This is a genomic window from Nitrospirota bacterium, from assembly GCA_004296885.1.
GTDB lineage: Bacteria > Nitrospirota > Nitrospiria > Nitrospirales > Nitrospiraceae > SYGV01.
In genome coordinates, this window is sequence record SCVN01000006.1 from 1 (window position 1) to 56,907 (window position 56,907).

The following is a 56,907-nucleotide window of genomic DNA, read 5'->3' on the forward strand; positions in this document are numbered from 1 at the left end:
CCACGTTGGAGGAGCAGTCGGTCGGGCCGCTTGTCAACCCCGTCGAGCATGGCTTTGCCAATCATGACGAGATGGTCGCCAAGATGAAGAAAATTCCCGGCTACCGGAAACTGTTCAAGGCAGTCTTCGGGACGGACGTCACGACCGAGGGGGTCGGGATGGCGATCGCCAGCTTCCAGCGGACGATCCTGTCCGGGAACAGTCCGGCCGACCGCTTCGACCTGGGCGGGGATGAGAAAGCCATTTCGCCGGAGGCCCAGAAGGGTTTGGAGCTGTTCCGCACCAAAGCCCGGTGCACCCGGTGTCATTCCGGATTCAACTTTACCGACGAGAAGTTTCACAACCTCGGCATCGGCTGGGACACCAACACCGTGGATCTCGGCCGGTACATGGTGACGAACAACCAAGCCGACATCGGCGCGTTCAAAACGCCGACCTTGCGGGAAATCTCCCGCAGCGCCCCTTATATGCACGATGGACGATTCAAGACACTCGAGGAAGTGGTGAATTTTTACAACCAGGGCGGGGTCAAGAACCCCCATCAAGACGAATTGGTCATTCCGCTCGAACTGACGGACCAAGAAAAACGCGACCTCGTGGCGTTTCTCCGGACGCTGAACGGGGAGGGCTGGCAGCACATCAAAGCGCCGACGTCTTTTCCGAAGTGACGGTGGCGGACTAAATGGGCACAGGGGCCGGGGCCTCAAGACGAGGCTCCGGCCGCTCGTTGCAAGCAGGCCAGCACCTGCGCATCTTCCACTTGTATGAAGTTCTCGTAGCGGGTGCCCACCGCGAAGAAGGGCTCCGGTGCCAGCAACCGGACCAGCTCATCCACCAGCTTGCCGACTTCGCGCAAGGTCTCCGGCGGCCCGACCGGAATGGCCGCCACCAATCGCTTCACCCCCACACTCCTTAGCGCCTGGATCGAAGCCAAGAACGTGGCCCCCGTCGCGATCCCGTCATCCACCAGCAGAACGGTGCGTCCGCTCAGGTCCGGCAAGGGCTTTCCGCTCCGATAGAGGACCTGCCTCCGGACAATCTCCTCCTGCTCCGCCTGGATGGTCCGGTCCAGATAATCGCCGGGGGCGGCCGATCTGACGAGAACCTCTCTAGCTTCTGGGTTGAGATAGACGGTCCCCGTCTCCGTCACGGCACCCAGCGCATACTCGGGATTGCCTGGCGCACCCAGCTTGCGCACGAGAAAGACGTCCAGCGGGAGCTGCAAGGCGGCACTGATCGCAGCCCCCACCACCACGCCGCCGCGCGGCAGGGCCAGGACGAGCGCCTGCGGATCGCGTCGGTAGACGCCCAACCGCTCGGCCAGCAGGCGGCCCGCTTCGTCACGATCGCGCAACATCGGCGTGCCCCCTTCACTCCATCGTCAGGACCGCGGCTCCTTGGATCGTCCCGGCTTTCAATTGTTGCAGCGCCTGGTTCGCCTCCTCCAACCGGAACCGTTGCGTATGCGGCCTGATGGGAATAGCGGCGGCTTCCCGCAGGAGATCGAGCCCGTCTTGTTTCGTATTGGCCGTGACGCTGCGGATCGTCCGCTCGCCGAACAGATCGCGGTCGTAGTTGATCGGCGGGATGTCGGTCATGTGAATACCGGCGATGGCCACCGTCCCGCCCCGGTCCAGGGCTCGTAAGGCGACGGGCACGATCTCGCCAGCCGGGGCAAAGATAATCGCCCCGTGGAGCTTGTCTGGAGGGGCCTCGGCAGCACCGCCGACCCAGACTGCGCCCAGGTCCCGCGCCAGCTTGCGATGCTCTTCGCGCAGCGAGCAGACGTAGACGGAACAGCCCCACTCCCTGGCGATCTGGATCGTCAGGTGGGCGGAAGCCCCGAATCCATAGAGGCCCAGCCGTTGCCCCGGACGGACCCCGCTCAGCCGCAACGCCCGATAGCCAATGATCCCGGCACAGAGCAGCGGCGCCGCTTCCTCATCGGTGAACAGGGCCGGGATCGGATAGGCGAAGGTTTCAGGAACGACCGCATACTCGGCGTAGCCCCCATCCTTGTGGTAACCGGTGAAGGTGGCCCGGGCGCAGAGATTCTCCCGGCCTCTCGCGCAAAACTCGCACCGGCCGCAGGTCTGCTGGAGCCAGGCAATCCCCACTCGATCCCCTTCCTTGATCGCATGCACGCCGGAGCCGACCCGGTCCACGATGCCGACGACTTCATGGCCAGGCACGATGGGCCGCTTGGCCGGCGGCAATTCCTCTTCGACGATATGAATGTCCGTCCGGCAGACACCGCAGACCGACACCTTCACCCGCACGAATCCTGGGCCCGGCTCCGGCGTCGGCAGTTCCCGAAGCTCCAAGAGGCTCAGGTTCACGTCGCCGCCTCTGTTCATGACCATGGCACGCATCAACGAACCCGCCTCCTTTATGGAGCCTCATCTTAATCGGAATCGCCTCCGGTCGCACGCAGCTTTTTCTGCGTCCTGGCGAAAATCCCGGCCTGTTGCGTTTTGCAACAGGCCGGGATTCCACCCTGTAGCAAGTCGCCATCGGACCGGAGGAGGCTCCCACATTCGCAGGGGATAAGAGACCGGTTTATCAACGACCTGCATCTTTTCGAATCGCTTGTCGCTGGCACCGCCCTTGCTTTCATCCCTATCTGATTTCATCGCAACATCTGATCGGCAAGGAGGGCGCCCTCGTGAAGCCTTGCAGCATTCGAACGTTTTTCCAGCAGGACCATGCCAGGCTCGATGACCTGTTGGTTCGGTTTCAAACCTTGAAGCGGTCCGATTACGCCGAGGCCAAGGACCGCTTCATCGACTTCAAGTTCGGTTTGCAGCGGCACATCGTGTGGGAGGAAGACCTGTTGTTTCCACCCTGGGAAGAGGCCACCGGCCTCACCACGGGAGGTCCCACGCAGGTCATGCGCCGGGAACATCGGCAGATCGCCGACTGCCTGGAAGCCCTGCACAAGAAAGTGCAGGCGGCGGACCCGGACAGCGACGAGGAGGAGCAGGCCTTGCTGACGCTCCTCTCGTCCCACAACCGGAAAGAGGAACTGATCCTGTACCCGGCGCTGGACGAGACCTTGAGCGAAGAGAAGCGAGCCGGGATCTTCCGCGCGATGAACGAAATCCCGGAGGAACGGTACAAGGTCTGTTGTGCAGACCGCTAAACGCCGTCGGTCGGCCCGGGGGGATGCAGCGTGAACGCATTAGGACAGCGCACCCTACTGGTGGCCGCCCTTGTGGTTCTGGCGATCGTGGGCGCCCTGGCTGCCGAATGGTGGTTGAGCCGGTCCCCTGACCGTCCCTTCGGCCACACGCAGGCAGGCCATGTCCTGGGATGGGTTGGGTTGCTGCTGATCCTCCTGGTCCTGATCTACCCGTTCCGCAAAAGACACAGGCCAGGACAGCGTTGGCCCAAATCTTTGTTCCAAGTCCATATCGTCGGCGGGCTCGTGGGGCCCCTGTTGATTCTCCTCCACGCAGGCGCCCACTTGCACGCGCTCATCCCGGTCCTGGCGCTGATCACCATGGGGTTCGTGGTGCTGAGCGGAATCGTGGGGCAGGCGTTGCACGCCCTGGCCTTTCGCTCCATGAACGAGCAGCGCCGCCTCCTGCTCCATCGAGGATTGCCCGAGCCGGAGGTCGAGGCGCGTCTGCACGCCCTGGCGAAACAGGAAGAGACCTTCCGCCTGTGGCAGGTCATCCACGGCCCCCTTACCGTGACATTCGTGGTCCTTGCGATGTTGCACATCGGCGGGGCGCTCTATTACGGAGGGTTTTGACCCATGACGTTGCCGTCGCCCTCTTCGGTGTACCCGGTGCTGTTGACCGCAACGTTGGTGCTGGTTATCGGATTGGGATGGGCCTCGGCCCGTGATCCGGAATCCTTCTGGGCGCCGGGCGATCTCAGCGTCTACCATGCGGGCCGGATGTCCTGTACCCGGTGCCACGAACCCTTTCACGGGGCCACGACGGCCAACTGTCTTGCCTGCCACTCCGAGGCGACCTTTACCGCCCCGCCTGACTCACCATCCCGGTCATTTCATCGGCACACGGTCCGCGACCGGGCTCTCTGTCTGACCTGTCACACGGAACACCGGGGCGCCGAGGCTCGGATTACCACCGAACCCCTCAACCCCCATGGCGAGTTCATCTTCCGGGTCACCGGCACGCAGTCCTGCCGGGACTGTCACGCGAGCGGAAAGAAGCAAGGGCCCAAGTACGGCCTCCTGGACAATGATGCGGTGCGCGGCCTGGTCGCAAAAGGCAAGGGCGCGCACGGGCCAGGACGGTTTGCCGACTGCTTTCGTTGCCATGCCGGCGGACGAACGGGGGCCGAACGCGGTTCGTAACCGGAGCCGCTTGACTCCCTCCCGCACCCCCCTTACACTCCCTCCTGACTCTATGGCCACTCGCGCACCAGGAAGCGCCGGCAAGACCCGCCGGCAGGACGGAGCGGATGCAGCCTCCTCGGACGGCCCACTCACCGCAGCCTTCGATCAACTCTACCGCGACCATGTGGACCGGATCTTCCGGTTTGCCCAACGGCTGTGCGGCCAGGCGGAGGACGCCAAAGATCTGGTCCAGGATACGTTCCTCAACGCCTACCGGGGTCTCGACCGGTTCCGGGGGGACGCGCAGCCTTCGACCTGGCTCTACACCATCGCCTCGCGGGCCTGTCTGCGCATGCGGCGCAAGCGGAAGGGCGAGCCGGAACGGGAACTCTCGCTCGATGAGTTCATCCCGACCTCGGAGGGCGAGTTCCGCTTGCAGATCCCCGCGCAGGGGTTGACGCCACAAGAGGCGCTGGAGAACAAGGAGCTGCGGGGCGCGCTCGACCAGGCCATCCAACGGCTGCCGAAAAAGTACCGTCTGGTGCTCGTGTTGCGGGACATGGAAGGGTTGAGCGCCAAAGAGGTGGGGTCGGTCATGGGGCTGAACGAACGGGCCGTGAAATCCCGCCTGCACCGGGCCAGGCTGTTCGTGCGGAAGGAATTGAGCGCCCAAGGGCTCGACGGAGGCCATTCATGAGCACGCCCCAGCGCCGCGCGGCGAGCCCCGGGCCGGCACACAGGCACAGAGGCCATTCCAAGGCCGACTGCCTGAAGATTCTCCGCGGTCTCTCGGCCTATCTGGACGACGAACTGGCCGGTAACGTCTGCCGGGAGATTCGCAAACATCTGGGCGCTTGTCCGAACTGCGAAGTCTTTCTGGCCTCGCTACGGCAGACGATCACCCTCTGCCGGCACGTCGAACCGCCGCCCCTCTCCCCCGCGGCCAAGCTTCGACTCCGCGGTCAAATTCTCAAAGCCGCCGGACGTTGAGCACCGGCCGATCTCCCCGTGAATCCATTTTCTTATCCGTGTCTCCGACAGAGTGTCGACGCAATATCGTCGATCGGCGGCGGGTATAATACAGTGGACGCCAGGGAGAGCAGGATGCGGCCTTCTATCCACAAAACCCACAATACCCCACGATGGCCGATCGCAGGGGTGTGGCTAATATGGGTGGTGTGGTTGGCAACCGGCGCAGGGGTCGGTTCGTCGCTCTGGGCTGCCTCCACCCTGGCCCCATCCGATACCGGTCCGGAAGAGCAGGTCGCCGTCATCATCAAAGCCAGGGCCTTCGAGCCGGGTACGGTGACGCTCCATGTCGGACGGAAAACCAGGCTGGTGTTTCACAATCAGGATGCGGAACTGCATGCGTTCGTGCCCGTCGGACTGTTCACGGGGCTCAGCATCAATGTCAGCGGCAACGGCGCGCCGGAATTCGGGCCCGACGGCTTCAAGCGCGTGATCATTCCGTCCGGGGGCCAGGCGGAGTTCCGGTTCGTGCCGGAGCAGCCAGGCGTTTACCCGTTTTTTTGCGACATGCCCGGCCACGAGATGCGGGCAACGATCGTCGTGGAGTGATACACCCATGAACCACCCGCGTTTCACGATGTTCCTTGTCGGCGGGAGCTGTGTTGTGGCCCTCGCCGTCGCCCAGAGCGCGCCCTCCCCGGCGCCGGCCGGCGTCCCGGATCAGGGCAAGCCGATCTTCGAGGAACGGTGCGCCTCTTGCCACGGCCTCCAGGGCCGGGGGGACGGACCGCAGGCGCCGTTCCTCTCCCCTCGGCCGGCCAGCTTGATCTCGGCCGGGACATCGGTAAAAACGGACGCCGAGCTGTTTGCCGTCATCAACAACGGCAAGCCCCGCACCGCCATGCCCGCCTGGAAAGACGCGCTCAACGAACAGGAACGCCGCGACGTGCTGGCCTACATCCGCACGCTGGTCCGTTTCCACCCCAAACCCCTGACGCCTCCGCCGCCGAGCGGGCAACCCTGACTCCGCCACACGACACTCTTTCGTCGAATCATGGCGGCGTGATACAGTACCCGATCTTTTGGGGATTCTGCACGGAGGACACGGAGCATGTTTCATCTGCGTCGGCTGCACAGAGGCGATCGTCTGATCATCGGCCTCATCGCCATCGGATTGATCTGGATGCTTCCGGGAACGGTCGTCCCGGCGGCGGCGGCCCAGAAAAAGGGCCGGCCGGCCGCCAAGCCATCGGCCGCCGCGCTGGTCGCGCAGCGCTATGCCGAAGCCCTCTCCTCCGGCGACCGAAGCACGTTCGGCCAGTTGGATTTTGCCTGCCAGTTCAAAATGGCCACGGCCGGGGCCGCGCCGTTAAAAGCCTTTCCCCCGGCTTCCGATCCGGTCTACGCCGCCTGTTGGGACCAGCTGGCGCACGCGCACCAGATCGCCGTGGACCTCCGTGAACAGGGCATGGATACCATGTGGCCGGGCAAGAACGGCCTGGTGTTTTTCCGCGAACCGTTGGAAAAATACGGCGCCTCGTTCTTCGTGATGGATGTCCTGGGCCAGTCGCCGCCCGGGGGAGGACTGAAGCTGGAGGTCGTGGAGAGCCAGCCGATGCCTGCGGCCTCGTTCCGCCTGCGCGAGGACGGGCCCGTCCTGGGGGCGCCGGCCCAGCTCGTGAAACTTCGCGTGACCTATAAGGACCCACTCAGTGCGCCGGTGGCCTATGCGCCGGGCAGCTACAAATATACGAACACGGTGAAAAGGCCGCGCGCCGCCATCAAGGACGTGACGGTCCAGTGGGTCGTGCTGTCCGGTTTGAAGAAAGCCGGGTTTCCGGGGGACGTGGCCGTCGCCAACCTGCCCGTGTCGGAACGGGAAGGGGCGCGGGTTCCGTTCGTGACGGAGCAGAGCCGTTACGTCGACCGTTCGGCCACCTGGTTCGGCCCGGCCGACGCGCCGGGCACGCTCATCGCGGCGGTCGCGCGCGCGGCTCTGTTTCCGGATCTGCGCGACCGCGTGGCCATGTTCAACCGCGTGCTGATCGTGGACCCAGGCCAACCGGACGCGCTGACGGCGCTCACCCATGATTTGTACCAGGCGCTCCTGATGGCCGCCGCCGCCGCGCACAAATTCCCCCTCACCGACCCGGCCCTCGCGGCCCGGTTCAACGAGTTCTATTGGGATACCTATTCACAGACGACCAGGATGGATATTTCGCTGAGCATGGAAATCGGGGGGCTCTCCCAACCGACGCCGGCGGATTATCTCTACCGGATCATTCCCGCGATGGAGATGCTTGCGAAAGTCCGGCCGGAGGATTTGGAAAACCGGCTCCGGCTCGGCGTCGTCTACCGGTGGAACAACGACCAGCTCGCCGCCATCAACACCCACGAGGCCCTGGTGAAGGCCCTTCCTGCGGAGCGGTACGCGCCCAGGACCAGGGCCTTGATCGAGCTGGCCTGGTCGCGGATCGCCAAGGTGTCCTGGAACCGCATTTTCGACGACCCCAACATCGCACAGGCCTATCAGGACGCCCAGGAGGCCTACAAGTTCACCGACCGCCCGCTGGACAAGTTCGCCTCCGCCTACACCATGGCCTACAGCCTGGCCTTCATGCCGCAGCGGGACAACCAGGCCATGCTGGACCTCTTGACCGAGGCGAAACGCTGGTACCTGGAGTTGGACGGCGCGTCCGACGCGTCCTGGCGCTACCTGCTGGGAAACGATACGTTGAAGGGCGTGCTCGAGGCGGACCCGCTGTTCAAGCCGTTGCTGACTTCGGAAACGCAAAAGGATAAATGATGATGGCTGAGTGACGGAATTCTCCGTTCAGCATCTGCATTCATCGTTCATCGTTTCCCCATCGCCGCCAGTGCCTCAAAATAGGCCGCCAACGCCTGCATCCCGCCGGACGCCTGCCCCCAATCGAAGTATTCGTTGGGCGCATGGTAGCCGTGCTCCGGCAGGCTGAGCCCCATGAAGATGATCGGCACGTGCCAGGCCCGCTGCATGGTCGTGACCGCGCCGATCGAGCCCCCTTCCTTGATCAACGCCGGTGCCTTGCCGAACCCGGTTTTCATCGCGCGGCCGGCCGCCTCCGCGTAGGGCCCGCTGAACGACCCCTTGAACGGCTGCAGCATCCCCTCCACCTCGACGCGCACATCGGGATTCCGCTCGGCGAGAAAGCGCGTGAAGAGGCGGCATATCTTCTCCGGTTTCTGATTCGGCACCAGACGCATGCTGACCTTGAGTTCCGCATAGCCGGGGACGATCATCTTGACGCCGGGGCCGACGTAGCCTCCCACCAGTCCGTGGACTTCGAACGTGGGCGCCGCCCAGATACGCCGCAGCACGTCGGCCGGGTCCTGAGTCCGCAGGGACCGGAATCCGTAGGCCTTCTTGAACCGCTCGACTCGGAATCCCGAGGCGAGAAAGTTGTCGATTTCCTTCTTCGTGGGCGGCACCACGTCGGCATAGAACCCCGGAATCTTCACGCGGCCGCTCTGCGCATCCACGCAATCGTTGACCAGCTTGCAGAGTTCCGTGAGAGGATTCCTGGCCGCCCCGCCGGTCACGCCGGAATGGGCGTCGGACTTGCCGGTCTTGAGCGACAGCCGGACTCCCAGCGCCCCGCGCAGGCCGTAGGGCATGGCCGGCCGGCCCTTGGCGATCCAGATCGTATCCGACACCAGCACCGAGTCCGGTTTGTGGACGAGCGTGCGCTGTTTCAGCGCCTCGGCGAAATGCGGGCTGCCGATCTCTTCCTCCAACTCCCAGAGGAACCGGATATTGATCGGCGTACCCTGCTCGATCACATAGCGCGCCGCCAGCAGCGCCGTCAGCGCCGGGCCCTTGTCGTCGGTCGCGCCGCGCCCACGGTACAGACCCTGGTCCTTGCGAAAGGCAAACGGCGCCTGCTTCCATTCCGGCTCCTGCGCCGGCTGTACGTCCAGATGGTTGTAGACCAGGACGGTGGGATGGTGCTTGCCCGTCGTCCAGCCGCCCTCGACGACCGGATAGCCGCTCGTTTCGATGATACGCGCCTCGGCGCCGGCGTCTTTGAGCAACTGGACCGCCAGCCTGGCGGTCTTGCGTATGTCCGCCGCGCGCGCCGGGTCCATGCTGATGGACGGCAGCTCCACCATCTCGGCCAACATGTGCTCGAAGCCGGGCCTGACGGCCTTAATGTAGGGGGCCATTTTCCGGTCGCGTCCGGTCATATCCGATACCTTTCAAAAGTGCTGATGTGCCGGAAGGCAGGCCGGTCAGGTGCGTCCCGGACGCTCGGGCCCTGCCCGCTTGGCCCGTCGCGCCTGAGCCATCTCGTCGATCAATTTCAACTGGGCGATCAGATGTTCGCGGATTTCACGGTCGGCTTGTCGAAAAATTTCGGCGCACCGCAGGACCGCCGCCTGTTCCTCGGCATCCAGTTTATCCCAGGTCCCATTCAGTTGCTGCGACATCGCGGACTGCCTCTTATCGCCGCCATAGGCCGGTGCCGGCGCTTCCGCCACATGGACTCCCTGCCAGGCGGGCCCCTTGCCGGTCCGCAGCCACTCGACGCTTCGTCCCGTCTGGTACGCCACCCGGTAGAGCCAGGCGTCGGGAATCTCACCCCGGTTGATCGCGGAAACGATGGATTGCGGCCGGATCTCCAGACTGCCGGCCAGTTGAGCCTGGGTCTTGAGGCCCAGGGCCACCATCAGACGCTCGACTATTTCTCGCGGATCCAAGCGCATGCTATTTTAGCTTATTCAGCTTGACAAAAGATAAGCTTTAACTTATTTATATCCGGGGTGCCGAGCCCGAACGTACTGCGGGCGTCGCACTGCGCGAACGCTCGTGCCAAGGCGGAGCGTGTCGGTTTTCACGAGCAGGCACGCTCCGCCTTGTGTATGCGAGGAGTCTAGCCTCATTTCAGCGGGGTTTCAATGCCACGGATGCCGGATGTGCCCCACGGATCGGCCGCCGATTCGGAGACCGTCCTCCTCGTGGACGACGATGAGGCCGTGCGGCAGTACGTGGGCTACATCCTCCGGCGATATGGGTACCGGGTCTTGGAAGCATCCGGGGGCACGGAAGCCCTCCATCTCTGCGCCCAGCACGAGGGGCCGATCCACCTGCTGCTGACCGATATCCAGATGCTCGACATGACGGGACCGGAACTCGCGCCGCGAGCCCTGGCCCTCCGCCCGCATCTTCCGGTCCTCTACATGTCCGCCCAATTTAGCGAGGATGTCCTTTCCCAGTTGGAAGGCCAGCCGCTACAACCCTTCATCCAGAAGCCCTTTAGTCCGGAAGCCCTCGCGCAGAAAATGCGCGACCTTCTCGGCCCTTCCACGCAAGGCCCGCCGGCCTAGCCTTCCCACCGCTGCTCTGCCTTGTGAGCCGGCTGTGCTTGACGCTGCCATGAAGCCTATGGTCTGCTGGACAACGATGAAGCCGGCCATGCTTGCCACCGGAACATTCCTGGGCCTGTCCCTACTCTGTTGCGTGCTTGCCATGCCTGCCTTCGCCGAGGAATCGGTGACAATCGGCGCGATTCGGGAGGGGCCGGAGCCTTTCCACCTGAAGTACGTCGTCGTGCAGGGCACATTGAAGGACGTGCAAGCCTTGGAGCCCTACTACCTGGCGTCCGGAGCCGGTTGTTATGGAGCCTACCTGTTGACGTTGGAAGACGAGACCGGCTCCCTGCCCATTGCCGTGCTGGGCATCTGCGGGGTCCCGACGATCAGGACGGCCCCCGCCGCGACCGGCGACCGGGTACGCATCCGCGCGCAGATCCATGCGCCGGGTCGCCTCGGATCGTTCTACGGGATCGACCGCAAGCCGATCCCTGGGGCCAACCCGGACGAACTCCACGCCGTGGCCTCCGAGATCACCTTCCTCCAACCGTAAATCAAGACCGGCCGCACATAGGAGCATCGAAGAGGCGCGACATGACGAACAGCGGGACAACCATCGGATGGATCGGGACCGGGATCATGGGCGCTCCCATGTGCGGACACCTGCTGACACGCGGATATAATGTCCGCCTGTACAACCGCACGCTCGCCAGGGCCGCGCCGCTCCTCGATCGGGGGGCGGTCTGGGCCGTCTCGCCGAGACAAGTCGTCGAGCAATCCGACGTCGTGTTCACGATGGTGGGGGTCCCGCAGGACGTGCGCCAGGTCTATTGGGGGGAGGCCGGTCTGCTGGCCGGCCTCCGGCCCGGCGTGACGCTCGTGGACATGACAACGTCGTCGCCAAGCCTGGCGCAAGACATCCATGCGGCCGCCAGGGCCAAGGGCGCGCAGGCGCTGGATGCGCCGGTCTCGGGAGGCGATGTCGGCGCGCGCGACGCGACCCTCTCGATCATGGTCGGCGGGGACAAAGCGGTGGCGGACCGGGTCAGGCCGCTGCTGGAGCTCATGGGGAAGACGATCGTCCATCAAGGGGAACCGGGCGCGGGCCAGCATGCCAAGCTGAGCAACCAGATCGTGATCGCCGGGACGATGATCGGAGTCTGCGAGGGCCTGCTCTATGGCTATAAAGCGGGGCTGGACTTGCCGACGCTGTTGCAATCCATCGCAAGCGGCGCGGCAGCCTGCCGTTCATGGGACGTCCTGGCGCCGCGGATGCTGCAGCGGGACTTTGCGCCCGGCTTTCTCGTGGACCATTTCGTGAAAGACATGGGGATGGCGCTGGACGAGGCGGCCCGGACGGGCCTGGTCCTGCCGGGCCTGGCGCTGGTCCACCAGCTCTATCTGGCAGTCCAGGCCCAGGGACAGGGGAAGCAGGGCACGCAGGCGCTCCTGCTGGCGCTGGAAACACTATCCAATATCAAATTCCATGCTACGTCCAAGAAATAATACCTGACTTTGACGGACTTCCTCGCACATGCTATAAACCGGATGTCTTCCCGCCTGTACCTTGGTGACGTCACATGGAAGTCTTCTAGAGTGAGGGCATGATGTCCTTGACGCAAGCTGAGGCGGATAGGCTACTGCACCTGCCCAAGGTTTTCATTGACCAGGCACCAATCGAATTTACCCTCATCGAACCAATGGATAATGAGCGTGTTCTTCGATCCACTGATAGACGAGAAGAATTTCTCTTAACCATAGAGCGGGGCAATCGAAACCGGATTCGGCTCAAGTATCAAACGCGAGCGAGGAACGTAATCATCCTTGCTAGGCTTGAATTAAATGGAAGGCGTCATCGAAATCCACAAGGATCGCCATATAAGCCTGGACAGTGGCTGAGCGGGACCCATATTCATTTGTATCGAGAGGGCTTTGAAGATCGAATCGCTTACGAACTGCAAGATGCGCCAGATTGGGCTGCTGGGAGTACAACTGATGGCATTCCAGTCCTCGAACATTTTTTGCGCTACTGTGCAGTTGCACAGTGGCCCTCCATCCAGACATCACTGTAATGAACAAGGCCGCCTGCCAACGCTTGATTGACGAGTATCTCCACTGGCTCAAACAGGAGCTGACGCTCACCGAGCATGAGGGTTCCTGCCAGATATCTACACCATTTTTGGATCGTCATAATGATGCTATTGACATCTTCGTGGAAAAGAAAAATGGGACATTGAGGCTGACTGACGACGGGTACACGATCAGAGACCTTCGCGCAAGTGACATGGAGTTTACGACTGCTAAACGCAAAGCTCATCTGGCTGCTGCACTAAATGGCTTCGGCGTCAGAATCGACGGAGATGAAATCTGCGTTGATTCATCAACTGAGGATTTTCCTCAAAAAAAACACAACCTCCTGCAAGCTATCCTGACAGTCAACGATATGTTTGTTATGGCGGAAGAGCACGTTCTTTCCCTGTTTAAAGAAGATGTGGCCTTATTTCTTGAATCCCACCACATTCCAGCATTCTCTGATTTCAAACTCAGCGGTAAAAGCGGATTTGACCATAAGTTCGACTTTGGCCTTCCGAAGACGCCCCAAAAGCCGCAACGCGTCTTACAAACCATCACCAATCTGACCAAGGACAACGCCACTTCTCTAGCTTTCATGGTAGGCGATGCTCGCTTGAATCGCCTCGATCATTTAGGGGCGCTCGCAATGATTAACGATGCCGCTCGGATTCCAAACGAGGAACACCTAGCCGCCCTCCGCGCATATGAAGTTGAACCGTTGCTTTGGTCGCGACGAGAAGAAATTGCGCCGATCCTAAACGGTGCACGGTAGCGTCCCTACTCCACCAGCGCAATCGGCACGTGCTGGTAGCCTTCGGGGGTGTGGGTGACCGGATACTGGGCGCCGTTCGTGAGGAGCGGGACGGCTTCGGTCACGTAGGCGTCCAATTCCTCCAGCGTCACGACCCGATCGCGGTTCAGGTCCGCCTTGCCCCTCAGTCCGTGGATCAGCACCTTGGTCAGCGCGCCGTTGCTCAAGGCTTCCTGCTCCACCGCCCGCTCGGTCCCGCGGCAGGAGGTGTAGGAGACGGCGTTGAACTCCTGCAGGTCCTTGGATAATTGCTCGTTGTCCACGCCCCGCGCCTTCTGCTCCCCGATGCTCTCCCAATAACAGGTGTCGGCAAAAATCAGTTTCCTGGCCGGCAGGGCCAGCAAGGACTGGAACTCGCGCCAGGAAATCGCGCCGTCTACCCCGCCGGCCACCAGTCGTGCGTCTTTGGGCAGGAACAGAAACTCCCCCTGCCTGTCCTCCGCGCCGTGGCCGGCCAGAAAGAGCAGTACAATGTCGCCGGGTTTGGCCTGCTCAAGTCTGGACAGGCCCAGCCTGATGTTCTCGCCCGTCGGCTGAGCCGCTCCTGTTTCGGCGAGTACGAAGGCATGCACGTCGTGGAAGATTTTTCCGCGCTGCTTCGTGAAGGCTTGCACGAGCGCCTCGGCATCCTGCCCCGTATAGGGCAAGGGCGGAATCTTGCTGTCGTCATAGGCATTGACCCCGAGCGCCAGGACCCACAAGTCGGGCTTGCGCCGTTCGACCGACTGAGGCTGGGGCGGCAAGACCGTCAGCCGCATGGTCCTACGTTGTTCCGCATAGCCGTTGGACACCACCACCTCCACGAAATTGTCCCCCGGCTCCAAGCGCACGGGAATCTTCACATCCAACGCCGGCCGGCTGGCCGGCAGCGGATGGGCGCCGGTCTTGATCGTCCCGCCGGTCGTGAGTAACGCCCGCTCCTCCGGCCAGACTTGCCGCTCCCCGTTGACGTAGACCTGCACTTTGCGGATCGGTTGCCGCCGACCTTCGACCTGTACGGTCAGCATCGGGGTGAGCGTCTCCAGCGTCGCCCCGTTCGCCGGCGCAGAGACGGCCACGGCCGGCGGCTCCAACTCCTGTAAAGCCGCAACGGTCGACACGGCCGTCTGCGTCCCCAGGTATTGGGCAATCGCTTGAGCGCTGCTTCCCAGACGGACGGCCGCCTCGACGACCGGGGGCCGGTAGAGCGTCGCCCGGAACTGGTCGATGCCGTACACCCGCGAACCGATGCGGACGAGCAGGTGTTCATCCCCGTGCTCGGAAGCCGTGTAATAGCCTTCCGGGGTCGTGATGATCCATTCTCCATCCCGGAAGCCGACGATCATCGCGATCGCCCTGCCGGCTGCGGACTCCCACAAACGCATCGTGCCATCCAAGCTGCCCGAGAGGACCGTGCGCCCGTCTCTCGAAAACTCCACCCCCACGACCACGCCCGTATGACCGGAGAACGTCCGCACCTCGCGCCCCGTCGCCACGTCCCAGAGCTTGAGGGTCTTGTCCTCGGACCCGGATAGCGCCAACGTGCCGTCCGGGGAAAAGGCTACGTCCCACACCGCTTCTTCGTGGCCGGTGAACGTCTGAATCTCCCGGCCGGAGGCCACATCCCAGAGCTTCATGCTCTGATCCACGCTGCCCGAGAGAATCGTCTTCCCGTCCGGCGAAAAATCCACGGCGCGCACCGGTTGGGTATGCCCCGAGAAGGTGCGGACATTGCGCCACGTGACCGTATCCCAGAGCTTGAGCGTGTTGTCCTCGCTGCCGGACACCAGCCACCGGCCGTCCGGGGAAAACACCACGTCCCAGACCGCCTGGGAATGTCCGCTGAGCGTTTGGATCTCCTTGCCCGTCTCCATGTCCCACAGCTTGACCGTCTGGTCTCCGCTGCTGGTCGCGATGCGCTTGCCATCGGGCGAGAAGGTCACGTCGGTCACGCCCCAGGTATGGCCCTTGAAGGTCCGGATCTCCCGCCCCGTCGCCATATCCCACAACTTGACCAGGCGGTCATTGCTGCCCGACAAGGCCAGCTTGCCGTCGGGCGAAATCGCGACGGCGGTCACGGATTGGCCGTGGCCCCGGAACGTCCATAAGGCTCGTCCGGTCCCGACCTCCCACAGCTTGACCGTGTGATCCCGTCCGCCGACAAGCGCAAACCGCCCATCCGGCGAAAAGTCCACGTCCCGCGCCTCTTGCACTTTTCCGCTCAACGTCCGCACTTCCCGGCCGGTCCCCACGTCCCAGAGCTTCACCGACTGGTCTTCGCTGCCGGACAGGGCCAGTGTCCCGTCCGGCGAGAAGACCACCGCCACCACGGACTCCGTATGGCCCAAAAAGGACCGCCGCTCCTTGCCCGTCGCCACGTCCCAGAGTTTCAACGTTTGATCCTGGCTGGCCGAGAGGACCTGTTTGCCGTCCGGCGAGAAGGCCACCGCGATCACCGCCTGCACGTGCCCGTTGAACGTCCGCCGCACCCGGCCGGTCCCCACGTCCCAGAGTCGCAGCGTCTGGTCCTCGCTGGAAGAGACGAGTCGCGTGCCGTCCGGCGAGAAGGCCACCACCGTGATCCCCTGCGCATGCCCTTTGAAGGTGCGCATTTCCTCGCCCGTCTCGACCTTCCACAACTTGATCGTCTGGTCCACGCTCCCCGACGCAGCGAGCGTCCCGTCCGGCGAGAAGTCCACATCGGTCACCGCCTGCTGGTGACCCGTGAAGGTGCGGACTTCGTCGCCCGTGGCCACGTTCCACAGTTTCATCGTCTGGTCCGCGCTCCCGGACAGGGCCCACTTGCCGTCCGGCGAGAAGGCCGCATCCCACACGCCTTCGGCATGGCCGCGGAAGGTGCGGATCTCCCGCCCCGTGGCCGCGTCCCACAATTTGAGTGTCCGGTCGTAACTGGAGGAGAGGATCTGCCGGCCGTCCGGCGAAAAGACCGCGAAGGTGATCGCTTCGGTATGGCCGACGAAGGTGCGGATCTCCCGCCCCGTGGCGACTTCCCAAAGGCGGAGAGTCTGGTCTTCGCTGCCGGAGAGGGCCCACGTGCCGTCCGGCGAAAAGGCCACGGCGCGGACTCCGCCGGCATGGCCCAGCGGGACGAAGACTTCGCTGGACTCTTCGACCGCCTGCGCCGGCGCAAGAAAGAAGCCGAGCGCCAAGGCTACTACAGCCATCGCCGTCGCCGGCCCCTGTGATCTCACCTGCCTGGTCATATCTTGAGCCTACCGAGACGCCGAGGGTCGAGACGCAGACCGAGCGGGTATTCTGACGAGGCGGGGAGCGACTTTCAAGTACGGGCCTGCGATGGCCCGAACGATCCCCGCCCATTGCAGGGGCCGACTGCCCATGCTACAGTGCCCACATATGGGCACATCGAAACTCAACGCGCCAGGATTCCTGCTAGAGACCGTCGGCGCGCTGATCGGCGCAGGCGGATTGAGGGAGTTCGATCGGGTGTTGGGCAGGGAGCTGACGCGCCGCCTCCATGGGGATGCGGCCGGGCTCTATCTCTACAACCGGTCCGCCCACTCGTTCACCCCCGCCTCCTCCAACTTTGCCGATCCGGCGCATCTGACGAACCAGGTCGGACAGCTTCCGGCGGCCGGCACCATGAAAGAGGCGGTGGTGCGGACCGGCGCGGCGCTGCTCTGCGAGGACGTGCGGAACTCCCGCTGGACCGAGGCGACGGTCGTCGCCAAGGCCGGGTTCCGGTCGGCCGTCATGGCTCCGTTGCTGGTCCGTCGCGGCCAAGGAGCGCATGCGGACAGCCGCCCCATCGCCATCGTGTTCGTAGGGGCCAAGGCCCGGGCCGCCTTTTCCGAAGCCGATCGTCTCTTGCTCCAGGAGCTGGCGCTGCAGATCGCCCCCGTGCTCCAGAACGTGCTGGCCACCGAAGAGCGGGATGTCCTGATGGCCCTCAACAGCCGCGTGGTCGTCGGCACGGTCACAACCGAAAGCTTGTTGCCGGCGATCGCGGACATTCTCCAGCGGGCGATCCCGCATGAGATGCGCGGCCTCGTCCGATTCACCGGAGAGGCCCATGCGCCGGGATTCGATCTGATCTACACCGATGGGCTCGAACTGGATCTGGCGCAGCTGCGCCGGTACCCGTTCGAACGGATGGCTCCGGCGGAGATGCTGGCCACGGGCAAACCGGTATTGATCACCGGTTACGGCCACGAGCGTTTTCCGGAGCGGGATTATATCGAGTCCCTCGGCGTCCTCTCGGCGATGCTCTGCCCTCTGACCGTGCGGCGGCAGCCCTTCGGGTTCCTCGCGATCGGCAGCGGCAGGAGGAACGCCTTCTCGGAGCGGGACCTGGCCCTGGCCGAGCAGGTCGGCCATCACCTGTCCCAGGCCATTGCGAACATCCTGGCCTACGAGGAAATCAGCCGGCTCAAGGACCGGCTCGAGCAGGAGAACGTCTACCTCAAGGAGGAACGCGTCGCCTCGGTGGACCGCAAGGAGCTGGTCGGCGAGAGCCCCGTGCTGCAGAAGACGCTCAAAGCCATCGAGAAAGTGGCCCCCACCGATTCCACCGTGCTGATCACCGGCGAAACCGGGACCGGTAAGGAGCTGGTCGCCCAGGCGATCCACCAGCTCTCGCCCCGCAAGCACAAGCCGCTCATCAAGGTCAATTGCGCGGCGCTGCCGCCCACGTTGATCGAGACGGAACTCTTCGGCCACGAGAAAGGCGCGTTCACCAACGCCACCGCCCGCAAGATCGGCCGGTTCGAGCTGGCCGACGGGGGCACGATTTTCCTGGATGAAGTAGGCGACATCCCGATCGAGTTGCAGGCGAAGTTGCTGCGGGTCCTGGAAGCGCAGGAGCTGGACCGGGTCGGCGGCACCAGGACCATCACGCTGAACGTCCGGGTCCTCGCCGCAACCAACGCGGACCTGGAACAGGCGGTGGAGGACGGGACCTTCCGGGCCGATCTCTATTACCGGCTCAACGTCTTCCCGATCCGCATCCCGCCGCTGCGCGAGCGGCGCGACGACATTCCCACGCTCGCGCGCCATTTCGTCAAAAAGTACGGCGCGCGCCACCGTAAAGCCGTCTCCCGGCTCGGCGCGCCGGCGTTACAGGCGTTGACGGCCTATGCCTGGCCCGGCAACGTCCGCGAGCTGGAGCACGTCATCGAGCGGGCCGTCATCCTCGCCCAGGGTCCCATCCTGACGATCGAGGAACTCGAGAGCGTGGCGCCCGCACCTCCGGACGGGGCAACGCAAACCGCCGAAGCTCCACGCACCATGGCGGATGCGGAGCGGGCGCACATCCTGGACGCGCTGACCCAGACCAACTGGGTCGTGGCCGGCTCCAACGGCGCCGCCGCGCGTCTGGGCTTGAAACGCTCGACGCTGCAACACCGCATGAAGAAGCTGAGCATCAACAAACCTCCGCTGTCCCGTCTTTAGCAAACATCCTCTCCATTTCCCAATAACTTCAACGCATTGGCCGATTCATCGGCTTGATCGGCTTGTCGGATATTCGACAAGGCCGCTGGCTTTCCCACGATTGCTTGTGCGTTTGGCCACAAAATTGTAAGATTGCTACTAAGTATAGGATTTATCCTACGGGGAGTTGGGGGTACTTCATGAAGTTCCCTAACTACTTTCTCGGACTGAATATCTCTCGGACGAGTTCCGCTCCCACCCTCTCGTCTCCTCTCTTTCGCATGTTCGTCAGACCGATGCGGCGCAGGCAGTCGCTTGCCCACGGAACAGCGATGATCATCAATGTATTCCACCGCGACGCGCGGATGCCTGTCTGTAAGGAGTTCCCTACCACATGAGAAGCCGGCCATGGCGCACGCTATGACGATCTCTCCGGCCCCGGACTTTCGGGCCCTGTTCGAGTCCGCACCGGGACTCTACCTCGTCCTGACGCCCGCCTTGATCATTACGGCGGTCAGCGATGCCTATTTGCGGGCCACCATGACGAAGCGCGAAGAGATTCTGGGACGGCACATTTTCGAGGTCTTTCCGGACAACCCCGACGATCCGACTGCGACGGGCGTCGCGAATTTGCGCGCATCTCTCGAGCGAGTCCTGCAACATCGAGCGCCCGACGCGATGGCCGTGCAGAAATACGATATTCGAAAGCCCGAATCAGAGGGCGGTGGTTTTGAAGAGCGCTTCTGGAGTCCGGTCAATTCTCCGGTCGTGGGGGTGGATGGAGCGGTCGCCTACATCATCCATCGCGTCGAAGACGTCACGGACTTCATCCGCCTGAAGCAGTCCGGGAACGAACAGAACCGGATCGCGGAAGCGCTGCGGACGCGCGCGGCTGAAATGGAAGCGGAGATTTTCGGCAGGGCGCAGCAGATTCAAGAGGTCAATAACCGACTGCGAGCGGAGCTGGATGCCCGCAAACGGGCCGAGGAAGAGCGGGACCGCTTCTTCACGTTGTCGCTTGACATGCTGTGCATTGCCAAGTCAGACGGCTATTTCAAACGCGTCAGCCCCGCGTTCACGCAAATCTTGGGCTGGAGCACCGAGGAAATGCTGACCCGGCCGTTCCTGGACCTCGTGCATCCCGACGATCGCCCGGCCACGATTCGCGAAGTCGAGAGGCAGGTCGTCTCCGGAGAAATGGTCCTCCGGTTCGAAAATCGTTACCGGCACAAGGACGGCTCATGGCGCACGCTCTCGTGGAAGTCCGCCCCCCAGCCGGACGGGACCATGTACGCCACCGCGCGCGACATTACCGAACGCAATCGGGCGGAGGAAGTGTTGCGCAAGTCGGAAGAAAAATACCGTACGTTGTTCGATTCCATTGACGTAGGCGTGTGTACCATCGAAGTGCTGTTCGACGGAAACGAGAAGCCGGTCGATTACCGCTTTCTGGAGGTCAATCCGTCGTTCGAGAAACTGACGGGGATTCACAACGCGTGTGGCAGAAGAATGCGCGAGATTGCCCCTCTGCACGAAGATCACTGGTTCGACATTTACGGCAAGATAGCCCTGACGGGCGAACCCGCACGCTTTGAAAACCAGGCGGCACAACTGCACCGCTGGTATGACGTGTACGCGTTCCGCGTCGGAGAGCCGCGGGACAGGCACGTCGCCATCCATTTCAAGGACATCACCGGGCAGAAGCGGACGGAGGAAGAAATCCGGACCCGCACCGAACAGCTCGCAGCCGCCAACAAGGAACTGGAAGCCTTCTCGTACTCCGTCTCGCATGACCTGCGCGCCCCGCTGCGCCACATCGACGGTTTTTCGGAACTGCTGGGCAAACAGGCCGCCGGGCTGGACGAGAAAGGCCGGCGGTACCTGAAGACGATTTCGGAGTCGGCGAAGCAGATGGGGTGCCTGATCGACGACCTCCTGGCCTTTTCACGGATCGGACGGACCGTGTTGAGCGAGACGACCGTCAACCTCAACCGGCTGGTCGAGGATGTTCGGCAGTCGTTGCGGCAGGACACGGCAGGGAGGCGGATCGCCTGGCTGATCGCCCCCCTGCCCGAGGTGCCGGGAGACCCCTCCATGCTGCGCCAAGTCTTCGCCAATCTAGTCGGCAACGCCGTGAAATACACCCGTACGCGCGAGGAGGCCCGGATCGAAATCGGCAACCGGAGCGGCGAGCCCGGCGCGCATGATGACGTCGTGGTCTTTGTCCGCGACAACGGGGTGGGGTTCGACCCGCAGTACACGCACAAGCTCTTCGGCGTATTCCAACGACTGCACAGCGCACACGAATTCGAAGGCACCGGCATCGGATTGGCCAACGTCCAGCGCATCATCCATCGGCATGGAGGCCGTGTGTGGGCCGAAGGGGCGGTGGGCGGCGGCGCGACATTCTACTTTGCATTGCCGACTCGCAGGGAGGGGAACCATGACGTCCGAACTCAAGCGGATTCTGCTGGCGGAAGATAATCCCAAAGACGTGGAGCTGACCCTGGCGGCGCTGGAGGAACACCATCTGGCCAATGAAGTGGTGGTCGTGAGCGACGGCGCGGAAGCGCTCGACTACCTGTACCGCAGGGGGAAATACGCTCTGCGGAGCGGTCACCATCCCGCCGTGGTCATGCTGGACCTCAAGATGCCCAAGGTGGACGGGTTGGAGGTCCTGCGGATGATCAAGGGCGACGAGCATCTGAAAACGATTCCCGTGGTGATGCTCACCTCGTCGCGCGAGGAGCAGGACCTGGTCAAAAGCTACAAATTGGGCGTGAATGCCTACGTCGTCAAGCCGGTCGGCTTCCAGGAGTTCATTGACGCCGTCAAGGAACTGGGCGCCTTCTGGGCTCTCGTCAACGAGCCGCCGGTGGGGAGCGTGCACAAGACGAAGTGAGGTGCTCGATGGCTGAGCGATTGCGCATCCTTCATCTCGAAGACAATCCGAACGACGCGGACCTCGTCAAGGGTCTGCTCGAAACGGATGGCCTTGCCTGTGACCTCGCCGTCGTCGAAAACCGGGCCGATTTCGCGGCCGCGCTCGAGCGGGGAGACTTCGACCTGATCCTGTCCGATTTCTCGCTGCCGTCCTACGATGGCCGGTCTGCATTGTTGCTCGCCCGGCGAAGGTGTCCCGATGTGCCGTACATTTTTTTCTCGGGGACCATCGGCGAAGCCGCTGCCATTGAGTCCCTCAAGGCTGGAGCCACCGACTACGTCCTGAAACAATGGCCCGCTCGCCTCGTCCCCGCCATACGCCGCGCCTTGAGCGAAGCCCGGGAGTCGGAGGAGCGCAAGCGGGCGGAAGAGAAGTTACGGCAGGTTCAGGAACAGTTCACGGGCATCTTCAATTCGTCCAAGGACGCGATCGGATACGCGACGCTCGACGGGCTCTTTTTAGAAGTGAATGCGGCATTCGAGAAACTGACGGGCCACTCGAAGGAAGAACTCCTTGTGAAGACGCACCAGGCGCTCACCCCGATGGAGTACCGCCGGACTGAAGCCGACATCGTCAATACCGTCGTCAGGACCGGGGAGCCGGCTGAATATGAAAAAGAATACATCCGGAAGGATGGGACGCGGGTCCCCATTGAGGTCACGGTGTTTGCCGTAAACGGAAGCGACGGAACGCCCGCCGGCCTGGCCACGATTGTCAAAGACATCACCCAGCGAAAAATTGCCGAGCGCCGTCGGACGGCACAATATGCGGTGACCAGCGTCCTCGCCGAGTCTCCGACGCTCGCCGAGGCCGTGCCGAATATCCTGCGGCCGATCTGCGAGAGCCTGGGGTGGGAATTGGGCGCCCTGTGGTTCGTGGATGAGGCGGCCAATGTTCTCCGTTTCGTCGAACTCTGGCGCGCCCCCCAGACCTCGGTCCCCACATTCGAGGCGCACACCCGCCAGATGGTGTTCGCGCCGGGCGAAGGCATGCCCGGTCGCGTCTGGACGACAGCGCAGCCGCTTTGGATTCCCGACGTCATCGCCGACTCCAACTTTCCACGGGCGCCGTTCGCGAAGCAGGAAGGGCTCCATGCGGCTTGCGGGTTCCCCATCGTCAGCGGAGATAAAGTCATCGGCGTGCTCGAATTTTTCAGCCGTGAAATCAGGGAGCCGGACCGCGACTTGCTGCAAATGCTCCACGCCATCGTCACCCAGATCGGCCAATTCGGCGAGCGCACGCTGCTCGCCGCACAACTCCGTCAGGCGCAAAAGATGGAGGCGATCGGGCTCCTGGCCGGAGGCATCGCCCATGATTTCAACAATCTTCTGACCGTGATCAACGGCTACAGCGATCTCACGCTCGAGAGCCTCGCGCCGGACGATCGCAACCGCGGCAGCATCGACCAGATCAAGAAGGCCGGCAAGCGGGCCGCCGCCTTGACCAGCCAACTGCTCGCCTTCAGCCGCAAGCAGATTCTGCAGCTCAAAGTCGTGGAATTGAGCCAGCTGGTCCGCAATATCGAGCCCATGCTGCGGCGCCTGATCAGTGAAGACATCCAACTGACCACCACGTTCGCGGCGGACCTGGGCACGGTCAAAGTCGATTCCGGACAGATCGACCAGGTGCTCATGAACCTGGTGGTCAACGCCCGCGATGCCATGCCCAAGGGCGGGAGGATATCCATCCAAACCGCCAACATCGAATTGGAGGAGGGGGCCGTCCGCAAGCAGATTTCCGTGCCGGCTGGCTCCTACGTGACGCTGGCCGTGAGCGACACAGGAACCGGCATGACGCCGGAGGTGCAGGCGCGCATCTTCGAGCCCTTCTTCACGACGAAGCAGCCGGGCAAGGGGACGGGACTGGGGCTGCCCATGGTGTTCGGCATCGTCAAGCAGAGCGGCGGCCACGTGCTGGTGTCCAGCGAGCCGGGACGCGGCACGACGTTTACCCTCTATTTCCCCCTGGCCAGGGACTCGGTGGAACGCGACGAACGGGCCCGGACGCAGGTCGAGGCGCTGGGCGGATCGGAAACCTTGCTGGTGGTCGAAGACGACGATTCGGTCCGAACGTTCACCTGCCAGGTCCTGCGGGGACAGGGGTATCGCGTGCTGGAGGCGAAAGACGGCCATCACGCACTGCTCCTCTGCGAGCAACACAAAGACCCGATCCACCTGGTCGTCACGGACGTGGTGATGCCGGACATGAGCGGACGCGAGGTGGCCGATCGCCTGACTCCTTGCCGGCCGGAAACGAAAGTGCTCTACCTGTCTGGCTATACGGACGATACCATCGTTCACCATGGCGTCCTCGATCCAGCGATTGCGTTTCTGCACAAGCCCTTTACTCCCGACGTCCTGTTGCGCAAGGTACGCGAGGTATTAGCCACGCCACACCCGAAATCCTGACCGGCGCGGCCGGACATGCCCGCCCTTGTTTGCTTCTCAGGTTGTGCCCGCAGGTCGTCAGGCCTGACCATATATGGGCAGAAAAGCGCCGGCCGTCACCGCTCACCAAGCTCCGTGAAATCTTCAGGGCGATCAGCAGTTACAACCGGTTAGCTGCTCCGGCTCACCGGCCCGTCTCGTCTGGCATCATCCCTGCTCTCAGACATCGCCCTATGCATCGGCAGGACCTTCACATGCAACCCGAGACCATCGGCCAGGCGCTGCAAGATTATCTCGGCGAACGGCAGGCCCAGATCGCGCCAACCGGCGACCGGTCTTGCACCGGCCGAGTCTTCGACTGGTGCGGGGACGTACTGGAGTTTCTGGCGGAGGGGGTCTCCGAACGGTTTGCCGCGCGGGGGATCAGCTTCTCCAGCCCCTTCCCGGGCCCCTTCCGTCTGTGGGACGAAGACCAGCAGCAGGACGGCGAGCATGTCCGCCGCTTCTGGACCACGGCACTGTTGCACGGCTGCCCGGTCGCCAAGCTCTGCACGTTCTTTTTTCACCGGCATGATACGCCGGCGATTCCCAGGCCGCCTCGCGTGGTGGCCTTTCCGCCGGATTGTCGAGGCGACGAAGCCGAAACCCTATGAGTTATGTGGCGCTCAAGATGCTCTTCGGCGATCGGGCCAAGTACCTGATGCTGCTCTGTGGCCTGACCTTTTGCGTCATGCTGATCGTGCAGCAGGGCTCCATTTTCTGGGGCCTGATGATCTGGTCGGAGTCCGGGATCAGCAACCTCAACGTCCAGATTTGGGTGACGGACCCGAACATCAGCCAGGTGGCGGAGGTGAAGCCCATCGCCTCCACCACCGTGGAGCGCGTGCGGAGCGTGCCGGGCGTCGAGTGGGCCGTGCCGCTTTACCGGGGCGTGGGCCGGGCCCGCCTGGCCAACGGCGAGTATCACCAGATCACGCTCATGGGGCTGGACGCTTCGACCCTCATCGGCCGTCCGGCCCACATGGAGGAAGGCCGCATCGAAGACCTGCGGACGCCGGACGCGGTCGTGGTGGACCAGTGGGCGGTGGAGCGAATGGGCGGACCGGAGGTGATCAAAGTCGGGACGATCTTTGAGATCAACGACAAGAAGGCCCGCATCGTGGGCATCGCCCATGTGCAGAAGGACTTCCAAAACATCCCCTCCGTCTATGCGACCTTCGAGCGGGCCACCACCTATGCCCCGCCGGAACGCCGCCTGCTCTCGTACGTGCTGGCCAAGGCCAGGGACAACGAGCCGGTGGAAGCGGTGACCAAACGCATCACCGAACAGACGGGCCTGGGCGCCTTCACCCAGGAGGAATTCGGCTGGAAGACGATCCTATGGGTGCTCAAGAACACCGGCATCGGGATCAACTTCGGCACCACAATCCTGCTGGGCTTCATCGTGGGCATGGCCATCGCCGGGCAGACCTTCTATTTGTTCACGGTCGAGAACCTCCGGCAGTTCGGGGCGCTGAAGGCCATGGGGGCCAGCACCTTCGCGCTGGCCCGCATGATCATCCTGCAAGCCTTTACCGTCGGGATCATCGGGTTCGGCGTCGGCATCGGTCTGGCCACATTGTTCGGGACACTGGCCGCGTCCAAAGGCCAGCTGCCTTTTTCAGAGACCTGGCCCTTGCTCTGGCTCGTGTTCGGCTCCCTGCTGGCCATCTGCACCTTTTCGGCCACGATCAGCATCATCAAGCTGGCCAAGTTGGAGCCAGCCATCGTGTTCAGATGAGCCGGTGACGATGGAACTGGACGCACAAACAACAGACGTGAGTACGGGAGAGGCGCCTGGAGGGACTCCGCCCGCTGTGATGGTTCGCGGCGTCATCAAGTCGTTCGGCGCCGGTGACACCAAAGTCACCGTGCTGAAGGGCATCGACCTGGACGTCCGCATGGGCGAGCTGCTCCTGCTGGTCGGCGAGTCCGGCGGCGGCAAAACGACCCTGCTGTCGGTGATTGCCGGCATCCTGGACATCGACGAAGGCCAGTTGGACGTGCTGGGCGTGCCGCTCCCCCAGCTGTCCGGCGGCAAGAAAACCAGGTTTCGCGGGCAGACGATGGGGTTCATTTTTCAGCAGTTCAATCTGTTGCCGGCCTTGACCGCCGCCGAAAACGTGGCCGTGCCCCTGCTCATCCACGGGACCCCCAAGAAAGACGCGATCCGGCGCGCGCGGACGATGCTGGGCAGCGTGGGGCTGGGGGATCGGACGGAGTTTGTGCCGGCCAAGCTGTCCGGCGGGCAGCAGCAGCGGGTCGCCATCGCCCGCGCCCTGGTCTCCGAGCCGCGCCTCCTGATCTGCGACGAGCCGACCGCGGCCCTGGACGGAGAGAACGGCCAGAAGATCATGGCGATCCTGCGGGACGTCGGGCGCTCGCCGGAACGGGCGGTGATCGTCGTGACCCACGACAGTCGCATTTTCCATTTCGGCGACCGGATCGCCGAGTTGACGGACGGACGCATCGTCAGCGTGCATGAGGCACCGAGGCCGAGCCCCAGGGCGGCAGATGCGGGAAAGCCCCCCGCTTCAATGGAGTCACCAGCATGATCGTGCTCACACGACTCAGCGTCTGGGTCTCTCTGGCCGGACTGCTCTTCACGATGTGGATTCTGCTGGCGGCCAAGAAGCAGGAACCGATGCCAACGCCGATCGAGCCCCCGCCGACGAGTCCTTATGAGAGCACCGTGGCGGCCTCCGGCATCATCGAAGCGGAGAACGAGAACGTGCGGATCGCCCCGCCGGCCGCCGGCCTGATCACCAAGGTCTTCGTGACAGTCGGCGACCAGGTGGAACTGGACGCCCCGTTGCTCCAACTAGACGACCGGGAATTACGCGCGCAGCTCGCCGTCCGCCAGGCGGCTATTCCTCCGGCGCAGGCGCGGATCGAAGAGCAGCGGAATCGGCTGGAAGACCTCCAGGTTCAGTACAAGCGGCTCCAGGCGGTGCACGACCGCCGGGCGGTCAGCGAGGACGATGTGAAGCGGACCTGGTATGCGATGGAAGCGAACAAGCGGGTGCTGGTGCGGAACGACGCCGACTTGATCCAGGCCGTCGCCCAGCGGGACGAGACCAAGATTTTGCTGGAACGGCTGACGGTGCGCGCCCCCAGAGCCGGGACGATTCTGCAAGTCAACGTGCGCGCCGGCGAGTATGCGACGCCTGGCGCCTCGGAAACGCTGATCCTCCTCGGCGAGACCCAGCGGCTGCAGATCCGCGCCGACGTGGACGAGGTGAACGCACCGCTGGTGAAAGCCGGGAGCCCCGGCGTCGCCTACCTCAAGGGCTCGACGAAGCAGGCGATTCCCCTGACCTTCGCCCGCATCGAGCCCTACATCGTGCCCAAGAAATCCCTGACCGGCGACAACACGGAACGGGTGGATACCCGCGTGCTCCAGATCATCTACCATTTCGCGCGGCCGCCCTTTCCCGTCTATGCCGGTCAGCAGGTGGACGTGTTCATCAAACGGGACGCTGAAGCACCCAAGAGCCAGTGATCTCATACTGCACACCATGACAAGATTTTCAGTTAGAAAACCATTCAGGATGTTCAAAAAGACCGTCATCTCACCCCCCCAGCCTCAAGCGCGCCGAGACGCGCTTCTTGCCCAGGGCGGCCGCAGGGAGCGAGAGCCCCGAGGAGGTACACACCGAGCTTCGCTTGAACCGCTCGCTTCGATCACATGCGAGCGGATAGGTACTTTGCCTTCAGTTTTGCTCTTCGTTGAGGGGAGCGAGCGACTGGGAACAAAGCTGGGGGTCTTTTTCAACATCCTGCTGCTGGCCGGCTGCGTGCAGGGACCCGACTACAAGAAGCCCGACGTGGTTGTGCCCTCCGCGTGGGATGCGATGGAAACCGGCAAGGACCAAGCCGGCGCGCCCATGGCGACCGGCAGACTCCCGGAAGCCCGCTGGTGGCGGGAGTTTCAGAACGAGGAGCTGACCGGTTTGATCGAGCAGGCGCTCGAGCGCAACCACGATGTGCGCCGGGCCGCCTCCCGGGTGATGGAAGGACGAGCCGCCTTGATGGCCGCCGGCGCAGGCCTCTACCCGCAGGTCAACGTGCAGAGCCAATACTCGCGCATCGAGATTTCCAAAAACACCCTGGCCGGACTCGGTCTGGCCTCAGGCCGCGCGGCTCCGCAGACTTTCGCGACACCCGGCACCGGGTTCAACCTCTGGAATGCCGCGGCGGACTTGAGTTGGGAATTGGACCTCTGGGGTCGCATCCGGCGGGGCATGGAAGCGGCCTCGGCAGAGGCGATTGCGCTGGAGCAGGACCACCGGGCCGTGGCCCTGTCCCTCGTCAGCGACCTGGGGCAGGCCTATTTCCGGCTGCGCGAATTGGACGAACAGGTGACGATCGCGGAGAAAAACCTGGCTCTACGGAAGGACTCCCTCGCGATCATCCAGAGCCGCGCAGCGGTCGGTTTGGCTTCGGAGCTGGACGTCAAACGGGCCGAGGTGCTCGTGGCGGAGAGCGCGGGGCAAATTCCCGAGTTCCAGAGGCTGCGCGCCGTCGAGCTCCATCGGCTCGAAGTGCTGACCGGCGCCGCGCCCGGGTCGTTGCAACTCCCGTCCAAGCCGCTCCGAACAGTGGCGGCCCAGCCGGAGATTCCGGTCGGCCTGCCTTCGCAATTGTTGGAACGGCGGCCCGACATTCTGCAAGCCGAGCGGACGCTCATCGCGGCCAACGCGCGGATCGGCGAGGCCCGCGCTTACTTTTTCCCATCTTTATCCATCACAGGCCAGGGCGGGTTGCAGAGCGTCGAGTTCTCCAACTGGTTCAACGGGAACAGCCGCACCTTCACCATCGGCCCGGCGGTCACGCTCCCCATTTTCCTGGGCGGCACCAACGTGGCGCGCCTGGACCAAGCCGAGGCCCGCTACGAACAGATGCTGGAGAACTATCAGCAGACGATCCTGAACGCCTTCCGGGAAGTGGCGGATCAGCTGGTTTCCATCCGCTCCCGGACGGAACAACGGGACCGCCAGCGCGAGCAGGTCAAGGCATCGGAAACGGCCCTGGAGTTGGCCCAGATTCGGTATCGCGAGGGATTGGTGACCTACCTGGATGTGCTGGAGGCGGAACGGAGCATGCTGGCGGCCGAGACGCAGCTCGTTCAGACAGAGCGGGCCAGGCTGACCGACATGGTCACCCTCTTCAAAGCGCTCGGCGGCGGCTGGGAGACCAAGCCGATCGCCATGTCTCCCGAGACCCCCCTCCGCTCGCCGCTGAAGACACCGCTTTTCGGCGGGTAATCGATTCGATCGTCTATTTCGCCGAGGGTTCGCCCAACACACACCACATGCGGCGAGTCCCGGACTTCTGGTCGGTCACCGGTTCGCCGGAAAAGAAACTCACCTGCCAGGCCACGATGTCGTCGGTCGGGTGCGGCGTGGCGGTCCAGTAGATGGCCGACTTGATATTCAAAAAGGGATGGCCGGGCGGCAGAGCCGGGTCCTTCTGCGCCGGATCGATGAGGCTCTTTATCTCCTGAATCGTCGGCGCCCGCCAGCCGTTTTTACCGCCGATGGCCTTCGTCTTGCAACGCTCGACGGATCGGCTCCAGACATCATGTTCCAGGTCCGGCGCCTGCTCCCAGACCAGGCCGGTCTGGTTGTCCTTCACCCCGACTCCACCCAGCACGAGGGTGAATCGCTCGGCGGCGGGGAGCGGATCAACGATCAGCGAGAACGCACACAAGGCCAGGGTACCGACCCAGGCTCGCGCCGGACTCGTTCGCCTCATGACGTCATGCGCCTCGCTCGTGCGTTAATAGAATGAGAATGGCACCGGCGCAAAGGTCAGGATAAAAATCGCCAGTGCGCCCCAGCCGACCCAGACGCGGGTCGGGCCCAGAGCTTCCTCCGGGTCCAGGACCGGCGGATGGCTCAGCCCCAGCAGCCCGGCCATCCCAGCCCAGAGAAACCACCCGCGCCAGCCCACGAAGCCCAGCACCAGCAGGACCGGGAGGATCGCCAAGGCCAGCGTCCTCTGCCGCTCGCCCCAGAGGGCATAAGCCACATGGCCCCCGTCCAGCTGCCCGATGGGAATTAAGTTCAGCGCGGTCACGAAAAGCCCGAACCAGGCGGCAAAGCCGACCGGGTGCAGCAGCACGTCGTAGCCCTCCGGAAGCGGGCCGAACACCAGCCAGGACACGAACTGCAACAGCAACGGCTCCCCCAGGTGCAGGCCGAAGGTATGCTCGTCTTTGACCACCTGCGAGAGGCTCAGCCCAACAAATAGCGCCACGACCGCCACCACGAACCCCGCGATCGGGCCGGCCACACCGATGTCGAACAGGGCCTTGCGGTTCAGGATCGGCCCGCGCATGCGGATGATCGCGCCGAAGGTCCCGATAAAGTGCGGCGGCCCCGGGATGAACAGCGGCAAGGAGGCGGGCACACGGTGAATGCGCGAGAGGACATAATGACCGAGCTCGTGCATGACCAGGATGCCCAGCAGGGTCCCGGCGAACGGAAGGCCTTTCAGAAGAGCAGCCGGATCGTTGACCAAAAACTGCCAGGCACCGAGCAGCGGGCTCGTGTTGGTTTGGTAGGCTCCGGCCCAGAGTGTGGTAAAGACCGTGGCCAGAAACAGCCCCAGCGGAACGACAATCGAGGCATGAGCCGGCGCCTTCGGATCGTCATCCATCGGAACCACGTCATACCCTGGGTGCTCCCGCGCCGGGACCATCCGGCTGAACGGGTCGTTCGGATCTGGCCGCTCGTCGTATAGCGCCATGCTCGCCTAGGCTGCGGTCAGAAAAGGGTTATGAACCAGTTCTTCCCCCACCGTCGTGGCCGGACCGTGGCCGGGCAAGAGTACCACCGGCGCCGGCTGTGTCAACACCCGCTTCCTCACCGATTCCAGATGCACCGGATAGAGCGTCGCGGGATTGGCCCTCCCGATCGAACCGGCAAAAAGCGTGTCCCCGACGAAGCAGATGTCACGCTCGCCCCCCTGCACCCGATAACAGATGCCGCCAGGCGTATGACCCGGCGTCGTCATGCAGGTCACGGTCAGACCGCCCACCGCGATCGGACTGCCGTCTTCGCAAGGGCCCATCAGCTTTTGCGGCGGTTTCCAGGAGAGGAGTTTCACATCCTCGCGGCCGATATAGACCGGCACTGGAAGATGTTGCAGGATCACATCCAACCCCTCCGCATGGTCGGAATGGCCGTGCGTGAGACAAACCGCTTTGAGTGTCAGATTCTTCCGGCTCACGACATCCAGCATGGCCTCGGCATTGTAGGCCGTGTCCACCATAATGGCCTCGCCCCCATCGTACAGCACATAGCCTTTGACCTGGTACCCGCCGACATCCCCGAGTACCGTTTCGACGCAAGCCAGCGCCGGAGAGTCGGCCGGCCTCCACCCTTCCAGTGCAATCTGAATCAATGGCTCAGGCCTGAGCCCCAACACTGTCGCAAGCGCCATGACTTCCGCCCTCGTCGGCTGCCTCCCGGCCCGCTCCAACACCGTCACGGCGTCAGGTCTGATGCCGCTTTTTTCGGCCACCTCGCCGATCGAGAGCCCCAGACCCGTCCGGGCCTTCTTGATGATGTCGCAGAAGTCGTCTTCTAATCCCATAAAGAAGCCTTCAGCTGTCAGTTATCAGCCATCAGCTTGAACGACACCATGACCGTCACAGTACCTTGCAGAGGATCGACAATCAAGAGACAACCAGGCGCAGTAGCGCAAGACCCTCCTTGACACTGCCGTTCTATATGGTATCTATTACCATATGGCAAAGGCCAGGCTGGTCCTCCATACAAGATATGTTGACGAACAGGGAGGGCTGGTGGAAATGAAGGCCTACGACGTGCCGAAGACCGCAAGTGCGCCGCACGGGTTCAAATATTCCCTGGTGTACATCCGTGGCGGCAACCGACTGGTCGGTTACGACAACCATGAGCGCAAGGGCGACCATCGGCACTACCGATCCGACACGACGCCGTACGCCTTTACCACTGTTGATCGGCTGATCGAAGATTTTCTCCGGGATGTAGGGACGATCAGAGAGGAGTTGGAACCATGAAAGCCAAGCAGATCAAAGTCGGGGTTCGAACGCTGGAGGAAGGGCTGCGCGAGTTCGGGTCAACCCTGAAGGCGCTTCAGGCCGGACAAAAGGTTACCAAACGCACCGGAACCTTTTTTGTGAGCGTGGAAGCCATGCGTCAGGTGCTCACTCCCTCGCGCTTGACCCTGCTCCACCTGATCAGGACTCATCGCCCTCCATCCATTGCCGCGCTGGCGAAACTCACGAAACGGAACTTCAAGAACGTCCACGCCGATCTGACACTCCTGGCCAATCTCGGCTTGGTTCATCTGGCGCCGGGCTCCCATGCCCGCGACGCCGTCACCCCGACCGTCCCCTACGAGCGCATCCAATTCGAAATCGCCGTGTAAGACCAGGACCTACGGTTCGCTGCGTTCACGATCGCCTGCACGTCGGTCTCAAGAATACTGCCCTGAATGGCCATCATCACTATCTGCTTCTCAGACACAAGCTATTCCCCAAGCAAACTTTCCAAATTACTTGCCGAGAATCTGTCGTCGCGCCTCAAGCCAGGGGATGGTCTTGACCTTTCCGCCTTCCAACTCTTGCACTCGCCGCGCGATCTCAGCACTCCACGCCGTTTTAGCATCCTCGTCTACCTCAGCATCTAGACTTTCGATAAGCAGAGAGGCAAGTGCGGCCCGTGCCTGCAGCGGCAGCTGCAATGCCGCGGCGAACACCTTTGCCTCCTCATCTCTCATAGATACTTTTCCCCTCGCAGCCACAGCCTTATTACTTCTCTTCCCGACGCCTTGCTTGATCCACTTTCTTGGCGAGGAAACTGAGCAGGGCAATATATTCGAGCGCTTCTTCTGGTGAATCATCTGCTAAAGCGTGCGCTCTTGGATTTCGCAGAGCTTGGACTGCTCCCTCAAAGAGATGCATCATGCCCTCTTGTTCATCTTGTTCTGTTTGATCCTTGAGATCATTGAAAGCAAGGACCGGAGCATTCTTAGAAAAAACAGCGCGCATCAGTGGCGCACCATCTAGGTCGTGGCGACGAGACTTTTCTTTAACTATGTTTACCAGAGCCAAAGACGCATCAAGTACAGCGTTGCGGTAATGTCTATTGCGGTATAAATCGGCGCATACATCGGCAATCCGTGGGTGAAGTTCCATATTGTCGAAGGCCATCTTGACACGACCAGCAGGGTCTAGTCCGAGGTCGGCCTGCTTTTCTTCAAGACGAGCAATAAGACCCTCAAGTAGAGTAATTGTTTGTGGGATGCCCGCCTCAAAACAAAGTTGAAAGTCTGGCGTTTTGAGGGCACCTCCAAAAGCATCGACAGGCACGCCCGTACTATGCCAAATATTGTGATTTTGATGTGTTCTGTACTCAAGAGAGCGCTCGCCAAATATCTCTAAAATCGCTGCCCTGATATTTTGCTCTGCGTTCCGATGGCGTCTATCTTCATACTTGATACGATCGGCCTTGAGAGCTTTCACCTCGTCGATCCGTTTCTTCAGCTTATCAATCCCACGTTGGATTTCCTTGGAAGTGAATTGTCTGACTTCTATCGACGAGGGTTCTTGGTCATGCTTACGGTTTACCATTCTCAATCTCCAAACTTGTGGCCGTGGTAGAGACCGCAGCGGCTTTGCAGAAGCGGCTCCAAACCAAGGGGACGGGTCTCTCAGCGACGCGTCCCTTACCCTTTCCCTCTCTCCGCATGCGGATGGAACGGATGCGGGCTGAGGCGACGGGATGGCAAGAACTGTGCGTCAGTAGCCGCGAGGGCGCCGCGAGCCGTTCTTCTATTCCGATAAGGCAAGCGGCCAACCGTAAGACTCACGGTGGCCCGATGACACCAATGCATCATGCCGCAGCCGAGCGCACGCGCCGTTCGTCAGCCGCCTCCCTCATCCCTCAGGCGGCAACTTTATTTCCTTCACCTCACCGAACCCAGACAGCACTTGCGGCAGCGCGTCAACCGGACCGACCGCCAGGATGCGGAGCTGGTCCGGATGGAGGTGCTTGCGGGCCGCTTGCAGCAAGTCGTCCTTGGTCAGCTTCACGACTTTATCCCGCATCTGCTGGAGAAAGTCCTTGGGCAGGCCGTCGTACTCCAGCCCGATCAGGCGGCTGACGATGCTGGAGGCGCTGGTGAACGAGAAGACAAAGGAATTCACGAAGGCCTCCTTCGCTTCCGCCAGTTCCTGGTCCGTCACCGGCTCTTTCTGGAGCCGTTCCATATTGGCCACCAGGCGGTTCACCACTTCCTGCGTCGAGGCCAGCTTGGTTTCCGCGCGCATCCCCCAGACCCCCTGCTCGCGCACCCCGGCCCGGAGCGAACTGCCCACCGAGTAGGCCAGCCCTTGTTTGGTCCGCACATCCTGGAACAAGCGGCTGCGGAATCCGCTCCCGCCGAGAATGTCGTTGAGCAGCGAGACGGCCGGATAGTCGGGATCGCTCTCCTTGATCGAGAGGTGGCCGGCCCGCAGATGGGTCTGCTGGCTCCCCTTGCCGACGACACGGACGATACGCTTCCCGTCACGCCCCTGCTCCGCTTGGACCGGCGGGAAGGCGATCTTCGGCACCTCCCCCCTGGGCCAGGCGCCGAACGTCTCGCGCAGCGCCGCCAGCATCGGGCCCTTGTCGAAATCCCCCGTCACGCCCAGCACAATCCCATTGGGATGGACCGTGCGGGCATGGAAAGCCAGCAAGTCCTGGCGGGTGATCCTGGTGACCGAGGCCACGGAACTTTCGCGCGCGAAGGGGTGCTCCGCTCCGTAGAGCAACTTGGCGAACTCGCGCCCGGCGATGGATTGTGGCTGATCCTGGCGTCGGCGGATACCCTCGATCGCCTGGAGTTTGGCCAGTTCGACCCGGCTGGAGTCGAAGGCGGGCGTCATGAGCATGTCGGCAAAGATCCGGAGCCCGCGGGGCACATCCTTCTTCAGCACATCCAACATGGCGGAGCCGGACTCGGTCCCGATGCCCACCGAAACCCCAGCCGCCAGTTGCTCCAGCTCCTGGTCCACCTCCTCGGCGGACATGCGCGCGGTTCCGCCCGTCCGCATCGTGGCGCCCGTCAGGCCGGCCAGACCAACCTTGTCCGACGGGTCCAGCCAGGCGCCGGTCTGCATCGTGGCGGTGATCGTGACCAGCGGCAGTTCGTGGTCTTCCAGCAAATACACGACCATGCCGTTGTCCAGCACCACCCGCTCCGGCTCCGGCGGGGTAAATTGGACCGTGTCGAACTTCATCGTCCTCGGATCGTCCTGCGCCAGCACAAGCGGAGATTCGACTCCAAGGCACAGTGTCACTGCCACCGCCAACCCTGCGATTCTTTGCATCATCGGCCTTTTCACCATGTCCCTCTTGCTATTCTCCCTCACGCTCAACGCTTCCCGTCTTTTCCAGCGGCCGGCTTGACCAGGGTCGCCACGGTTCGGTTGGGCTTGACGAAATATTGCGCGGCCACGCGCTGGATGTCGGCGGGCGTCACCGAGGCAATCTTGTCGCGCACCTTCAGGATGTACCGCCAGTCTCGAGCCACCGTCTGAAAGAAGGCGAGTTGCGAGGCCAGGCCGCTGTTGGACCGCAGGGACCGGACCAGGGAGGCGTCCAGATTGTTCAGCACTTTCTCCAGCTCCTTGGCCGACACCGGCTCGGTTTTCAACCGTTCCAACTCCTCCTCGACCGCCGCTTCCAGTTCCGCCGTCCGGTGCGGGGCGAGAGGCGCGGCGCTGATCACGAACAAATTGGGATCGCGCTGGCCGGGAAAGCCGGAATCGGTGCCGACGGAGACCGCGACGCGCTTCTCGCGCACGAGCTTCTGGTACAGCCGCGAGGTCACGCCTTCCGACAGGACCGAGTCCAGCACGTCGAAGACAAAATCGTCCGGGTGGCCCAGGGACGGCTTGTGATAGCCCAGGATCAGGATCGGCTCCGCCTCGAACTCCACCTCGATGCGCCGCTCGCCTTTCTGCGGCGGTTCGACCGTCACCACGGGAGGCGGCGGCGGAGCCGCAGGCAAGGCGCCGAAGGTCCGTTCGATCAAGGCGATGACTTCTGTGGGATTGATGTCCCCTGCAATCGCCACAACGGCATTGTTCGGTCCGTAGTAGGTGCGGAAGAACCGCTCCGTGTCGGCCGGCGTGAGGACCAGGATGTCCGAGCCCCAACCGATCGTCGGGAAGCCGTAGGGATGGGCCTGGAAGGCCGCGGCGGCAAAGGCTTCGAAGAGCAGGCCGTTGGGACTGTCCTCCGTCCGCAGCCGCCGCTCCTCCATCACCACGGCCCGTTCCTTGTAAAATTCGCGCAGGACCGGGTGAGCCATCCGGTCCGCTTCGATCGCGGCCCAGAGCGGCAGGCGGTTGGCCGGCAGACTGACGGTGTAGCGCGTGACGTCCTTGCCCGTAGAAGCATTCAGTCCCACCGCTCCATGGCGTTGGTAGAGCAAGGACATCTCGTTGCCCACGACCAAAGCATCGGCCGCCGCCTGGACTTCCCTGAACGTCTGCCGCTTGTACTGCAAGGCGGGAGAATCCTGCTGGCCGGCGGCGCGAAGCTGCTCGCGCAGCGCTTCAATCTCTCCGTTGAGCCGATCCAATTCCGCCAGCAGCGGCCGTTCCTTGGCATAGTCCCTGGTGCCCAGGGTCTTGGTCCCCTTGAAGGCCATGTGTTCATAGAGATGCGCCACGCCGGTGATGCCGGTATGTTCGTTGATCCCGCCGACGCCGAACGTCATATTGATGGAAAGGACCGGGCTCTCGTGCCGCTCGACCAGCAGGACCGTGAGGCCGTTCGCCAGCCGGTGCTCGATGACGCGTTCGGCCAACCCGTTCGATGGAGCCCCCGCCGCCGCCTGAACGGGACCGGCGAGCAGGCAGCTTGCGAACAGGATCAACACCCACCATCGTCGTCTCGTCTGCATCATGAAAAAAGTCCTATCATGTCTTCCGGTTGTTCGATGAACCAGTCCGGGTTGCAGGCGGCCATCTTCTCCCGGTTCCCCATCCCATAGCCGACCGCGCAGACCCGGATGCCGGCGTTATGCCCGCCGTTGATATCGTTCGTGCTGTCCCCGATGAGCACGGTCCGCTCCTTGCCGACCTTCAGCTCTTCCATCACCTTCACCAGCATCCCCGGCTCCGGCTTCAGCCCATAGCCGTTGTCGCCGCCGACGACGTAGGTGAAATGATGCGCCCCGAGCCCTTGCAGGATTTTCATGGTGTACTCGATGGACTTGTTCGTGGCGACCGCCTTCTGTTTGTGGGCATAGTGGGCCAGGACCCGCTCGACGCCGGAGTAAAATTGCGTCCGGTCGAGGCAGTGGGCCAGGTAATGGCCGCGGAACACCCGCAAGGCCTCCTCGTAGCTGGCCTGATCGGCCTCCCCGACGGAGAGGCGGAGCAACCGTTTGACGCCGTCGCCGACGAAGCCGAAGATTTCTTCCTGCGGGCGGAGCGGCAAACCCAACTCGCCCAGCGTCAGATTGACCGCCGTAGCGATGTCCCACTTGGATTCGATCAGCGTCCCGTCCAGGTCGAAGATCAAGAGATCGACCGGCACGGCCCGCGGCTTGGCCTTCGTCATGGCGCTTGCCTCACGCTCTCCAGAAGCTCCGCGAGTTTGGCCCCCTTGGCCCCGTCGGTCTCCTGCAGCATCGCCTGCCGCACGTGGCCGATCAGGCGCTTGCGACCGACGTGCGGCGGCAGGGTCGGCTCGATGATCCGCCAGCGGTCCCCGACGGCCTTCACGTGAAACCGAACCTCCTCCACGTGCGGCTCCGGTTTGAAGACGACCTCGTCCCATTCCATCGTGCCGAGCACCTTGAACTTGACGGGAATCCACACCTCCAGCAAGCTCACCACTTCCCAGGCCTTGATTTCGTCGATCACCTCGTAGTCCTCGATCACCACCACAATTCCCCAGGACAGTTCCCGACTCCAATTGACGTAGGGTCGAAGCGTCTCCCAGGACATGGACTCCAGCCGCGCCCCCTTCATGTCCAGGGACAGGTAGGCCTTGACCACGTTCACAGGGTCCTTCTTCAGATCGCCGGTGAACGCCAGGCCGTCCGCGGCGGGAGCCGCGAGGCACAGGACCAACATGATGAGAAGACCGCGCACCGGTGCCATTGGCTCCGCTCCTAGCCCACATGATTCATGACGGCTTCTACTGCAATCGCTGATACGCCGCTGCGACAAGCCTGCGTGCAGGGTGTCGGCACGCAGGCGGGTGGGCTCGCCGCTCAGTCCCGCACCGTCCTGTTCAAGGACGCCTTGGGCCTTCGCGGCTCCGCGCACCCGTCTCGCCAGACGTCTCAGCGGTTTCGTCACGAACCCTCATGAATAATGTGGGCTAGCCTGCTTGGCCGACCTCGTGGACTTTCATGACGTTCGTGCCGCCGATCTGCCCGACGAGCGTCCCGGCCAGGATGACGATCCGCGCCCCAGCCGACACCATCTTCTGCTCCGCAAGCCGCCGTTCGACCTCGCGGACCCGGACATCGGACTCGGCGGCCCGCTGCATGGACAGCGGAAGGACGCCCCAATACAATGCCATACGCCGGCGCACCGGCTCAAACGGCGTGAAGGCGACGATCGGCGCCGCCGGTCGTTGCTTCGACATGAGGCGCGCGCTGGTCCCCGATTCGCTGAAGACCACGATGGCGGCGGAGCCGGTCGCCTCGGCCGCCTGAAAGGCGGCTTCGCACAGAGCCTCGGGAATCGAGGTGCCCTCACGGTCCTCGCCGCGCAGCCGCGATGCACCGGGCTCGCCTTCCGCGGTCCGGACGATCCGGTCCATGACCTGGACCGATTCGACCGGGTATCGGCCCGCCGCCGTCTCCGCCGAGAGCATCACGGCATCCGTCCCGTCGAACACCGCATTGGCCACATCGGAGGCTTCCGCTCTGGTCGGCCTCGGCTGCTGGGTCATGGATTCCAGCATCTGCGTGGCCGTAATCACCAGACGCCGGCGCCGATTGGCGGCGCGGATGATGCGTTTCTGCAGGACCGGCACCACCTCCGGTCCCAACTCCACCCCGAGGTCGCCTCTCGCGATCATCACTCCGTCGGCCGCCTCCAGGATCGCCTCCAGCGCCTCCACCGCTTCGGCCCGCTCGATCTTGGCGATGACGGGCACGTGTGTTCCCTGTTCCGCCATCACCCGTCTGGCCGCGATAATGTCTTCCGGCCCGCGCACGAACGAGAGGGCTACGTAGTCCACCCCCTGGACGAGGCCGAACCGGAGATCCTCCCGATCCTTCTCCGTGACCGTCGGCGCGCTGATCGCCGTGCCCGGCAGGTTGAGCCCCTTGTGCGATGCGATGGGGCCGCCGGTAACGACCCGGCAGCGGACCTCTTCCCCGACCACCCGCTCGACCGTCAGCTCGATCAGCCCGTCGTTGATGAGAATCTTCGCGCCGGGCTTCACATCGCGCGCCAAGCTGGGATAGGTAACCGGCAGACGGAGGGCCCCTGTCACGGAACCAGGCCGAGCCCCATCTGGTACCAGAGTGATTTCCTGTCCGGCCTTGGTTTCGACCGCCGCCGTCAAGGTTCCGATCCGGATTCGCGGGCCCTGCAAGTCCTGGATGATCGCCACGGCCCGGCCCCGGCGGGTCGCCGCCTCCCGCACCGCAGCGATGGCGCGGGCATGGGATTCGTGCGTGCCGTGCGAGAAATTCAGCCGCGCCGCATCCAACCCGGCTTCGATCAGCCGATCGAGCATCGCCGGCTGGTCGCTGGCCGGCCCGATGGTGCAGACGATCTTGGCTTTGCGCATGTGATCGGTCCGATCGGACGGCTGGAAGGGTTGCTCCGCTTAGGCTTCCGGGCCGAGCATCTTCTCCGGCTTAACGAGCGCGTCGAATGCTTCGCCGGAGAGGAAGCCCAGGGCCAGGCAGGCCTCGCGCAACGTGGTCCGTTCCTCGTAGGCTTTCTTGGCCACCTTCGCGGCCTTGTCGTAGCCGATCTTGGGATTCAAGGCCGTGACCAGCATCAGGGAATTGGTCACGCTCTTGTGAATCTGCGCCAAGTCCGGTTCGAGGCCGACCGCGCAATGCTCCGTGAAGGAGCGGCAACTGTCGGCCAGGAGCCGGATCGAGTGCAGCAGGTTGTGGATGATGACCGGTTTGAAGACGTTCAGCTCGAAATTCCCCTGGCTGCCGGCCATGGAGATGGCCGTATCGTTCCCGATCACCTGCACGCAGACCATTGTCATCGCCTCGCTCTGGGTCGGGTTCACCTTGCCCGGCATGATCGAGGAGCCGGGCTCGTTGGCCGGCAGGATCAACTCGGCCAGGCCGCAGCGGGGACCGGAGCCCAGCCAGCGGATGTCGTTGGCGATCTTCATCAGGGAGCAGGCCAGGGTTTTCAGGGCCCCGCTGGCCATGACCAGGGCATCGTGCCCGGCCAGGGCGGCAAACTTGTTCGGCGCCGAAACGAAGGGCAGTTTGGTATAGGCGGCGATCCTCTCCGCCCCTCGGCGGGCGAATTCCGGATGGGTGTTGAGGCCCGTGCCGACCGCCGTCCCGCCCAGCGCCAGTTCGTAAATGTGGGGCAACGAGCCGCGCAGCCGTTCGAGATCCTGATCGAGCTGCGCCACGTAGCCGGAGAACTCCTGCCCCAGTGTCAGTGGCACCGCGTCCATCAGGTGCGTGCGGCCGATCTTCACGATGCGTTCGAAGGCCTTGGCCTTGGCTGCCAGCGCATCGCGCAACTGCGTGACCTTGGGAATCAGCAGGTGGACGATCTGTTCGGCCGCCGCGATGTGCATGGCGGTCGGGAAGGTGTCGTTGGAGGACTGGGACATGTTCACATGGTCGTTGGGATGGACCGGGTCCTTGCTGCCCATCTTGCCCCCGGCCAGCTCGATGGCCCGGTTGGAGATGACCTCGTTCGCGTTCATGTTGGTCTGGGTGCCGCTGCCGGTCTGCCAGATGCGGAGGGGAAAATGCGCGTCCAGCTTCCCGGCGATCACTTCCTCGGCCGCCGCGATCATGAGCGCGGCTTTGTCGGCCGGCAGCTTGCCCAGGTCCCGGTTGACCTCGGCCGCCGCCCGCTTGAGGATGCCGAAGGCCTGGATCAGCTCGCGGGGCATGACATCGTGTCCGATGTCGAAATGGTGCAGCGACCGTTCGGTCTGGGCCCCCCAATAGCGGTCGTTCGGGACCTCGATCGCCCCCATACTGTCGGTCTCTTTTCTCATGCTCCCCGGTGCTGCTTGCTCGGCCATGCCCCGTCCTCCCTCAACATGAACTGTGGTGAGAATAGACGAAGAGTGTGCCATGCGGCAAGGGCTTCTGGATTCTTGACCTGTCGTCGGGCGCATGTTAGGGTGCACGCCGCTTTTCGTGAGTCATCGGCAGTCGGCCATCAGCGTTCAGCCATGAAGACCACCAAGTCGAAACAGCTCTTCGCCGAAGCCCAGAAGTACATCCCCGGCGGGGTGAACAGCCCCGTCCGCGCCTTTCGGTCCGTGGGCGGCCAGCCTTTGTTCATCAAGCGCGCCAAGGGCTCCCATCTCTACGACGTGGACGGGAACAGCTTCATCGATTACGTCCTGTCCTGGGGCCCGATGATCCTGGGCCATGCACCGGCGCCCATCATCGCCGCGATCAAGCGCGCCGCCGCCAACGGGACCAGCTACGGGGCTCCGACCGAATTGGAAGTGACGCTGGCCAAGATGATCGGCCAGGCCCTGCCCTCCATGGAGCAAGTCCGCCTCGTCAGTTCCGGCACGGAAGCGGTCATGAGCGCCATCCGGCTGGCCCGCGGCTATACCAAGCGCGACGGCATCCTCAAATTCGAAGGCTGCTACCACGGGCACAGCGACTACCTGCTGGCCAAGGCCGGGTCGGGACTGGCCACGCTCGGCATTCCCGATTGCCCGGGGGTCCCGGCGGACTTCACGCGCCATACCCTCACCGCTTCCTACAACGACATCGCCGGCGTGCAGCGCCTCATCAAGGCCCACGGACACAAGCTGGCTTGCGTCATCGTGGAGCCGGTGGCGGGCAACATGGGAGTGATTCCCCCCGGCCATGGATTCCTGCAGGCCTTGCGGGAACTGACTCGGGCGCACGGCATTCTGCTGATCTTCGACGAAGTGATCACCGGCTTCCGCGTCGGCTACGGAGGCGCGCAGGGACTGTACGGCATCAGGCCGGACCTGACCTGCCTGGGGAAGATCATCGGCGGCGGTCTGCCGGTGGGTGCCTATGGGGGTCGGCAGGAGATCATGCAGTGGATCGCGCCGGCCGGGCCGGTCTATCAGGCCGGGACACTCTCGGGTAATCCGCTCGCGGTCACGGCGGGCATCGAAACGCTGAAGCGGTTGAAAGCGCCCGGCCTCTACAGGAAGCTGGACCAGCAGGCGGCGGAGCTGGCGGAGGGGATCGGCGCGGCGGCTAAGAAGGCCGGGGTCCCGCTAACCCAGACGCGGGTCGGCTCGATGCTTTGCGGATTCTTCACGAAGGGCCCGGTGGTAGACTGGGCCTCAGCCAAGCAGTCGGATACGCAACGCTACGCCAAATTCTTCAACCGGATGTTGGAGAAGGGCTGCTACTTCGCTCCGTCCCAGTTCGAGGCCGCGTTCCTCTCGACGGCTCACACGCCAGCCGACGTCGAAAAGACCATCCTCGCGGCGAGAGCTGCGTTCAAGAATCTATAACCTACGTGGAGCTCAGCGATCAGCCTTCAGCTTCCGGCTGAGAGCTGACGGCTGACCGCGTTATCTGCTGCGATACATCGGCTATCCAAGCGGATACGCTGGCAGACGTTTCGACAATCTACTCGTCGTCTTCGTCCTCCGCATCCAGCGCCGCCTGCCGCCGCTGTTCCTCCATGGCATTGTGGAGCAGCATCCGGATGAACATCGAGATCAAGGAGCCTTTCTCCAATGTTCCCCCGGGCGGAACCGCGATCTTACCTTCCTTAATCATCTGATCCAGCCAGGCCTTCTGATCCGGTGCGATCAAGACCGGAATCTCGACCAAGCCGACTTTTCCAAACATATCCATGGTGTAAGCCCCCTTTATCTTTTCATTTTTTGCAATATGGCGATTCGGTCGTGACGCATCATGTCGGCCATTTCAGCATGCGGTTTTCACCCTTGTCAACCAACCGCTCCCATGGCATGGATTATGCGTTCTCGCAGGCTATCGCCACATCTTGACAGATGTGAAAATCGGGCGCAGAGTAAACGCCGTGTGGGTGCCCTCACAACCCATCGAGGGGAGGTGATCCAGGATACATGACGCCACCGGACAAGGGGAGCCCGCTCCTGTGAGCACACCCGAGGGTTCGGCGTCAGCGAGAAGAGTCCACAACCGAACATACGCATCTTCTGCTCGGTGCCAGTAGGCACGACCGATTGAGGCTTCGGCCCATCAACAGGAAGACGCGAGACCGCAGACAATAGGTTGTGCGGTCGGTCGGACTCATCCACCTCGCTGACAAGCAATCCTCATCACAGGAGCGGGCTTCTTCTTTTTCTTCCTGATTGTCCCCGTCCCTGCTCCCTCTCGCTCATCTCCTTCACGCACGAGTCTTGCAGTTCTTCCGTGCCATCGGCTTTTGCAGGAAGGAGGTTCCTTATGACCCGCTTCCATGGACTCGCCCTATTCGTTCTTCTCGTGGGAATCGTGTTGCCGGACGGCGTCGCTTCAGGCAGTCAGGCTCGTCGCAACGACACGAAGCCTCAATCTCCGGCATCGACAGGACAGAAAGCTCACCGTCCCTCCGGTTCAGCCACGGTGCGTCTGCCGCAGATCTATAGCCGGCAGGCGCTTCGGCACCTCGCCCGCAAACCCTTCGCCCAGGAGCACCTGCTGCCACGGCGGGCGCCGGTGATCCGGCTGCCGCTCCGCATGGCCCCTGCTCCCGCGATCACGCTGGATCCCTGGAAGATTCGCGTGATCGATGGCGACACCTTCGCCTACGGCGCCGACCGCATCAGGCTGCGTTCAATCGATACGCCCGAGAAGGATCAGTCCGGCGGATTCGAGGCCACGCAACGACTGGATGCGCTGCTGCACGAAGGGACGGTCACCATGGTCACGGATGCACTGGATCCCTATGGCCGAACGCTGGCCGACGTGTATGTGAACGATCGAAATGTGGCGGAGGTGCTCAAAAACGAAGGGTACGCCAAGCCGGGGAGCAGATAACGTTGGGCCCGATTCAGCCATCGGCTCTGCACCAAGGGTGGTGGGAGCAAAACCGAGCGCATCGGTGTATAATTGCGGATACCGTTGTCCCGAAGGGAATACCGTCATGACCGGCCTGGAAGACGTTCACACGCTCACAGACACAGCACCCAACCTCCCGGCGGAGCCGCCGACGATCCTCATCGTCGATGACGAGCCGGGGATCCGACGATTCGTTCGGTTGTTGTTGACCAGGAACGGATACGGCGTGGTGGAGGCGTCGAATGCGGCGGTCGCCCTGTCGCTGTGCGACCGACATGTCGACACGATCCGCCTCCTGCTGACCGATTTCAGGATGCCGGGATTAAACGGAGCCGAATTGGTGACTCGCGTGATGTCCCGCCACCCTCACATCAAGGTGCTCTTCATGACCGGGTTTGCAGCCGACCTCGTCTCCGAGGCCGGTTTCGGCGTCTCCTTTCTCGCCAAGCCGTTCACGGAGCGAGAATTAGTCAATATGATTCGACAGGCTCTTCCGTCAGACGCATAACCGTTCCCGCCAAGAAATTAATCGGGATCGTGAGTCTTTGTAGACGCAGGGGCAGGCCTGGGCTTTGACTTCAGCCCTGATGCAGTCGTTGAGCAGCCGGCAGCCAGCCAAGAGCGGCGCTTTATCGTTTCATTGGGCTTATTTCTTCTTCCCGTCGTTTTTCTTCTTGTCCGACGGATTGTCCGCAAACAGCAGCCAGGCCAGGACCATGAAGCCGATCGCCACCGCCGTCACTGCCAGCCAGGTGCCAAACTTTTCAGGCATGAGACTCCTTTCCAGACCGTCCTCGTGACGGCGGCGTCTGCAGCGTCTTCATCAGTTCCGGGGCCAGCCGCTTGACCTTGCCCTCCAACGTCGTCGCCGCCAGCTTCGCCAGGCCTTCCACGATCAACCGGTGACTCGCCCGCTCCCGAATCACATGCGCAAACGTCAGGGTCGCTTTGCCGGTGTCGGCCAGCTTGGTCTCGATCAGAAGTGTCTCTCCATAGCGGGCCGGAGACCGGTAGTCCACTTCGGCATGCACGACCATGAATTGCGTCCCCTCTTCCACCAGCTTGGCCACCGAGAGACCACGCTGCTCCAGATAATCCGTGCGGGCCCGCTCGAAATACTTCAGGTAGTTCGCATAGTACACCACCCCGCCGCAGTCCGTGTCTTCATAATAGATCCGAATCTCCATAAGAGCGTATGGCTTATAGCTAATGGCTTATAGCTCAAGACTCGGCATTCAAAGTACCGCGGAGCGCATTGATACTCTTTGCCAACCACTGTCCTTCGTCATAGAGAGCCTTATGTTCCTCCGCCGATATGTAGGCTTGTTGCATGGCAAGAACCGAAGCTGCCACCACCTCGAAAGTCGAACCGACGGCAATCAAGATGGTAGGCAAACGCCTTGTCAGTGCTCTTTGCCGAACCCTCTGCAATATTCAGGCTGATGGAATTCACCGCCCTATTCATCTGCGACCGAAGTCCATAGTCTTCATGACGTGGAAATTTGGCGGTCGCCGCATAGACCTTCGTTGCGTATTCTTTTGCCATCTGCCAAATATCCAGACCTTCAAATCTGAAGGACACGTTGGAGCCCTCTTGCTAAGTGCTATACGCTGGCAGCTCTTTCTCTCACTCTTCATCCGGCCATACGCTATATGCTATAGGCCATATGCTCTTACAGGCTTAAGACCGGAAACTTCGGCAGCGACGTATCGCCGACACCGGTGAGCTTGATGACGATCTCGTAGAGCTGCTGGAATCGTTCGGGTTTGATCGGCTCGAAGCCATGCCCCAGGATGGATTGATGGGCCGCGTCCAACAACGGCTTCATCTTGGGCCACTGGGCCAAATAGGTCTGGCCCATCGGATCGCCCAGGCCGGCCAGCGATCGAAACTGATCGCGCAGCGACAGTTTGTACTTGCCGTCGAGGTCGCTCAGGAAAGAGGTTCGGCAGGTCTCGCGCAACGCCTCGGGCAACTGCTCCGGCTGCACGTCCCAGGTCCTGATCTTGTGCTGTTTGAAGAGGCGCAGTTGCGCGAAGGCTTCCAGCGAACGCAGCAGGGCGATAGTCGCGGCTTCCGGATGATGGTCCACGTCCACCCGGCGCCGCGCATGGGCCAGCAGATCGTAGGCCACCGCTTCCTTGACCTCTTGCGGGTCCAGGACCAGCTTCTCCAGAAAGCCCGCATTCTGTTTGACCGGCGGGAGGATGGCCTTGAGGCCCGAAGGTCCGCCCCAGACCAAGGCCATGTCCAGGGCCTTGAGAGCAATCTTCAGCTTGTCCCAGGCCTGACGGTAGTGGAACCGCTCCCACAGACCGTAGCCTTCCGCCAGATCGGCCAGGGCATGGTAGAGGGGTTTCTGCCCGCCGCTGACGCGGGCTTCGATCTGATGAAAGAGCGAGGCCGCCGGCCCGAAGAAGCCCCGGTTGAAGAGGTCCGCACCTTCACGGCTCGACTGGGCCGCCGCTTCGTCCCAGGGATTGCCCTGCTGCCAGACCCGCGCGCGGCCTTCCAGCATCACCGCTTCGCCGTCGGCGGGCGGGGCTGCCTCCGGGGGCCCCAGCGCCACGATGCGCGAGGTGGAGCCGATGGATGCGAGGGTGACGGCCGCGGCCATGGCCGGCGTGGCGCCGGTCAAGTCCAGGACCAACTCTCCCGTCTGGATCTCCCAGGTTCGCAGCAGGTGCGGCAGGGTGCGGGCCAGCACCTGATAGCAGGCCATGAACCGATGGGCGTCCGGCGCCACGACCCAGTCCCACTTGCGCGGCATCTGGGCGATGTGCGGCTGGACGGCCGACTCCACCAACGCCTTGGCCGACTCGGGCACGAAAAAGCAGAGGCACTCCGGTTTGAGCCGGTTGATCGTATAGACCGCGGCCGGCGCATCCCCGGTCATCGCGATCAACAGCGCCCTGGTCGAGGTTTCCACGCCCATCGCGGCGGACTATAACACCCTGTCCGGGCTCGATCAACGTCGCACCGCTTCGCCCGATTGGCGGTTGGAGAAGGGGACTACGGGCGATCGCCCTCCCTCAAACCTAACCTTTTTTCTTGTCCCGCTTCTCGGCCCGCTTTTCCGCCATCGTTTTGGCCGGTTTCTTCTTCGTTTCCTTCCGCTTGTTCTCGCCTTTGCCCATGGAGTGCGCTCCTTCCTGTTGTTCGGCTGGTCCGCCTTGCCGGTTATGGGTGACGTCGACTTCCGGAGGCGCATGGTAGCCAACCCCTCACAGAAAGTACAGGTGATTTCGTTTGAAACAAGAAGAAGAGGCGCGCCGGTAGAAGAGGGACGTTCCTTGAAGGCCGAGGGGAATCCGGACCGCTCGTCGTCGCGTCGGATCGCACCCCTTGCGCCCGGAGACGAGGGTATCTTGCCCATTCATGACGGTTCGTCGCGATTGACGCCGGCGCGGCCATGACCGGTGCCGGCCGGCTCAAGCCGGTCGCGGAAACAGCCGATGGGGAAAGCGGAGGGCGCACAATGACTGAGGAGCTCCAGGATTCCCTGACCGGTGTGTGGAGTCGATTCGGCCTGCTGTTCTTTGCCGAACACTATTTGAAACTCTTGCGCCGCGTGAAACGCGAGATGGCGCTGTTCGTGGTCGGGGTGGACGGGCTCCCGGCGGATGGGGCGGACGGCACGTGGACGCCGGCCCACGAAGCCAGCCTCAAAGAGACGGCGCGGCTTCTGCGGCGCACGTTCCGGACCTCCGATGCGGTGGCGCGCATCGGACCGGACCTGTTTGCCATCCTGCTGCTGGAAACGTCGGACCTAGGGGCCGAGGTCCTGCTCACCCGGCTGGAAGATCGACTCGCCGAGTGGAAGGCGGAACATCCCGACCTTCCCCCCCTGACCCTCAGCCTGGTGGTGGACCGGGTCCGAGCGGATCAGGAAATGACCTTCGTAGCCGCGCTCTCGCGGATCGTGGCAGCCCTCCGCCGCCGGCAGGCCGACGAGGCGGACGGGGACGGACCTTCGTCTGCGACCCGCGGCTGGTCCACCGACATCGTGCTCCCTGCGGGTTAATCTCCAGCCTCGAAAAGACCGCCTCTTCTGCCGCCTGGGCTTCCAGGCCGCGATCAACGCACAGCTCTACTCCATCCCTTTCCCTTCCTCCTCAATTTTTTGGGGTTGCATGCAAACCTTGCATGCCTCGCTCGAAACGCACCTGCCGCAGGCACGCTCGCTTCCAGAACCGCTTGCAAGTATGTGATATCGCTGCCTCGCAAGTCAGGGGCATGCGACTTGCTCTACCTTCATTTTCGGCAAGATGAAAAAAAGTGGAGTCGCCCCTCGTTTGATGGGGATCAATCTTAATTTTGGAGGTACAGGCAAATGAGCGACCTTTCATGTGCATCGAATGAAGAGCGCTCAGGAACAGCCCTGTATTGCGACCGATGCGCCCGCCGATCCTCAACACTCTTCCTGGACGCTCTGAGTGTGCGGGAAATCTGCCGGGACTGCTTTGACCGATTGGCGCGCCTGCGCGGGGTGGCGCCACAGTCAACGAAACCACGGGCCTAACCCCGCTCCGTCAAGCCATCCGTGTGAGGCGAGGCTATTCGACACCGAGAGGATTCCCGCCGAGTCATTCACCGCCGTCCCGCCAACCGTTCGCAAGCCGATAGCCTTGACGCCAGTGGAAGCCTGATGCGCCATCATCATCTTGTGCACCCTACCGCGAGGGTCCCGTGCCCGGACGACATTTACGCCTGAAGCCGATGCAAAGCACGGTATGGGCTCAGCTGGCCCGTGTCGCGCTCGTGATCGGCGTCGAGCGGCATATCCTGACGATCGTCGCGTCCTACGCGTTGGCCATCGGCCTCTTTTCTCTGGTCGTCCCGCTGACCGTGCAGGAACTCATCAACACGTTTGCCTTTGCGATCCAGCCGATCATGATCGTGACGCTGGCCCTGATCATGCTGGTCGGCCTGCTCTTCATCGGATTTTTCAGAGTCTTGCAGACCAGCGCCATGGAGGTACTCTTTCAGAGACTCTACACGCGCATTGCCATTGCAATGACGGAGCACCTTCCGCGAATCCGGGAAGAGGTCTTCGTCCCCAGCTATGCCAACTACTTCGGAGAGGCCGAATTGCTGCCGCGGGCGGTCATGGTCGTGTTGGTCGACCTGATCAATGTGACGATCTCCGGCACGACCGGCATGCTGATCCTCATCATGTATCACCCGTACTTTCTGCTCTACGACGCGGTCCTGTTGGGAGGGTTCGCGCTCGTCCTGATCGCCGCGGGGCAGGGCGGGGTGCGGGCCACACAGGTCGTGTCGCAGAGCCATTACGACCTTATGACGTGGATGCAGGATCTGGCCCGCAATCGCCTGCATTTCAAGGCGACGGAAAGCGCGTCGCTCCTGCTTCACAAAACCGACCGTCATCTGGATGCGTATCTGGCCGGGCGAAGAGCCCGGTCCGCCATCCTGACCTGGCGTCAGTATGTCGGCACGGTGGTATGGGAAGCCGTCTGCCACAGCGGCATGATCGGGGTGGGAGGGTGGCTGCTGGCGATCGGCCAAATCACCCTCGGCCAATTCGTGGCGGCCGAGGTGATCGTCAGCACGTTGCTCCTCAACCTCGATACGGTCACGCGCCGCATCTACGCCGTGACCTATATTCTCACCTCCTTGGATGAGCTGACGCGCGTGCTGGCTCTTCCCAAGGACGATGTGCATCGCGAGGCCTCCCCCGTCCACCTGCCCGACTCGGCCGTCTATGGTCTTCGTCTCACCGTCAAGGAGGTCGCCTTTGCTTATCCCGGCTCCGCCCCCTTGTTCTCGCACCTCAACCTGGACGTCGGGCCGGGCGAAAAGGTGGCCTGCCTGACCAACACCAGCTCGGGCAAGACCACATTGGCCTTGGTCTTGGCCGGCATCCATACCCCAACGGCGGGCGTCGTCCGTTACAACGACGTGGATGTGCGCGATCTGAACATGACCGCCCTCAACCGGTGCCGGGGCGTGGTGCTGGACTCGCATTTGTCCCTCTTCAACGGCACCGTGGAGGAAAACATCTCCCTCGGACGCTCGGCGATACGGTACGAAGACATCCAGTGGGCCTTGCGCTTCGCCGAGCTGGACGAGGAGGTGGAGGCCCTGCCGCTGGGTTTGCACACCCCGGTCCAGGCCGGCGGCAAAACCTTCACCTCCAGTCAGATTCTGCGTATCCTGGTCGCACGGGCCATTGTCACCCGCCCGCAGCTGCTGATCTTTGACGGCACCCTGCACAATATGGCGCCACGCTTGAGGCAGGTCCTGTTGCGGCGGCTCTGCTCAAAGGAAGAGTCGTGGGGCGTCATTTTTGTCTCCAATGACCCGGCCATCGGGGACCTCGTCGAGCGGAGTGTCGTTCTTTCCTGAGCCGACGTCTTGGGCCGTTCAGGGGCGGTGAGGTATACAGTCGCGGCGCCCCGTGTTAGCATAAGGGTCAGCGAGACCTCTTTCGTGGTTCGCACGTATGTTTAGGCCAATTCCAGAATCCACGCTCTTCCGCAGAATTCCCTATCGTTTGATCGCCGCCGTCCTGCTGATCGTCGCACTGGTCGTGGCCGCCATGCTGCTCTTCAGCTTGGAGCAGGAAAAACTGCTCTTGCAGGGCGTCACGCAAGACCGGCCGGTTCCGGTTGAGTTGTTTCCAGCGCTCTGGCAGTCACGCCGCGATTTGATCGTGGTGACCGTGCTCATCTTTCTGGTCAGCGCGATCGGCCTGGCGGCGGCCATCACGTTCCTTCACTACGACAGCACCAAGCGGACACTGGAAGCGGTGAAAGGGCTGGCCCGCCATATCCTCGAGAGCATCCCGACCGGCGTGCTGACGATCAATTGCAGCGGGGTGATTACCGCCGTGAATCCGACGGCCGAGGCGATCCTGAAGCGATGGTCCGCCGACTTGTTGGGCAATTCCTACGAATCCGCCTTTGCGAAGGGCGAAACGATTCGAGAGGTGCTCGACGATGCGCTCCGTCATCACCGACATGTGAGCCACAAAGACCTGTCCTATGAGAGTCAGGATCGGTCGCCTCGCACGATCCGTGTCAGCACGGCCGAACTGAGCGGAGACGACGGGCAACTCTCAGGGGTGATCCTGCAGGCCCAGGATGTCACCGAATGGCTGGCCTTGGAGCAGCGGGTCCGTGTCGCAGACAAACTGGCGGCATTGCACACGCTCTCGGCCGGAGTCGCCCACGAACTCCGCAATCCCCTCAGCGCGATGGACTTGAATCTGCACTTGCTGGAAGAGGAGATGACAGCCAAAGCGCCCCTCCCCCCGCAGGCCGCGCACTACCTGCAGGTGCTGAACGCGGAATGTCGACGGCTGTCCGTCATCCTGGATAACTTCATGAAATTCGCCCGACCGGGCGCCGTCAGCCTTCATGACGTGAATATTGAGAAGCTCATCGCGCACATTCTGGCGCTCATGCAGTTTGAGGCGGAGGAGCGGAAGATCCGGCTCGATCAGAGGGTGGAGGAAGGGTTGTCCCCCGTCATGGGCGATGAGACGCTCATCGGTCAAGTCCTGGTGAATATCGTCGTGAACGCCTTTTACGCCATGCCGGACGGGGGCGTCTGCACGATCGCCGCCGGTCGGCGCGAGGCCAACGGGAAGCAATGGGTAGAGATCTCCGTGCAAGACACCGGCGTCGGGATCAAAACGGAAGCCCTCTCCCGGTTGTTCGAGCCGTTCTACACTACGAAGCCGACGGGGAGCGGACTCGGCCTGGCGATTGCCTACCGAATCATCCAGGATCATGCGGGGACGATCGACGTCACCAGCCGACCCGGACACGGCACCCTGGTCGCTATGAAGTTCCCGGTCGCCGTCGGACAGCCTCAACCCATCGTGGTGGGGTCATGAAGCAGGCGGCAGACATCCTCGTCGTCGATGACGAGGTAAACATTCGAAACGCGCTCGCGACGATGCTCGAAAAGAAAGGGCACCGGGTGCGCGGGGTAGGGACGGGGGAAGAGGCGCTCGATCAACTGGAAGCCGCTTCGGCGGACTTGGTGATCACCGACCTCAGAATGCCGGGGATCGGCGGCATCGAGTTTCTGCGCCGCCTCAAGAACACATGGCCGGACACGGAAGTCCTGGTCATGACCGCCTACGGGTCGATCGACACCGCTGTCGAAGCCATGCGCTCGGGCGCCTACGATTATCTTGCCAAGCCCATCGACCGCGAGCGCTTCTCCGTCGTCGTGGAGAAGGCGCTGGAACACCACGCCCTGGCGAGCGAGAACAAGCAGCTCCGGGACCGGCTTGAAACCAGGGTGCGCTTCGACCGGATGGTCGGCGAAAGCGAGCCCCTGCAGGGCGTCTACAGACTGGTTGAAATGGTGGCGGGAAGCGATGTCACCGTGCTGGTCACGGGAGAGAGCGGCACCGGCAAGGAGCTGGTCGCCCGTGCAATCCATCACAAGAGCCCGCGCGCGGCCGGGCCGTTCGTGACGCTGAACTGCGGCGCCCTTCCCGAAAACCTGCTGGAGAGCGAGCTGTTCGGCTACGAGAAGGGCGCCTTTACCGGGGCCGCCGGCACGAAAGTCGGCCGGTTCGAGCTGGCCGACGGCGGCACCCTCTTCCTCGACGAGGTCGGCGAGTTGTCCTTGAAGTCGCAGGTGGACTTCCTGCGCGTGCTCGAAACCAAGGAGTTCCGCCGCCTGGGCGGGACCCGGTTGGTGAAAGTGGACACCAGGATCATCGCCGCCACGAACCGAAACCTCGAGCAGGCGGTCGCGGAAGGACGGTTTCGCGAGGACCTCTACTACCGCCTCAACGTGGTGCCGATACACCTGCCGCCGCTGCGGGATCGCGCGGAAGACATCGCCCTCATGGTCGACAGCTTCCTCCGCGAATTTGCGGCCCGGCACCAGCGCGAACCGCAAGAGGTCTCCCGCGAAGCGCTCCGGCTCCTGCGCCTCTACGCCTGGCCCGGCAACATCCGGCAGCTGCGCAACGTGATCGAGCGACTGGTGGTCACGGTGCGGGAGAAGACGATTCAGCCGGAACATCTGCCCGAGGAGGTCCAGGCGAGCCGCGAAGGAGCCCGCACGATGATCGTCGCGCTGGGCACGCCGCTGGACGAGATCGAGCGGGACGTCATCCGGCGCACGCTGGCCGAGGTCACAAATCACCGGGAACGGGCCGCCAAGCTGTTGGGGATCAGCCTGCGGGCCCTGCAGTACAAGATCAAGGAATATGGCATCAAAGACTGACCCGATGGTCCCTGCGCCCTCTCTCCTGCAGATTTTGCACGGTTTGCGAATCTTCGTGCGTCAGTCCTAACCTCGCGACAGCCAAGTTTTTTCTTACCCCCAGACGGGTTCTTCTCTCTCGTGCCATCGCGCAATTCTTGCACGCGCTCGAATGCCTCGAATGTGCGGCGCGGCCTTTCTTCCCTCCCCGCACACAAATTCTGCACACCACCCCCGACCGCACGGCTTTCGCGCGGCGCAGGGCTTCAGAATCGCCGCGCTTGACCACTGTTTTGTGTTGTTTTGCTCATGTTTTCGCGTGATCTCAGCGGCAACTCGATATGGCATCCGACTTGCTCTAGCTCGATGGCGCACAGCTCGCGGACTTTTCGAGGACCTTTCATGGAGTATCTGAGCGTCGCCGTCGGCGAGCAGCAGCGCCTGCTGCTCTGGCTCCCGGATCGTGACCGGGTCGTGCGGATGCACCCCGAGAGTTCGCGAGTCTGGGCGACGCAGACGCCCTTTCGGGACTGGACCGGAGCCGTGGTGACGCCGGAGGACGGTGAACGGTTTCTGGAAGCCGCCTTCGACCATCTGGTCCTGCGGGGACTGACGCCCCACTGGGAATACGTCGGACGCTGCGGGATCGATCAGCCCGACTTCCTGGAAGAAGCCTGACTCCCACTGAGGCGGCACATTCTCATGACGTACGACGATTATTCTGCACGCCGCCGCCGGTTGCACGAAAGCGTGGCGCTGTGTCCGACCGATCTCGCCGTCCGTTGCGAATTGGCGGAATGTCTTGAGGCGGAGGGGGCGACGGACGACGCGCTGCTCCAATGGCAGCAGGTCCTGGCTCACGATCCGAACAGCCTGAAAGCCTGGGAAGGGGTGGCGCGCTGCCGGCAATGCGCACCGGGTACGGCAAGTCTGAGAGTAGACAACCGACGACGCTGAGAGCGTGAGACACATGGGGAGGAGCATGACCGCACACAACACAGAGTCATCCGAACGGATCATCAACGTTGGGCCGGCGGGATTCCATCCGCCGTCTGCCATGGAGCTGGGCGTCACCATTCCCGATTCAGGGCAGGGGCTGCTGTATGGGCGCCACGCGCCGGACGACGAGGTGATCAAGGAAGCCGCGCGGCAGTTGCTGACGCGCAAGAACCCCACGATTTTTCCAGGGCCCCTGTACTTGTGGGCGTGGCATCCGGAATGGATCGCCAAGGGCCAGGCGCTCTTGAGGCTGGCGGCCGAAATTCCAAACGTGATGATCATTCCGATGCCGGACTACCGTCCGAAGTATCCCAAGATCGACCCGGAAGAAGGCATCAACCCGAATCACCCGAACCTCACGATTTGGGCCAACAAGATCGAGGTGGCCCTGTTTATCGGCATCCACTGTCACTACGCCAACCTGGCCTTGCGGATGGTGCGGGCGGGGACGAATTGCCTCACCGTGGCCTTCTGCCACGATATCCATGAAGACGCCATGGTGAGTCTACAGGACCTGGACGTAAAGAAGATGGACCACGTGATCGACATCTTCCGGACGGTCCGCAAAGAATTGGGGATTACGATGCCGAAGGACGGCAAGACGGTCCGTCTGACGGGCACGCAAATCAAGGCGAATCATGGAGTGGAGCGGGTCTCCCCTCTCGGTTGACCGCTGACGGGCTGCGGGCGGCCGGCACGACGGACCCCATGACAGAAGGGAGGTGAGGAGCGTGGCGACGAAAAAGAAGGGTGGAACGAAGAAGACGACCAAGAAGAAGGTTTCGACGGGGCGCAAGAAGAAAAAGTAGGTGCAGGGATGAAGAGCAGAGCTGGCGTGGAAATGCTCGTCTTGCCGCTTCCGAGAGGGCGGAGAGCGGTCGTGCTGTTTGATCCAGCCACCAACGCCGTTACCACGAATCATGCCGGGTTGATGACGACGGTGTTTCAGAAGGGCGTGAAGGATCTGGATGGCGGCCTCCTCTTGCCTCGCGACGGGCGGGCTTTTCTGTCGGCGCTGTACGACCATCTCTTTTTGCGGGGCTACCATGTGCATTGGCTTGGAGCCTGCACCATCTCCAACCGGATGGGCTAGCAAAGGGAGTGCGCCCCTCGTCCCATGTCTCCATTCACCGCATGGCTCCCGATCAGACCGGAACGTATCTCCGACTTGGTGCTGAAGATGGTCGGCACGGGCACGGCCGGCCTGATCAACGGCGTGACGGCCTTGGAATATGCCCTGACCGAGCAAGGGCTGCGAGTCATGGCGCAAACCAGCGGACCGGCCTGGGGGAGATCGGGTTCGGACGTGCGGCTGCGTGTGTCGACGGAGCCGATCACCTCGATGGGAAGCGGGTGCGACGTGGTGGCCTGCGTGGACCGCGCGGCCCTTCAGCAGCAGTGGCCCGACCTGCAGCCGGGAAGCGTGTTCGTCCATGAGGCCGGCGGCTTCGGCGCCGAAGCGGCGGCGGTTCCGGACGGCGTGATTACGTATGCCGTCCCCTTTTCGGATCTCCACCGGCGGTGCGGCGCCCGATTTTCGGGAAAGGGGTTCATCGCCGCCGGGGTGCTGAGCAACTTGCTCGGGATCTCCGTCCAGCCCGTCCGTGACCGGATCCGTCCCCGCGTCGGGCTCCGGTACTTCGACGCCGGAGTCGGATTTGCCTCCTCGCACTTGGAGAAGCGGGACATTTATGTCACGCCGAGCCCGGCCAGCGCGCCGCGCCAGATCCTGCTGGACGCCCAGCAGGCCCTGCTGCTGGGATTGACGATCGGAGGTTGCGACTGTCGGACCGCCTGCGCACAGTCTCTGGATCGCACCCCCCACGAATGGGTGGCGGAGCACGTGAAGGCCGCCCGGGAGCACGTCTCGACGCTGGCCCATCGAGAGACGTCATGTCTCCAGGTCGATCAAGGAGCCGACGGCGAGGTCATGGCGTTGCTTGGTGCGGCTGATCCGTCCGCTGTGCCGGAACAGGGCGCGAACCGGCCTCGTGTGCTCGTGGCTGCGGACATGCTGGATGCCATCCGGCTGGTGGGACTCGCGCGCCGGGCAGGACGAGCCAGCAGCGGCGCGGTACGGGTCGTGGTCGATGAGATCCTGGCGGCCCGCCAGCAGAGCGTGCCGGTGGAGCAGCTCGCGGACATCGTCGCGGGGACCACTCATGACCCGGCGAACAAGGTTTCTCCGCCTCCTCCGTCTTTGGCGTGGTGGCCCAGCGCCGA

The 56,907-nt window shown here is 62.9% G+C and carries 54 protein-coding genes (1 of these 54 only partly in view); 35 read left to right on the forward strand and 19 right to left on the reverse strand.

From position 1 onward, the window contains the following. The coding region (locus EPO61_03190) for a c-type cytochrome (protein TAJ10151.1) at positions 1–668 on the forward strand (668 nt) is incomplete at its 5' end. A gap of 35 nt (positions 669–703) precedes the next feature. Here EPO61_03190 and EPO61_03195 read toward each other — a convergent pair. Together EPO61_03195 and EPO61_03200 are read right to left on the reverse strand one after the other, a co-directional pair. Continuing rightward, positions 704–1,357 carry a phosphoribosyltransferase gene (locus EPO61_03195; GenBank protein ID TAJ10152.1) on the reverse strand — a complete coding sequence of 218 codons (654 nt, stop codon included), beginning with the start codon at positions 1,355–1,357 and terminating at the stop codon, positions 704–706. Positions 1,358–1,370: 13 nt separating this feature from the next. Then, entirely contained in the window at positions 1,371–2,372 is a 1,002-nt protein-coding gene (locus EPO61_03200; protein TAJ10153.1) for a zinc-binding alcohol dehydrogenase family protein, read from the reverse strand. Positions 2,373–2,512: 140 nt separating this feature from the next. On the opposite strand from EPO61_03200, the gene EPO61_03205 reads away from it, so the two are divergent. The 7 genes from EPO61_03205 (at position 2,513) to EPO61_03235 (ending at position 8,084) form a co-directional block, all read left to right on the forward strand. Beyond that, entirely contained in the window at positions 2,513–3,142 is a 630-nt protein-coding gene (locus EPO61_03205) for a hemerythrin domain-containing protein (GenBank protein TAJ10154.1), read from the forward strand. A 30-nt stretch (positions 3,143–3,172) separates the two neighbouring features. Further along, positions 3,173–3,757 (forward strand): hypothetical protein, encoded by a 585-nt coding sequence (locus EPO61_03210; GenBank protein ID TAJ10155.1) that lies wholly within the window; start codon positions 3,173–3,175, stop codon positions 3,755–3,757. A gap of 358 nt (positions 3,758–4,115) precedes the next feature. After that, entirely contained in the window at positions 4,116–5,006 is an 891-nt protein-coding gene (locus EPO61_03215; protein ID TAJ10156.1) for a sigma-70 family RNA polymerase sigma factor, read from the forward strand. Further along, positions 5,003–5,299, forward strand: coding sequence for a zf-HC2 domain-containing protein (locus tag EPO61_03220; protein ID TAJ10157.1), 297 nt, complete (start codon positions 5,003–5,005; stop codon positions 5,297–5,299). Before EPO61_03215 ends, EPO61_03220 begins: the two co-directional genes overlap by 4 nt. 114 nt (positions 5,300–5,413) lie before the next feature. Continuing rightward, positions 5,414–5,887, forward strand: a complete 474-nt coding sequence (locus tag EPO61_03225; GenBank protein ID TAJ10158.1) for a cupredoxin domain-containing protein — start codon at positions 5,414–5,416, stop codon at positions 5,885–5,887. Between the two features lie 7 nt (positions 5,888–5,894). Next, a complete protein-coding gene (locus tag EPO61_03230; protein ID TAJ10159.1) occupies positions 5,895–6,302 on the forward strand; it encodes a cytochrome c in 408 nt (135 codons plus the stop codon). A gap of 87 nt (positions 6,303–6,389) precedes the next feature. Then, positions 6,390–8,084 (forward strand): hypothetical protein, encoded by a 1,695-nt coding sequence (locus EPO61_03235; GenBank protein ID TAJ10160.1) that lies wholly within the window; start codon positions 6,390–6,392, stop codon positions 8,082–8,084. A 47-nt stretch (positions 8,085–8,131) separates the two neighbouring features. On the opposite strand, the gene EPO61_03240 is transcribed toward EPO61_03235, so the two are convergent. Together EPO61_03240 and EPO61_03245 are read right to left on the reverse strand one after the other, a co-directional pair. Further along, positions 8,132–9,502, reverse strand: a complete 1,371-nt coding sequence (locus EPO61_03240; protein TAJ10161.1) for a M20/M25/M40 family metallo-hydrolase — start codon at positions 9,500–9,502, stop codon at positions 8,132–8,134. 45 nt (positions 9,503–9,547) lie between these two features. Further along, positions 9,548–10,021: a hypothetical protein gene (locus EPO61_03245; GenBank protein TAJ10162.1), complete on the reverse strand. Its 474-nt coding sequence runs from the start codon at positions 10,019–10,021 to the stop codon at positions 9,548–9,550. A 192-nt stretch (positions 10,022–10,213) separates the two neighbouring features. Here EPO61_03245 and EPO61_03250 point away from each other — a divergent pair, with 192 nt between their 5' ends. From EPO61_03250 to EPO61_03265, 4 genes are all read left to right on the forward strand, one after another. After that, the gene (locus tag EPO61_03250; GenBank protein ID TAJ10163.1) at positions 10,214–10,642 is read left to right on the forward strand and encodes a response regulator; all 429 of its coding nucleotides are present in this window, start codon (positions 10,214–10,216) and stop codon (positions 10,640–10,642) included. Positions 10,643–10,718: 76 nt separating this feature from the next. Beyond that, positions 10,719–11,180: a hypothetical protein gene (locus EPO61_03255; protein ID TAJ10164.1), complete on the forward strand. Its 462-nt coding sequence runs from the start codon at positions 10,719–10,721 to the stop codon at positions 11,178–11,180. Positions 11,181–11,221: 41 nt separating this feature from the next. Further along, complete coding sequence (locus EPO61_03260) at positions 11,222–12,133, forward strand: NAD(P)-dependent oxidoreductase (GenBank protein TAJ10165.1); 912 nt, start codon at positions 11,222–11,224, stop codon at positions 12,131–12,133. Positions 12,134–12,698: 565 nt separating this feature from the next. Next, positions 12,699–13,472, forward strand: coding sequence for a DUF1828 domain-containing protein (locus tag EPO61_03265; GenBank protein TAJ10166.1), 774 nt, complete (start codon positions 12,699–12,701; stop codon positions 13,470–13,472). A gap of 5 nt (positions 13,473–13,477) precedes the next feature. Here EPO61_03265 and EPO61_03270 read toward each other — a convergent pair whose 3' ends face one another. After that, a complete protein-coding gene (locus EPO61_03270) occupies positions 13,478–16,714 on the reverse strand; it encodes a hypothetical protein (GenBank protein TAJ10167.1) in 3,237 nt (1,078 codons plus the stop codon). Between the two features lie 91 nt (positions 16,715–16,805). Between EPO61_03270 and EPO61_03275 the strand changes: the two genes are divergently transcribed. From EPO61_03275 to EPO61_03315, 9 genes are all read left to right on the forward strand, one after another. Then, positions 16,806–18,920 (forward strand): GAF domain-containing protein, encoded by a 2,115-nt coding sequence (locus EPO61_03275; protein TAJ10168.1) that lies wholly within the window; start codon positions 16,806–16,808, stop codon positions 18,918–18,920. A 321-nt stretch (positions 18,921–19,241) separates the two neighbouring features. After that, complete coding sequence (locus EPO61_03280; protein ID TAJ10169.1) at positions 19,242–21,383, forward strand: PAS domain S-box protein; 2,142 nt, start codon at positions 19,242–19,244, stop codon at positions 21,381–21,383. After that, positions 21,343–21,801, forward strand: coding sequence for a response regulator (locus EPO61_03285; GenBank protein TAJ10170.1), 459 nt, complete (start codon positions 21,343–21,345; stop codon positions 21,799–21,801). Before EPO61_03280 ends, EPO61_03285 begins: the two co-directional genes overlap by 41 nt. A gap of 8 nt (positions 21,802–21,809) precedes the next feature. Next, positions 21,810–24,251, forward strand: a complete 2,442-nt coding sequence (locus tag EPO61_03290; protein ID TAJ10171.1) for a response regulator — start codon at positions 21,810–21,812, stop codon at positions 24,249–24,251. 233 nt (positions 24,252–24,484) lie between these two features. Further along, positions 24,485–24,883, forward strand: coding sequence for a hypothetical protein (locus EPO61_03295; GenBank protein TAJ10172.1), 399 nt, complete (start codon positions 24,485–24,487; stop codon positions 24,881–24,883). Beyond that, positions 24,880–26,010, forward strand: coding sequence for an FtsX-like permease family protein (locus tag EPO61_03300; protein TAJ10173.1), 1,131 nt, complete (start codon positions 24,880–24,882; stop codon positions 26,008–26,010). Before EPO61_03295 ends, EPO61_03300 begins: the two co-directional genes overlap by 4 nt. Positions 26,011–26,020: 10 nt before the next feature. After that, positions 26,021–26,824 (forward strand): ABC transporter ATP-binding protein, encoded by an 804-nt coding sequence (locus tag EPO61_03305; GenBank protein TAJ10174.1) that lies wholly within the window; start codon positions 26,021–26,023, stop codon positions 26,822–26,824. Further along, positions 26,821–27,771, forward strand: a complete 951-nt coding sequence (locus EPO61_03310; protein ID TAJ10175.1) for a biotin/lipoyl-binding protein — start codon at positions 26,821–26,823, stop codon at positions 27,769–27,771. Before EPO61_03305 ends, EPO61_03310 begins: the two co-directional genes overlap by 4 nt. Then, positions 27,710–29,536 carry an efflux transporter outer membrane subunit gene (locus tag EPO61_03315; GenBank protein TAJ10176.1) on the forward strand — a complete coding sequence of 609 codons (1,827 nt, stop codon included), beginning with the start codon at positions 27,710–27,712 and terminating at the stop codon, positions 29,534–29,536. Before EPO61_03310 ends, EPO61_03315 begins: the two co-directional genes overlap by 62 nt. Positions 29,537–29,549: 13 nt before the next feature. Here EPO61_03315 and EPO61_03320 read toward each other — a convergent pair whose 3' ends face one another. The 3 genes from EPO61_03320 to EPO61_03330 are packed head-to-tail and all read right to left on the reverse strand — an operon-like array spanning position 29,550 to position 31,871. Further along, positions 29,550–30,026, reverse strand: a complete 477-nt coding sequence (locus EPO61_03320) for a DUF1566 domain-containing protein (GenBank protein TAJ10177.1) — start codon at positions 30,024–30,026, stop codon at positions 29,550–29,552. Between the two features lie 24 nt (positions 30,027–30,050). Next, positions 30,051–30,974, reverse strand: coding sequence for a site-2 protease family protein (locus tag EPO61_03325; protein TAJ10204.1), 924 nt, complete (start codon positions 30,972–30,974; stop codon positions 30,051–30,053). 54 nt (positions 30,975–31,028) lie between these two features. After that, positions 31,029–31,871: an MBL fold metallo-hydrolase gene (locus EPO61_03330; GenBank protein ID TAJ10178.1), complete on the reverse strand. Its 843-nt coding sequence runs from the start codon at positions 31,869–31,871 to the stop codon at positions 31,029–31,031. Positions 31,872–32,025: 154 nt separating this feature from the next. Between EPO61_03330 and EPO61_03335 the strand changes: the two genes are divergently transcribed. Next, complete coding sequence (locus tag EPO61_03335) at positions 32,026–32,319, forward strand: hypothetical protein (GenBank protein ID TAJ10179.1); 294 nt, start codon at positions 32,026–32,028, stop codon at positions 32,317–32,319. Then, complete coding sequence (locus EPO61_03340; GenBank protein TAJ10180.1) at positions 32,316–32,690, forward strand: hypothetical protein; 375 nt, start codon at positions 32,316–32,318, stop codon at positions 32,688–32,690. The genes EPO61_03335 and EPO61_03340 overlap by 4 nt, the downstream gene beginning before the upstream one ends. Positions 32,691–32,816: 126 nt before the next feature. On the opposite strand, the gene EPO61_03345 is transcribed toward EPO61_03340, so the two are convergent. From EPO61_03345 to fumC, 7 genes are all read right to left on the reverse strand, one after another. Then, the gene (locus tag EPO61_03345) at positions 32,817–33,164 is read right to left on the reverse strand and encodes an addiction module antitoxin RelB (GenBank protein ID TAJ10181.1); all 348 of its coding nucleotides are present in this window, start codon (positions 33,162–33,164) and stop codon (positions 32,817–32,819) included. Further along, positions 33,073–33,894, reverse strand: a complete 822-nt coding sequence (locus tag EPO61_03350) for a TIGR02391 family protein (protein TAJ10182.1) — start codon at positions 33,892–33,894, stop codon at positions 33,073–33,075. Before EPO61_03350 ends, EPO61_03345 begins: the two co-directional genes overlap by 92 nt. 306 nt (positions 33,895–34,200) lie before the next feature. Further along, a complete protein-coding gene (locus EPO61_03355; GenBank protein TAJ10183.1) occupies positions 34,201–35,655 on the reverse strand; it encodes an insulinase family protein in 1,455 nt (484 codons plus the stop codon). A gap of 26 nt (positions 35,656–35,681) precedes the next feature. Continuing rightward, positions 35,682–37,220, reverse strand: coding sequence for an insulinase family protein (locus EPO61_03360; protein ID TAJ10205.1), 1,539 nt, complete (start codon positions 37,218–37,220; stop codon positions 35,682–35,684). Continuing rightward, on the reverse strand, positions 37,220–38,449 hold the full coding sequence (locus EPO61_03365) for an HAD family hydrolase (protein ID TAJ10184.1): 1,230 nt from the start codon (positions 38,447–38,449) through the stop codon (positions 37,220–37,222). The genes EPO61_03360 and EPO61_03365 overlap by 1 nt, the downstream gene beginning before the upstream one ends. A gap of 201 nt (positions 38,450–38,650) precedes the next feature. Continuing rightward, complete coding sequence (gene pyk / locus EPO61_03370) at positions 38,651–40,078, reverse strand: pyruvate kinase (GenBank protein ID TAJ10185.1); 1,428 nt, start codon at positions 40,076–40,078, stop codon at positions 38,651–38,653. Between the two features lie 39 nt (positions 40,079–40,117). After that, entirely contained in the window at positions 40,118–41,503 is a 1,386-nt protein-coding gene (gene fumC / locus EPO61_03375; GenBank protein TAJ10206.1) for a class II fumarate hydratase, read from the reverse strand. A 180-nt stretch (positions 41,504–41,683) separates the two neighbouring features. Between fumC and hemL the strand changes: the two genes are divergently transcribed. Further along, positions 41,684–42,967 (forward strand): glutamate-1-semialdehyde-2,1-aminomutase, encoded by a 1,284-nt coding sequence (gene hemL, locus EPO61_03380; GenBank protein TAJ10186.1) that lies wholly within the window; start codon positions 41,684–41,686, stop codon positions 42,965–42,967. Positions 42,968–43,085: 118 nt separating this feature from the next. On the opposite strand, the gene EPO61_03385 is transcribed toward hemL, so the two are convergent. After that, entirely contained in the window at positions 43,086–43,316 is a 231-nt protein-coding gene (locus tag EPO61_03385) for a hypothetical protein (GenBank protein ID TAJ10187.1), read from the reverse strand. A 576-nt stretch (positions 43,317–43,892) separates the two neighbouring features. On the opposite strand from EPO61_03385, the gene EPO61_03390 reads away from it, so the two are divergent. Next, on the forward strand, positions 43,893–44,465 hold the full coding sequence (locus EPO61_03390) for a hypothetical protein (GenBank protein TAJ10188.1): 573 nt from the start codon (positions 43,893–43,895) through the stop codon (positions 44,463–44,465). Next, positions 44,413–44,994 carry a response regulator gene (locus EPO61_03395; GenBank protein TAJ10189.1) on the forward strand — a complete coding sequence of 194 codons (582 nt, stop codon included), beginning with the start codon at positions 44,413–44,415 and terminating at the stop codon, positions 44,992–44,994. Before EPO61_03390 ends, EPO61_03395 begins: the two co-directional genes overlap by 53 nt. A gap of 256 nt (positions 44,995–45,250) precedes the next feature. Here EPO61_03395 and EPO61_03400 read toward each other — a convergent pair whose 3' ends face one another. The 3 genes from EPO61_03400 to EPO61_03410 form a co-directional block, all read right to left on the reverse strand. Next, a complete protein-coding gene (locus tag EPO61_03400) occupies positions 45,251–45,673 on the reverse strand; it encodes an acyl-CoA thioesterase (GenBank protein ID TAJ10190.1) in 423 nt (140 codons plus the stop codon). Positions 45,674–45,783: 110 nt separating this feature from the next. Beyond that, positions 45,784–46,032 carry a four helix bundle protein gene (locus tag EPO61_03405; protein ID TAJ10191.1) on the reverse strand — a complete coding sequence of 83 codons (249 nt, stop codon included), beginning with the start codon at positions 46,030–46,032 and terminating at the stop codon, positions 45,784–45,786. 127 nt (positions 46,033–46,159) lie between these two features. Next, on the reverse strand, positions 46,160–47,422 hold the full coding sequence (locus EPO61_03410) for a TIGR02710 family CRISPR-associated protein (GenBank protein TAJ10192.1): 1,263 nt from the start codon (positions 47,420–47,422) through the stop codon (positions 46,160–46,162). A gap of 477 nt (positions 47,423–47,899) precedes the next feature. Here EPO61_03410 and EPO61_03415 point away from each other — a divergent pair, with 477 nt between their 5' ends. The 9 genes from EPO61_03415 to EPO61_03455 form a co-directional block, all read left to right on the forward strand. Continuing rightward, positions 47,900–48,511 (forward strand): diguanylate cyclase, encoded by a 612-nt coding sequence (locus EPO61_03415; protein ID TAJ10193.1) that lies wholly within the window; start codon positions 47,900–47,902, stop codon positions 48,509–48,511. A 665-nt stretch (positions 48,512–49,176) separates the two neighbouring features. After that, on the forward strand, positions 49,177–50,856 hold the full coding sequence (locus tag EPO61_03420; protein TAJ10194.1) for an ABC transporter ATP-binding protein: 1,680 nt from the start codon (positions 49,177–49,179) through the stop codon (positions 50,854–50,856). 97 nt (positions 50,857–50,953) lie between these two features. Next, complete coding sequence (locus EPO61_03425) at positions 50,954–52,351, forward strand: PAS domain-containing protein (GenBank protein ID TAJ10195.1); 1,398 nt, start codon at positions 50,954–50,956, stop codon at positions 52,349–52,351. Beyond that, positions 52,348–53,706: a sigma-54-dependent Fis family transcriptional regulator gene (locus EPO61_03430; protein TAJ10196.1), complete on the forward strand. Its 1,359-nt coding sequence runs from the start codon at positions 52,348–52,350 to the stop codon at positions 53,704–53,706. The genes EPO61_03425 and EPO61_03430 overlap by 4 nt, the downstream gene beginning before the upstream one ends. Positions 53,707–54,087: 381 nt before the next feature. Beyond that, complete coding sequence (locus EPO61_03435; GenBank protein ID TAJ10197.1) at positions 54,088–54,363, forward strand: hypothetical protein; 276 nt, start codon at positions 54,088–54,090, stop codon at positions 54,361–54,363. 24 nt (positions 54,364–54,387) lie between these two features. Beyond that, positions 54,388–54,642, forward strand: a complete 255-nt coding sequence (locus EPO61_03440) for a hypothetical protein (protein ID TAJ10198.1) — start codon at positions 54,388–54,390, stop codon at positions 54,640–54,642. A gap of 25 nt (positions 54,643–54,667) precedes the next feature. Next, positions 54,668–55,354, forward strand: a complete 687-nt coding sequence (locus tag EPO61_03445) for a 2-oxoglutarate:ferredoxin oxidoreductase (protein TAJ10199.1) — start codon at positions 54,668–54,670, stop codon at positions 55,352–55,354. 210 nt (positions 55,355–55,564) lie between these two features. Beyond that, positions 55,565–55,777: a hypothetical protein gene (locus EPO61_03450; GenBank protein TAJ10200.1), complete on the forward strand. Its 213-nt coding sequence runs from the start codon at positions 55,565–55,567 to the stop codon at positions 55,775–55,777. Between the two features lie 24 nt (positions 55,778–55,801). Then, positions 55,802–56,907 carry the 5' portion of a hypothetical protein gene (locus EPO61_03455; protein ID TAJ10201.1) on the forward strand. 328 nt of this gene lie beyond the right edge of the window, so 1,106 of the gene's 1,434 nt are visible here — the first part of the coding sequence; the start codon lies at positions 55,802–55,804; its stop codon lies beyond the right edge, outside the window.

Excerpts from the sequence above, each read along its gene's own strand:
- EPO61_03410 (TAJ10192.1), bottom strand. The coding sequence starts at position 47,422 with ATGGGCGTGGAAACCTCGACCAGGGCGCTGTTGATCGCGATGACCGGG.
- EPO61_03415 (TAJ10193.1), top strand. The coding sequence starts at position 47,900 with ATGACCGGTGCCGGCCGGCTCAAGCCGGTCGCGGAAACAGCCGATGGG.
- EPO61_03350 (TAJ10182.1), bottom strand. The coding sequence starts at position 33,894 with ATGGTAAACCGTAAGCATGACCAAGAACCCTCGTCGATAGAAGTCAGA.
- EPO61_03305 (TAJ10174.1), top strand. The coding sequence starts at position 26,021 with ATGGAACTGGACGCACAAACAACAGACGTGAGTACGGGAGAGGCGCCT.
- EPO61_03355 (TAJ10183.1), bottom strand. The coding sequence starts at position 35,655 with ATGGTGAAAAGGCCGATGATGCAAAGAATCGCAGGGTTGGCGGTGGCA.
- EPO61_03295 (TAJ10172.1), top strand. The coding sequence starts at position 24,485 with ATGCAACCCGAGACCATCGGCCAGGCGCTGCAAGATTATCTCGGCGAA.
- EPO61_03400 (TAJ10190.1), bottom strand. The coding sequence starts at position 45,673 with ATGGAGATTCGGATCTATTATGAAGACACGGACTGCGGCGGGGTGGTG.
- EPO61_03325 (TAJ10204.1), bottom strand. The coding sequence starts at position 30,974 with ATGGTCCCGGCGCGGGAGCACCCAGGGTATGACGTGGTTCCGATGGAT.
- EPO61_03220 (TAJ10157.1), top strand. The coding sequence starts at position 5,003 with ATGAGCACGCCCCAGCGCCGCGCGGCGAGCCCCGGGCCGGCACACAGG.
- EPO61_03360 (TAJ10205.1), bottom strand. The coding sequence starts at position 37,220 with ATGCAGACGAGACGACGATGGTGGGTGTTGATCCTGTTCGCAAGCTGC.
- EPO61_03275 (TAJ10168.1), top strand. The coding sequence starts at position 16,806 with ATGGCCCGAACGATCCCCGCCCATTGCAGGGGCCGACTGCCCATGCTA.
- EPO61_03365 (TAJ10184.1), bottom strand. The coding sequence starts at position 38,449 with ATGTGGGCTAGGAGCGGAGCCAATGGCACCGGTGCGCGGTCTTCTCAT.
- EPO61_03235 (TAJ10160.1), top strand. The coding sequence starts at position 6,390 with ATGTTTCATCTGCGTCGGCTGCACAGAGGCGATCGTCTGATCATCGGC.
- EPO61_03395 (TAJ10189.1), top strand. The coding sequence starts at position 44,413 with ATGTGGCGGAGGTGCTCAAAAACGAAGGGTACGCCAAGCCGGGGAGCA.
- EPO61_03230 (TAJ10159.1), top strand. The coding sequence starts at position 5,895 with ATGAACCACCCGCGTTTCACGATGTTCCTTGTCGGCGGGAGCTGTGTT.
- EPO61_03405 (TAJ10191.1), bottom strand. The coding sequence starts at position 46,032 with ATGGCAAAAGAATACGCAACGAAGGTCTATGCGGCGACCGCCAAATTT.
- EPO61_03290 (TAJ10171.1), top strand. The coding sequence starts at position 21,810 with ATGGCTGAGCGATTGCGCATCCTTCATCTCGAAGACAATCCGAACGAC.
- EPO61_03435 (TAJ10197.1), top strand. The coding sequence starts at position 54,088 with ATGGAGTATCTGAGCGTCGCCGTCGGCGAGCAGCAGCGCCTGCTGCTC.
- EPO61_03425 (TAJ10195.1), top strand. The coding sequence starts at position 50,954 with ATGTTTAGGCCAATTCCAGAATCCACGCTCTTCCGCAGAATTCCCTAT.
- EPO61_03225 (TAJ10158.1), top strand. The coding sequence starts at position 5,414 with ATGCGGCCTTCTATCCACAAAACCCACAATACCCCACGATGGCCGATC.
- EPO61_03320 (TAJ10177.1), bottom strand. The coding sequence starts at position 30,026 with ATGAGGCGAACGAGTCCGGCGCGAGCCTGGGTCGGTACCCTGGCCTTG.
- hemL (TAJ10186.1), top strand. The coding sequence starts at position 41,684 with ATGAAGACCACCAAGTCGAAACAGCTCTTCGCCGAAGCCCAGAAGTAC.
- EPO61_03385 (TAJ10187.1), bottom strand. The coding sequence starts at position 43,316 with ATGGATATGTTTGGAAAAGTCGGCTTGGTCGAGATTCCGGTCTTGATC.
- EPO61_03195 (TAJ10152.1), bottom strand. The coding sequence starts at position 1,357 with ATGTTGCGCGATCGTGACGAAGCGGGCCGCCTGCTGGCCGAGCGGTTG.
- EPO61_03310 (TAJ10175.1), top strand. The coding sequence starts at position 26,821 with ATGATCGTGCTCACACGACTCAGCGTCTGGGTCTCTCTGGCCGGACTG.
- EPO61_03300 (TAJ10173.1), top strand. The coding sequence starts at position 24,880 with ATGAGTTATGTGGCGCTCAAGATGCTCTTCGGCGATCGGGCCAAGTAC.
- EPO61_03430 (TAJ10196.1), top strand. The coding sequence starts at position 52,348 with ATGAAGCAGGCGGCAGACATCCTCGTCGTCGATGACGAGGTAAACATT.
- EPO61_03315 (TAJ10176.1), top strand. The coding sequence starts at position 27,710 with ATGCCGGTCAGCAGGTGGACGTGTTCATCAAACGGGACGCTGAAGCAC.
- EPO61_03285 (TAJ10170.1), top strand. The coding sequence starts at position 21,343 with ATGACGTCCGAACTCAAGCGGATTCTGCTGGCGGAAGATAATCCCAAA.
- fumC (TAJ10206.1), bottom strand. The coding sequence starts at position 41,503 with ATGAGAAAAGAGACCGACAGTATGGGGGCGATCGAGGTCCCGAACGAC.
- EPO61_03245 (TAJ10162.1), bottom strand. The coding sequence starts at position 10,021 with ATGCGCTTGGATCCGCGAGAAATAGTCGAGCGTCTGATGGTGGCCCTG.
- EPO61_03215 (TAJ10156.1), top strand. The coding sequence starts at position 4,116 with ATGGCGAGTTCATCTTCCGGGTCACCGGCACGCAGTCCTGCCGGGACT.
- EPO61_03440 (TAJ10198.1), top strand. The coding sequence starts at position 54,388 with ATGACGTACGACGATTATTCTGCACGCCGCCGCCGGTTGCACGAAAGC.
- EPO61_03390 (TAJ10188.1), top strand. The coding sequence starts at position 43,893 with ATGACCCGCTTCCATGGACTCGCCCTATTCGTTCTTCTCGTGGGAATC.
- pyk (TAJ10185.1), bottom strand. The coding sequence starts at position 40,078 with ATGCGCAAAGCCAAGATCGTCTGCACCATCGGGCCGGCCAGCGACCAG.
- EPO61_03280 (TAJ10169.1), top strand. The coding sequence starts at position 19,242 with ATGTATTCCACCGCGACGCGCGGATGCCTGTCTGTAAGGAGTTCCCTA.
- EPO61_03200 (TAJ10153.1), bottom strand. The coding sequence starts at position 2,372 with ATGCGTGCCATGGTCATGAACAGAGGCGGCGACGTGAACCTGAGCCTC.
- EPO61_03260 (TAJ10165.1), top strand. The coding sequence starts at position 11,222 with ATGACGAACAGCGGGACAACCATCGGATGGATCGGGACCGGGATCATG.
- EPO61_03335 (TAJ10179.1), top strand. The coding sequence starts at position 32,026 with ATGGCAAAGGCCAGGCTGGTCCTCCATACAAGATATGTTGACGAACAG.
- EPO61_03250 (TAJ10163.1), top strand. The coding sequence starts at position 10,214 with ATGCCACGGATGCCGGATGTGCCCCACGGATCGGCCGCCGATTCGGAG.
- EPO61_03240 (TAJ10161.1), bottom strand. The coding sequence starts at position 9,502 with ATGACCGGACGCGACCGGAAAATGGCCCCCTACATTAAGGCCGTCAGG.
- EPO61_03445 (TAJ10199.1), top strand. The coding sequence starts at position 54,668 with ATGACCGCACACAACACAGAGTCATCCGAACGGATCATCAACGTTGGG.
- EPO61_03340 (TAJ10180.1), top strand. The coding sequence starts at position 32,316 with ATGAAAGCCAAGCAGATCAAAGTCGGGGTTCGAACGCTGGAGGAAGGG.
- EPO61_03330 (TAJ10178.1), bottom strand. The coding sequence starts at position 31,871 with ATGGGATTAGAAGACGACTTCTGCGACATCATCAAGAAGGCCCGGACG.
- EPO61_03345 (TAJ10181.1), bottom strand. The coding sequence starts at position 33,164 with ATGATTCACCAGAAGAAGCGCTCGAATATATTGCCCTGCTCAGTTTCC.
- EPO61_03270 (TAJ10167.1), bottom strand. The coding sequence starts at position 16,714 with ATGACCAGGCAGGTGAGATCACAGGGGCCGGCGACGGCGATGGCTGTA.
- EPO61_03265 (TAJ10166.1), top strand. The coding sequence starts at position 12,699 with ATGAACAAGGCCGCCTGCCAACGCTTGATTGACGAGTATCTCCACTGG.
- EPO61_03255 (TAJ10164.1), top strand. The coding sequence starts at position 10,719 with ATGAAGCCGGCCATGCTTGCCACCGGAACATTCCTGGGCCTGTCCCTA.